The following is a 47,172-nucleotide window of genomic DNA, read 5'->3' as shown; positions in this document are numbered from 1 at the left end:
CACGCGGCGATGGTCCAATGGGCCATGATCATCATCATGACCCGCCGCCTCGCCCGTCACCAACACACCTAAAACCCTTATTTACCAGGGTCTTACGTACTGGTGGATCAGCCGTTCACGGGCCCGCATGCTCACCGTCGAACGGTGCAGGGTCTCGGCCCGTACGGCGTAGATCGCCTCCCGCACCGGTTCGGTGATGCTCGGCCGGTCACCGCCGCGCCGCAGTAACCGTCCGTCGGCGCAGCCGATGACCCCGAAGCGGTGAAAGGCCGCCGCCCACCGTCGCAGCGTGCGCTCACTGACCTGGCGCAACCCCAGCAAAGCCGCCGCATCGTCGCTCCACGCCTGCAGCTCGGCGATTTTCGCTGCGCGACGTTGCGTCAGCGTGGTCACCGCCGGGTCGTACCTGGACCGCGGTTCACCCGGCGCAGGGCGGTGCGGCTCACCACCGCGGAAGCCCGTCTCGACCTCCAGCAGGTGCGCCACCCTGAGCAGCAGCTGCTCACGAGCTTGACTCGTGAGGTCATCGAGCCCGGCCGGCTGACGCTGCGCTCGAGGTCCCGGCGTGACCGCCGGTCGGGCCGCCGCGACCAGCTCACGAACGGAGGCAGGGCGGCGTTCGCCGTGCTCATCGCGCAGCAAGACCCGGCCGTGGTGGACCAGGACCTGCTCGACCGTCCAGGCGACACCGTGCAGGACCAGCCGGCATCCGGCCACCACATCGAGCGGTGCCGCCGGGACGCTCATGGTGCCGCCGGGGCTGCCGGCCAGATCGGGGAGCGGTCGGTCAGCGGAAGAGCTAGATCGACACCCAGCCGTCGATGCCAGAGCAGATGGACCACGAACGCGCGGCCCAGTGCCGGCATCGTGCACCCGGCTACCAGTTGACCGACCGTGGATCCGCGCTGGCCGACGGCCGCGAGCAGCACGGCGATCACGCCGAGCGGGTCATGCAGCTGTCTGCGCTGCGCCGACAGCGCGTCGATCGTGGTCATGACCTGGGCACGCCACCCCGGCACCACCAGGTAGCACCACCCAACAGCCAGCGCCGCTTCAGCTGTCGCCGCGAACGCCTCCCGGTCCTCGCCGGTGATCCGTGCGCCCGGCCGCACGTCGATCAACGTTGTTCCACCATTCGTGACCGTGAGGAAGTCCGGGACGTGACGGCGCCATCCGGCGCGGGTGCCGTAGCGCAGCAACAGCGGCTGCGAATACACGTCAAGCAACCCCGGGACGAAGTCCAGCGCCAGCAGCAACCGCTGCTCAGCCATGCTCTCGAATCCATGATGCCGACCGATACTGACCAGATACTGCAGCCCTGGCCGATGCCGTTGACCGGTGCGCCACGCGAAACGGCGCAACGGCTCGACTCGGCCGGGCGGCACCGAGGCCATGTCGCGCACCGGGCACACGATCTCAGCGCCGTTCACCCGCCAGGTGGCCGTCCAGCGTCGGGCCCAGCCGGGCGTCACCAGCAGGTCATCGCAGTCGCACGATGCGATGCCGTACGGCTCGACCAGGTCCGTCACCGTGCAGCTGTCCGACCGAACCAGCGTCGTGCTCGGTGCGCCATCCGGCGTCATAGCATTCATCGATACCGCATCTGGCGGCAAGCTGGTCTGCGCGACCTATGAATTCACCCGTTAGGGACTGGCCCCTGGCTGGTGATGTGGTGGCGTTGCCAGGCGGTCGTGGCGATCTGTACCGCGTCCGAGGGGCTGCCCAACGGTGGGGTGTAAGACAGGTCCAGGGCGGCGATGTCGGCGACAGCGGCGCCGTAGCCGATGGCGGTGGCGTAGGTGTCGATGCGTTTGGCGATCTCCGCACCGCGCGAGCCGAGCAACTGCGCGCCGAGCAGTCGCCCGGTGGTGCGGTCCCCGGTGACCCGGATACGGATGGGCGTGGCACCGGGATAGTAGGCCTTGTGGTCATCGGCGAATGTGGCGACCGTGAGCGGGTCGTAGCCGGCCTCACGGGCGGAGCCGTCACGAAGTCCGGTGCCGCGCCCGGGCGGTGTGGTGGCATACGCCGGTGACGATCATCCGGTCCATACTGCTGTTCGCTGTCGCCGCGCTGGCCGAGATCGGTGGCGCCCGTCTGATCTGGCAAGGCGTCGGCGAACACAAAGGCGTGCTCTGAATCGGTGCCGGCATCGCCGCGCTCGGCGCCTACGGATTCGTCGCCACCTTCCAGCCGGATGCGAACTTTCGGCCGGATCCTGCCCGCCTACGGCGGGGTGTTCGTCGCCGGGTCGCTGGGCCTGGCTAGGGAAGGTACGAGCGAGCCAGTCACCGTGAGGGGTGGCGACGCGGCAATGCGCCGTCGGTACCGGCCGATGGCCTAGGCGTTCGCGGCCAGGGGTCGCGCGCCGCGAATGCCGGGCGTATGGCTCGCTTGTTTACGGCGTGGTCGCCAAGCTCTGGCCGGATGGCTGGCGATGGTTGGCGAGGTAGTCGTGGGCGCGGTCCGGGTCGAGGGGGCGGGCGAAGTGGTAGCCCTGGCCGAGTTCGCAGCCCAGGCGCCGTAGGGAGTCGAGTTGGTCGGGGGTTTCGATTCCCTCGGCGATGGTTTGCATGTCGAGGGTGTGGGCCAGTTCGATGACGGTGCGGACGATCGCGAAATCTTCCTGCCCGGCGTTGATGCGGTCGATGAAGGATTTGTCGATTTTGAGTTCGTCGACGGGGAATTGGCGCAGGTATGACAGGGATGAGTAGCCGGTTCCGAAGTCGTCGATGGCCAGGCGTACGCCGAGGCCTTTGAGTTCGCGGAGGCGGTGCAGGCTTTTGGCGGGTTCGTCCATGAGGATGCTTTCGGTCAGCTCGAGAGTCAGGGCTGCGGGGGGCAGGCCGGTTTCGGTGAGGATTTCCTCGATGTCGATGGCGAGTTGCCCGTCGAGGAGTTGGCGGGCGGAGACGTTGACGCTCAGGGTCAGCGTCGGGTTGTCTTCCTGTCGCCATTGGGCCGCCTGCCGGCAGCTCTCGCGCAGCACCCAGCGGCCGAGGTCGACGATGGCGCCGGTCTCTTCGGCCATTGGGATGAACAGTGCCGGGCTGATCGTGCCGCGGGCGGGGTGGGTCCACCGGGCGAGCGCCTCGACACCGAGGGCGACACCGGTGTTGAGGTCGAGCAGCGGCTGGTACTGCACCCAGATCTGCTCGGTGCCGATGGCCTGCTGGAGTTCGCCGGGCAGTTCCAGGCGTTCGACGAGTCCGGTGAGCATGTGCTCGGCGAACATCACGGGACGGCGTGAACCTTCCTTCTTCGCGCAGTACATCGCCAGATCGGCGTTGCCGAGCAGTTGACTGGCGTCGCGCGATGACGAGACGTCGGCGACGCCGATGCTGGCGCCGATGAAGATCTCCTTGCCACAGATCAGAATCGGCCGCTTGAGGGCGTCGATGATCCGTTCGCCGACCCGGACCCCGGTGCCCGCGCCGGCGCCGGCCACCAGGACCGCGAACTCGTCCCCGCCGAGCCGCGCGGCCAGGTCCTCGTCGCGCAGGCAGTCACGGATGCGTTCGCCCACCTTCACCAGCAGTTCGTCGCCGGCGTGGTGACCGAGGGTGTCGTTGACCGCCTTGAACCGGGCGAGATCGATGAACAGCACGCTCACTTCGGACTCGCCGCCGGAAGCGGCCAGTTCGTGATCGAGTCGCTGCAGGAACAGGGTGCGGCCCGGCAGCCCGGTCAGCGAGTCGTGGGACGCCTCGTGCACGGCTGCCAGGCTGCTGGTCTCCTTCACCGTGACGCGCCGGGCAACCGCGACGGCGAACATCACGATGAGCAGCACGATCACGCCGAGGATGGCCCAGATGCGGTTCTGTAGCGCGGTAAGCGGTGCGAGGAGTTCGGCGGAGTCCTGCTCGACGACGATCGTCCAGCCCGAGTCGTAGAACGGCATCGAGGCGCCGAGCATCTCGTGGCCGTCCGGTGACGGGTAGAAGCCCATGGCCTCTCGGCAGCCGGTCGCGACGCCCGCGTTCGGGGTGTATTTCCCGGCGTGGCACACCGGGTCATGGGCTCCGTGCTGGGTGCGCGTCCACGGTACGACGCTGCCCGTACGGGTGAGCATCGCGGCGGGATGCACCCGGGACTCGGTGATCATGATGTTGTTGCGGTTGACGAGGTAGTAGTCGAAGGTCTTGCCGACGCCGGCGAGGTAGAACGCGCCGGCTTTGCCCTCCAGGTTGCCGATCTCGCCGTTGACGATGTTGGTGAGCATGAGGGCGTCGGCGTGCACGTAGACCATGCCGTCCCGGGCGGGCGCGCCGAAGGTCAGGTACGGCTCGTTGTCGACCAGGTAGACGTCGGAGTAACCGGTGCTCAGGTCGACCGGGCGATCCCAACGCAGACCCTCGCGTGCCTGATCGGACGACACGACGATGACGCCCCCACGGACGAAGTCGACCGCCTGGTAGGTCTTCAACGTGGGAATGTGGCGGGTTCCGGCCGCGATTTCTTCGGTGAACGGGTGGTCGTCGGCGTGGAACACGTCGGTGGCGACGGTCGAGGTGAACAATGGCCGCACGCTGTCCGGGCCGGTCGCGTTGATCTGAGCGGCGAGTTCCGTGGCGAATTTCTCGTTCTGCCCGAGGAAGCGGATGACGCCTTGCTGCTTGGCGTCGGCGAAGTTCATCAGACCACCGACTGCGGTCTGTACCTGGAGGTCCCGCACGGTTCCCCGGATGTACACCGCCAGACCGGTCAGGGGAATCAGGGACAACGCCAGAAACAGTGCTACCAGCCGCCACTGCGCCGCCGAGCACCCGAGCACCCGGCGACCCACCACCGCCGACACCGGCGGGACCGCCGCGGCGGTTCCCCGCGCCCGACGTGCAGGCCCAGCCCCACGCACCATCTCCATGCCTGGCACTTCGGCCCGGCCCTTCGCGACCTGAGAAACCCGCTCCGTGTGCTTGCGACGTTGGGGCAGGGCGGAACGGTCTCAGCCAGCAGCGGCGCTGACCCTGATGCCGGCCCCACTGATGACGTGCAGCCGCACCAGTTCACGCCCTTCGCGGCGGAGATCTCCAGCTGGTTCAGCAGGGCGGACACACCGATCGACCCCGTCGCGGATCGGCTGCACGCCAGGACAGATGCGTCCGTCCCGGCGGCGTTGGAGTGCCGGCGTGAAGACATCGAACCGGCGACGGGCTTGTGCGGGGCTGAGGGATCAAAGTTCGAGGAAGGAGGCGATGTACCGTTCCGCGTCGAGCGCGGCGGCGCAGCCGGTGCCGGAGGCCGTGATGGCCTGGCGGTAGGTGTGGTCGACGAGGTCGCCGGCGGCGAACACGCCTGGGATGTTGGTGCGGGTGCTGGGGACGTCGACCTTGACGTACCCGTCGTCGTCCATCTCGATCTGACCCTTGAACAGCTCGCTGCGGGGGTCGTGGCCGATGGCGACGAAGACGCCGGTGACATCGAGCACCTTGGTCTGGTCGGTCTGCAGATTACGCAGCCGGGCGCCGACCACCTTGCCGTCGTCACCGAGGATCTCCTCGACGACGCTGTTCCATTCGACCTTGATCTTCGGGTTGCTCTTCGCGCGCAGCGCCATCACCTTGCTGGCCCGGAAGTCGTCGCGGCGGTGCACGATCGTCACGGTCTGCGCGAAGCGGGTGAGGAAGGTCGCCTCCTCCATCGCGGAGTCGCCACCGCCGACCACGATGATGTGCTGGTTGCGGAAGGAGAAGCCGTCACAGGTCGCACACGACGAGACACCGTGGCCGAGCAGTTCCTGCTCGCCGGGGACGCCCAGCGGACGCCACGCGGATCCGATGGACAGGATGACGGCGCGGGCGAAGTATTGCGTTTCGCCGACCCAGACGGTCTTGAGGCCCTCGGTGCCGGCCTCGGTGGGTTTGTCGTCCAGCTCGACGCGGGTGACGTCGTCGGTGATGAACTCGGCGCCGAAGCGCTCGGCCTGCTTGCGCATGTTGTCCATGAGTTCGGGGCCCATGATGCCGTCCGGGTGACCCGGGAAGTTTTCGACCTCGGTGGTGGTCATCAGCGCACCGCCGGATTGCACGCCCTCGATGACGAGGGGCTTGAGGTTCGCCCGGGCCGCATACAAAGCCGCGGTGTAACCGGACGGGCCCGAGCCAATGATGATCAGATTCCGGACCACATCCTGCTCCACGTCAGGCGGCCGGGATCAGGTCGGCCAGCAGCGCCTCGATGCGGGTCTTGATCTCGTCGCGGATCGGCCGCACGGAATCGACGCCCTTGCCGGCCGGGTCCTCGAGCTTCCAGTCCTCGTAGCGTTTGCCGGGGAAGATCGGGCAGGCGTCACCGCAGCCCATCGTGATGATCACGTCGGATGACTCGGCGGTCTCCCATTCGAGTTTCTTGGGGGTCTGGTCGGTGATGTCGATGCCGACCTCGGCCATCGCCTCGACCGCGGCCGGGTTGATCGTCTTGCCGGGTGCGGAGCCGGCCGAGCGGACCTCGACGGCGTCGCCGGCGAGGTGGCGCAGCCAGCCGGCGGCCATCTGGGAACGGCCGGCGTTGTGGACGCAGACGAACAGGACGCTGGGCTTGCTCATCGGGAGTGTCTCCTGGTGGTGTCGATGGGTGTTCAGGTCGAGCATCTGATGATGGCCGGGGTGCGAGCCGGGTTGATCAGCGCGGCGAAGGGTGGACGGCCGGTCATCGACGGCTCGCGCGCCCGGCGGCGTCGGTGCTGTCGTGGGCGACGACGACCTCGTCGGCTGCCTCCCCTGCACCGGGGTAGAGGGCGAGCAGCAGTCCCACGCCGACGGCGAGGCCGATGACCTGGGCGATGACGAAGCCGGGCACGGAGGCGGGGGCGATCCCGGCAAAGGTGTCGGTGAACGCGCGGCCGATCGTCACGGCCGGGTTGGCGAAGCTGGTGCTGCTGGTGAACCAGTACGCCGCGCCGATGTACGCGCCGACCGCCGCCGGGGCCACCGCCGCCCTGCCGGAGCGGGCGAGGGCGAAGATCAGCAGGATCAGCCCGGTCGTGGCGACGACCTCACCGAGCCACAGGTGCCCGGCGGAGCGTTGCTTGCTGGACAGGTCGACGGCGGCGAGGTCGAACATGAGGTTGGCCAGGACCGAGCCGGCGATCGCCCCGAGAGTCTGTGCGGCGGCGTAGCCGCCCAGCTGGGAGGCGGTCAGGCCGGAGCGGGTGCGGCGGCCGAGGAACCAGTCCGCGGCCGAGACGACCGGGTTGAAATGCGCCCCGGACACCGGCCCGAACGTCAGGATCAGCGCGCCCAGCGCGAACGCGGTCGCGACCGAGTTTTCGAGCAGTTGCAGGCCGACGTCGTCCGGCGACAGGGTAGTCGCCATGACGCCGGAGCCGACAACGGCGGTCACCAGCATCGCGGTGCCGACGAACTCGGCGAGCAGGCGCCGCCAGGTCGCAACAGTGTTCATGAGTCGAGGTTCTCCAGGTGAACGGGTCGGGATCGGGTGTCGGTGCGAGGTCAGGCGGGCACGTGCAGCTCGTCCAGGAGCCGGCGCACGCGGCGTTCGAGCTCGTCGCGGATCGGTCGTACGTCGGCGACCTCCAGGCCGGCGGGGTCGTCGAGGTCCCAGTTCTCATACCGGGTGCCAGGGAAGACCGGGCAGGCGTCGCCGCAGCCCATGGTGATCACCACGTCGGCGGCGCGGACGACTTCGTCGGTCCAGGGCTTGGGGTACTCGCCGGAGATGTCGATGCCGCGTTCACGCATGGCGGCGACAGCGGCGGCGTTGATCTGGTTGCCGGGCTCGGAGCCGCCGGACCAGGCGATGGCGTTGTCACCGGCGAGGTGGCTGAAGAAGCCCAGGGCCATCTGGGAGCGGCCGGCGTTGTGGGTGCACAGGAACAACACGACCGGTTTGCCGTCACGGTGGTGACCCTCGACGCGGGCCAGGGCCTGCAGGCGCTGGCGGGCGAAGCGCTCGGCGAGCAGCGGCAGGAAGTTGGGGATGCTTCCGAGGGCGGCGAACTGCTCGTAGCTGGTGTGCAGGAACCGTTCGATGGTCTCGGGGCCGTAGGTGCCGTCGAACTCGGCGGCGAGCCGGGTCGCCGCGGTCTTCAAGGCGAGGGTCTGGTCGATGGACAGGTCCGCACGCCAGTGGGCGGTGGTGTCGGTCATGACGGGTCTCCGGTCAGCGTGGGCGCGAGGCGGTCGATGCGCCCCGCGAGGTCGGTGTAGGCGGCCTCGAACGCCGCGTCGGTGTCGGCGCGTACCGGGTCGGGCACCGACCAGTGCACCCGCGGCCAGACCGTCGCGGTGAGGCCTTCGTGGGCGTTGTCGCAGACCGCGATGACCAAGTCGTCGTCGGTGACCACGTCGCTGATGTGCGCGGTGCCGGCCGGGTTCAGCCGCAGGCCGTGCCGGCGGGCGACCCGCACCGCCCGAGGGTGGACCCGCTGCGCGGGGTGGGTGCCGGCGGATGCGGCGGGTCGGTGGGTGCGATCGGCCCAGAGGGCGGCGGCCAGCTGGGAGCGCGCCGAGTTGTGGGTGCACACGAAGACCACCCGGGCCGCCTCCGGCAGGCGGGGCGGGGTGAGCAGGGTGAGTGTGTCGGGGCGTAGCCGCAGGTAGGTGCGGCGCCGGTCGGCCTCGGAGCGGGTGCGTTCCAGCAGGCCGGCCTCGGCGAGGACTTTGACGTGGTGCGCGACGAGGTTCGTCGCCATGTCGAGGTCGTGGGCGATCTCGCCGGGCGAGGCGTCACCGAGGCTCAGCGCGTCGACGATCGCCAGGCGTGCCGGGTCGCCGAGCGCGGCGTGGATCCGCGCCCGCTCCCTCAACGATGTCCGCTCAGTGTTCATTGACTCAATGGTTGCTGAGGTTGTGGGGTGGTGCAAGGGTATCGGGTGGCTGTTCACCTGATAGTCATCTGCGTCAGCGCTGCGCGGCTTGTCCAGGTTGATGTGAGATGGTCGGCGCGGACAGGCCGAACGCAGGACCACCACGCGGTGCTGCCCCGCGGCTCACCACGTTCGCCTGCCGATACGACACGAGGGAGCACCCGTTCATGAGTAGCGACACCACCGGTACCGACTGCTGCGCACCTACCGCGGACGGTTGTTGCGCCCCGGCGGCGAGCCCGGTGCAGATCATCGCCGCCCCCGTACGGCTGATGCAGCCCCAGCCCGCCGCCATGGCCGGCGGGCAGCCGCAAGACCTGCCGGTCGTGATCATCGGAGCCGGACCGGTCGGATTGGCCGCCGCCGCGCACCTGCACGAGCAGGGCATGGCGTTCCTCGTCCTCGAGGCCGGTACCGAGATCGCTGCGTCGGTGCGGCAGTGGGCCCATGTCGTGTTGTTCAGCCCGTGGCGTTACAACATCGACGCCGCCGCCCGGCGGCTGCTGGATGCCGCCGGCTGGGCCGCCCCTGACGACGAGGCGCTGCCGACCGGCGCGCAGCTGGTCGAGGACTACCTGCAGCCTCTCGCGAAGCTGCCCGTGATCGCCGCGTATCTGCGCTTCGGCGCCCGTGTCGTCGCCATGAGCCGGGTGGCGGTGGATCGGGTCCGGACCGACGGTCGCGTCGACCAGCCGTTCATCGTCCGGCTCGCCGACGGCACTGACGTCACCGCCAGCGCGGTCATCGACGCCTCCGGTACCTGGCGCACTCCCAACCCGCTCGGGCTCAACGGCCTGCCCGCGCACGGTGAGGCCGAGCTCGCCGACCTGATCGACCACGCCCTGCCCGACGTTCTCGGCGCCGACCGTGACGCCCACGCCGGCCGGCACACCGTCGTCGTCGGTGCCGGGCACTCCGCCGCGAACACGCTGCTGGACCTGGCCCGCCTCGCCGACGTCACGCCCGGCACCCGGATCACCTGGGCCGTGCGCGGTGGATCCGTGCAGCGGGCGTTCGGCGGCGAGGACGCCGACGAACTGCCCGCCCGCGGCGCGCTGGGCAGCGGGCTACGTGCCTTGGTCGACACCGGCAAGGTCACCTTGGTCGCAGCCTTCGGCGTGCACACCGTGCGCCGCAACGGCGGCGGCATCGACGTGGTCGCTGCCGACGGGCGCACGATCACCGCCGACCGGGTGGCGTCCGCCACCGGGTTCCGGCCCGACCACGGCATCGCCGCCGAGTTGCGCCTGGACCTGGACCCGATCCTCGGCTGCACCCGCACCCTGGCGGACCTGATCGACCCGAATGAACACTCCTGCGGCACCGTCGAGCCGCACGGCTACCGGGAGTTGTCTCAGCCGGAGCCGAACTACTACGCCGTGGGCATGAAGTCCTACGGCCGGGCTCCGACGTTCCTGATGGCCACCGGCTACGAGCAGGTCCGCTCCATCGCGGCCGCGCTGGCCGGTGACTTCGACGCCGCCGACGACGTCCAGCTCGACTTGCCCGAGACCGGGGTCTGCGGCTCCAACCTCGCCGCCGAAGCCGCATCCCGCGACATCGCCGCCCGCTTCCGCCTCGAGGAGGACGTGCCCGCCAAGCTCGCCGCCGCGACGATGGCTTTGCTGCCCACATCGGCGAGTACCAGCGACGCCGTGCGCGCCGCGACAGCCGAGATCAACCTCGACCCTGAGATCGCTCTGCGGATCGCCACGCTCACCGAACAGCCCGGCGCACTGCCCAGCGTCACCGGGCTGATCAGCCTCGCCCCCGCAGCGGGCGGCGCCTGCTGCTCGTGACGCCCCCGCCGTCGCGCAGCCCCGACCCGGTCAGGGCGTGGCTGCCGACGGTGTGCGGCGTGCCAGGCGCCACGCGACCGGCACCGAGAACCCGTACATCAGCAGGCCGTAGGCCAGCAGGGTCAGCACCACCGTCGCGGAGGCGGTGGAGGCGACGAACAAGGCCAGCGACAGGTTCCGCACGGTGGTCGTCATCGCGACGGCACGACGGACCCCTGCCGGGCCCGGCCACGGCAGGAATACCAGCGCCAGGCACGCCGCCACGAGCACGGCGATGACGGCGACGGTTTCCCAACCCAGCTGCGGTAGCCGGCTGCAGCCGGTCACCACGAAGTACGCCACCAGCACCGCCAGCAGCACGTCCGCAACCCGCCGCGCGGCTCGGTGCACCCGGCGGGCGGACTTGGGTCGGCGCCGCAGCAGCCACATGCCCGTGGCCAACGGCACCAGCTGTCCCACCAGGGCCACGCCGATGAGCCACAGGCCCGCTGTGCCGGTGGGCAGCAGGTCGTGCCCGGCCACCGCCGCCCAGACCGGGACGCTGAGCAGGCCCAGCGGAGCGTGGACGCCCCGCAGCGCCGCGCTGACGGCCAGGTCCCCGCGGGCGTACAGGGTCAGCAGCGCGCCGGTCCCGCCGCCGGGCGCGGCGGCGGCCAGCACGATGCCCAGCGACGCCTGCGGACCGAGATCAACCAGCCTTGTCAGCGCCACGGCCAGTCCCGGCACGACGATCACGTTCAGTCCCACGGCGGCCGCGAACACCGCGGGCCGGCGTCCGAGCGTGCGGGAGTCCTCGACGGTCAGGGCCGTACCGATGGCCAGCATCGACGCGACCAGCCGCGCGGCGACCGCGACCGTGCTCACCGGCGGGCCGTGGCCCGCCCCGCGGGCCGGCGGCGTAGCAGGGCGGTGAGGACGTGGGCCGCGTCGCGGCCGACACCGCGCAAGGTGGCCGAGGCGAAGCTGCGCTGCCGCTCCAGACCCACGAAACCCAGACCCGGTACGGCGGTCGACACGCCACCGGTGTGCATCGGCACACCATAGGCGTCCAGCGCCCCGCCACTGTCCAGGAAGGGCAGATGAGGCCGGTAGCCGGTGGCCAGCAGCACCACGTCGACCCCGCTCGGACGTCCCGTCGGGCCACACCACCCGGTCGCCGTCGAGTCGGGCGAACAGCGGCCGATGGTCGGGTCGCCCGGCGCGGATCGCCGTGCGGTAGCGGCCGTCGTCGATCACCGGCACCGACCCCTTCGCGAGCCGCGGACCCAGCCGGGACGAGTCCAGGCCGGTGCGGGTCAGCCACCAGTGGAAGTCGCGCCCCAGATACCGCTGCGGCTGAAACCGCAACGGGCCGCGGGTCGTCAGGCTGACCTTCGCCACCGTCGCCAGCTCGACGGCGATCTGCACCGCGGAGTTGCCGCCGCCGACCACCAGGACCCGGGAGCCGGCGAACGGTGCGGGATCGCGGTACTGCGCCGCGTGCAGCACCGTCCCGGTGAAGTTGTCCAAGCCCGGCAGCGACGGCCGGTAGGGGGCCCCGAACCCGCCGGTGGCCGCCACGACTGCTGGTGAGCTCACCGTCGTGCCGTCCATAGTGGTGACGCTGAATCCGCCGTCGCCGGGCAGCACCTGCGCGACCGTGTTGGCGAAGCGCACCTCGGCCTGCAGACGGTTGGTGTAGGCGGCCAGGTAGTCGACCACCTCGTCACGAAGCGGGTACCTGTCCGGGTCGCCGGGGAAGCCGAAACCGGGCAGCGACGAGGACCGGGCCGGGGAGAACAACGTCAGGCTGTCGTAGTACGACGGCCACGAACCACCCGGCCCGGGTCCGGCGTCCAGCACCAGGGGACGTAGCCCCAGGCCGAGGGCGGTGTGGGCGGTGGCCAGGCCAGCCTGTCCACCGCCGATGACGACGAGGTCTACAGAACTCATGCCAGCAATGTATCGTCAGATCGGGAAATGACGAAACGTCGGGATGGGGCAGACTGAACGCGATGACCACGCCACCAGCGCTCGACGGGGCCGCCCAGGACTTCCTCAAAGCCCTCGCGAGCGAGACCCGCCAGCAGATCATGACCCTGTTCGCGGGCGGCAAGCAGCTCACCGTCGGCGAGGTCGCCGACTGCTGCGGGCTGGGTCAGTCCACCGCCAGCGAACAACTGGCCATCCTGCGCCGCGGCGGCCTGGTCACCGCGACCCGCGACGGCAAGCTCGTGCGCTACCGCGCCGACCCCACCACGATCGGCGCCCGCCTGAACGACCTGCAGGGCTACCTGGCGTGCTGCTGCCCACCGCCGGAGCAGGCCACCCCGGATCGGCAATAGACGAGCTGCTCGCGGATCGCTGCGAGGTCGCGGCCCGAGGCCGACCACTCCGCGATGGGGGTCGGCGGCCGACCGCGCCTCGATGGCTCGGTGCGGGTCGGCTAAACGCTGACGGACTCGTCAACAGTCAGCAGGGCGGCGAGCTGGCGCATCAGGCCCGGCCGGGCACGGTAATACACCCAGCTGGCCCGGCGCTCAGCGTCGACCAATCCGGCCTCGCGCAGCACCTTGAGGTGATGCGAGACCGTCGGCCCGGAGATCTCGAACGCCGGCGCGAGGTCGCAGACGCAGGCCTCTCCACCCTCGGCCGAGGCGATCATCGACAGCAGCTGCAGCCGGATCGGGTCGCCGAGCGCCTTGAACGCCGGCGCCAGCGTCGCCGCGGTCTGCGCGGGGATGCGGTTCTGCGCGATCGGCGGGCAGCACGGCGCTTCCGCGCCGAGGTCAGCGACGGTGAGCGGCACCACTGATTTCGACATACATCGAGATTGACAGATTTCGAAACCGTGTGCAAGTCTTGGTTTCGACAGACATCAAACTCGACAACTGTCGAAACCGATCGACGTCGATCACCTGGAGGTTCGCCATGTTCCGTCTCCCCCGCCGCACGCCCCGCCTGTCCGGCGTCCAGTTCTGCGACAGCTGCGCCGAGGTCACCACGGCCGCCGACCGCGCCCGGCTGCACCGCGAACGCGTCATCAGCCACGCGCTCACGCTGACCTGGCCACGCTGACCCGTTCCCAGTCCGACCGTCCAGCAGCGCCCTACCCACGAAGGAGAACGACCATGAGCGACACCCAGACCCCCGGCGGCTTCACCGGCAACCCGACCGCAGCCCTCGACGTCGCCGGCACCGGCGGCTGCTGCGGCAACCCGCCACAGGCCACCCTCACCCTCCCGGACACCGCGCCGGCCGACGCCGGGCCGTGTTGCGGCACCGCGACCGACGCGGCAGCGGAGGGCTCCTGCTGCGGCAGCACCGCCAAGGCCGACGCCGTCGCCTCCGGCCAGGGCTGCTGCGGATGACCACCCCGACCGTCCCGGTGGACGGCCTCGACCCGCTGCTGGCTGCGGTGGACGGCGCCAGCATGGCCGCCACCGTCGCCACGCTGGCGGGTGAGCCGTTCGCCGGGCGGCGGGTCGGCACGCCCGGCGGTGGGGCGGCCCGCGCCTGGCTGGGCGGGCAGCTCGCGGACCTGGACGCGGCCGTCAGCCTCGAGGCCTTCCCGGTCACCGCGGTACCCGAGGTGTGCGCCGCGCCCACGGTGTCCTGCCACGACGGCGTCGAGACCCGCCGGCTGGACTTCGGCCGCGACGTGGCCGTACACCTGGCCTCGGCGCAACAGCCGCGTCCGGTCCGCGGGGACCTCGCCGTCGCCGGGCACGGCGAGTCGGCCGGGCGGTGGCTGCTGGTCCCGGCCGGGATGAGCCTGGCCGACGCCGGCGGGCACGCCGACCGGGCGGCGGGACTGCTGATCGGCCGCACCGTGGACGCCGACGGCTGGCAGTACACGATGCTCGCCGGGCCAAATCCGGGACCGCTGCCGGTCCTGAGCCTCGAGCCCGGCCTCCACGCGAGCCTGCTGCGGGCCGCCGACCGGGGCGTCGGCTGGCTGGCGGGCAACACGCCGATCCGGCGCGTGGACGTGTCCGCGGCGAACGTGCACGCCCGGTGGCGGACCGCCGCCGACGGGCAGCCGGACCTGCTGCTGACCGCGCACTACGACGGCGTCGGCGACCACCCCGGCCTGCGGCAGCCCGCGGCGGCCGACAACGCCAGTGGCGTCGCCGTCGTCCTGGAGGCCGCCCGGATCCTCGCCCCGGCCCTGCCGGGCGGTGCCGGACTCGCCGTCGCGCTGCTCGACGCCGAAGAAGCCGGCGCCCTCGGCTCCGCCCACCACGCCGCACAGTTGCGGGACGACGACGTGCAGCCGTGGGTCATCAACGTCGACGGCGCCGGACACCTGCACCAGGCCGCCGCCGTCGAAGCCGGCGGCCCCGCGCACCCACTGCTCGCCGCACTCCACCAGGCGGGACGCCACACCGGCCTGACCCTGGTCGCCGGGCCGGTCGCCTCCGACAACCGCCGCTACGCCGCCGCCGACCTTCCCGTGATCGGGATCGGCGCCGGCATGGCCGGCTACCACAGTCCCGCCGACATCCCGGAACGCGTCGAGACCAGCGCTCTGATCGCCGTCGCGCGCCTGGTGGTGGCGACCGCATGGTTGGTGGCCACGACACCGGCTACACGTTCATCGGCAATCGGCGATTAACGATGGAGTTGGTGAGTGATGGCAGACTTGCTCGACCGGGGCATTGCGCAGGAGTACGCCTCCTGGTTCCGCGCTCTCGCCGACCCCACCCGGGTCCAGATCGTGGAGTACCTGGCCCGGCAGAACCGGCCTATGCCGGTAGCGGAGATCGTCGCCGCGGTCGGCCTGGCCCAGTCCACCGTCTCGCAGCACCTGAAGATCCTCACCGAGGTGCGCTTCGTCCTGGTGGAGCCGGTCGGCACCGCCCGGCACTACCGGATCAACGCCCGCTGCATCGACTGCTTCCCGTCCGCCGCCGACGTCGTGATGGGCCGCCCCGCACCGACGGCGACCGGAGGCTGCGCATGACCGCCGTCGTGATCCGCGCCATGCGCGCCGAGGACGCCAAGCAGGTCCTGGCGATCTACCAGGCCGGCATGGACACCGGCAACGCCGGCTTCGAACACACCGCCCCCGACTGGACGGCGTTCGACGCGAGCAAGCTGCCCGAGCATCGGATCACGGCCATCACCGCGGCGGTGGTGACGACTCCAGCGAGTGCCCACAGGTAGACGTGGCCGGCTCGGGGGTGACGGCCGGGGCGCTTGCGCGTGGCGGCGGCGCGCGCCCCGGCGACGACGGCGGTCAGCCCGGCCGCGAGGTGGCCGGCGAGCGCGGCGGTGAACACCGGCCCGGCGTCCGGGATAGGCAGCCCGAACAGGTCACCGGCGAGCATTGCGGCCCACCGTGGACCGGTCCGGGGTTGCCGTACGGCGCCGCAGGGCCGCGGCACGGCGAATGGTGATCGAGCTGAAGCCGATGCGGATCAGGCTGGCGGCGACGGCGACCAGTCCCAGCGGTGGCGTCGGGGCATCCGACCCGAGGTAGACGGCCAGGATGGTCAGATCGCCGGTGATGGCCAGCCCGGCCACGGCGAGCACAGCCACCACCGCCCGGCCGGCACCGGCCTCGGGCAACCACCGCATCAGCCGGCCGGTGGCGGCGAAGGTGGTCGCGGTGGTGGCGAGGCCGGCCGCGACCAGCGGAATGGCCGGGATGGCGGCAACCAACGCGGTCAAGCCCCAGGGGCGTGGGTGCAGCAGGAGCAGCCACCAGATGCCGACCAGCGGCCCGGTGGCCACGAACCAGCCGAGGGTCTGCCGGGCGTAGCCGATGGTCAGCTCGGCGGCGAAGGCGTCCGCGACGGCCGCCGGGGTGCCGAACCGGGCGATGGCCACGCTCGCCGCGCGCTCGGCCGGTAGTCCGGCCGTGATCTGGTCGGCGACCGCCTGGTCGAGACCGTCGCGCAGTTCGGCGAGGATCCGGGCCCGCCGCCGGCGCGGCCCGTGCAGACCCGCGGCGATCTCAGCCAGGTACGCGTCGATGCGCGCCGGTGGGGTGTTCATGCCGGTGCGGGTCGGGGCCGGGCGGACAACACGGCGGCCACGGCGGCGGAGAACTGATCCCAGAGAGCGCGGTGCTCACCCAGCGCGGCGTGCCCCGCCGGCGTGAGGTGGTAGGCGCGGCGCCGCCTGCCGTCCACGGTCTGCCACTCGCTGGCGATCAGGCCGGCCCGCTCGAGGCGGTGCAGCGCCGGGTAGACGGTGCCGGTCGGCAAATCCAACGTGCCGCCGCTGGCGGACCGCAGTGCCTCGATGACCGCGTACCCGTGCTGCGGACCTGGTTCCAGCACGGCCAGCAGCAGCGCATCGAGATGACCTTTGAGCAGTTCCGGCCGCATCGCCACCACACTCGCCTCTGCTCTCTCGGGTCTTGCCCGGCTCGGTCCGACGTGCTTACTGTAGCGAGACAATACTTTGCGACACTACCTATGGGGTGCGGGGTGGACACGCAGACGGTGATCGTGGACCTGGCCGACGCGGGCACGTGCGGCCGGGCGGTGGTGGGCGGTAAGGCTTCGGTCCTCGGCGACCTGCTCACGGCCGGCTTCGCGATCCCGCCCGGCGTTGTCGTGCCGGCCGGCGCTCGCGGCGATCCCGGCCTGGCCGAGCGGCTGACAGCGGCCGTGGCCCGGCTGGGTGCGGACCAGTACGCGGTCCGGTCGTCCGCGGCGGCCGAGGACCTTCCGGACGCCTCCTACGCCGGGCTGTACGAGACCTACCTCAACGTGCCCGCCGGTGGCCTCGCCGACGCGGTGCGACGGTGTTTCGCCGCGGCCGACGCCGACCGCGTGACCGGCTACCGGCAGTGGCACGGCGGCACCGGCGGGGCGATGGCCGTGCTCGTGCAGGCGATGGTCGATCCGGCCGCGGCCGGGGTGGCGTTCACCGCGCATCCGGTCACCGGTGACCGCGGGCAGACGATCGTCACCGCCGTTCCCGGGCTGGGCGACCCTCTGGTATCCGGCGAGACGACCGGTGAGGAGTGGACCATCGCCGCGGGCCGGGCCACGCTGACCCGGCCCGGTCCGACCCGCAGCCCCGCATTGACCGCGGACGCGGCTGCCGCGGTCGCCGTACTCGCCCGCCGGGTCGCCGACCGATACGACCGGCCGCAGGACGTCGAGTGGGCCATCGACCACGCGGGCCGGCTGTGGCTGCTGCAGGCACGGCCGATGACCGCCCTGCCGGACCCGGTGTCCTGGGCACCGCCCGGCCCGGGGTTGTGGACGCGCAACTTCCGGCTGGGCGAATGGCTGCCCGAGCCGGTGACACCCCTGTTCGCCACCTGGCTGCTGCCCGCCCTGGAGGACGCCTACCTCGACGGCATGCACGGCACTGTCGGGGTGCGGGTGCCGTTCCGCTGGACCCTGGTCAACGGCTGGTACTACAACGCCACACCCATACCGTCGCCCGCACTGCTGGCCCGCGTCCTCGGCCAGGGTCGGCGCCGCGCCGTCAAAGTGCTCTACCACGCGCTCATCCGGGTCGGCCGGGACCCGGCCGACGCCGACCGCGCGGTGCTGTCCGGCCTCGCCCGTCAGTGGCGCGACCACCAGGCACCCCGCTACCGGCACCTGGTCACCGAGGCTGAGGCCGACGCCGGCACCGCCGATCCGCGGCGTCTTGTCGCCCTGGTGGACCAGCTTGGCCGCCAGGCCGGCATCAGCCTGTGGTACCTGGCGATCGTGGGCGGGTCGGCGTGGAAGATGGAAGCCCGCCTGACCCGCTTCGTCCGCGAGCACCTCGCCGCGGTCCTACCGGACGCCGCCGGCGGCACGCAAGTGCTGCTACGCGGCCTGCCCGGCGCCGAACCGGCCACGGCCGGGCACGCGGTGCACAGCGTCGACTGGTACCACCCGACCGCCGGGGAACTCCCGCCACCACCGACCACCGCCGGTGACCGGCACGCCGAACTTGCCGGCCAACGCGCCGCCGCCGAGCAGCACTGCGCGGCGGCGCTCGCCGACCGGCCCGAGTTGCTCGCCTACTACCGGCAGCTGGTGGAGGTCACCCAGCGCTACGCGGTGATCCGGGAACAGCAGGCCCGCGAGCTCACCCTCGCCTGGCCGGTACTGCGTTCCTGCGTACGCCGACTCGGCGCACACCTCACCGCCATCGGCGTTCTCGACGACGCCGACGACGTGTTCTTCTGCACCCGCACCGACCTCGACGCCGCTCTCGCCGGGCACGCCTCACCTTTGACGGCAACAGCGGCCGCGGGGCGCCGCGCTTGGGAGCGGCAACGGCGGTTGCCGGCACCGTTGGCCCTGGGCCGCCCGCCCCGACTCGTCGGTGACGTCATCGACCGCATGGTCCGGCAGGCCCGCGGCCCGGCCGACATCCGCGCCGCGATCGTCGGGCATCCCGCCTCCGCCGGACAAGCCACCGGCTCGGTCCGCATCATCACCGGACCACACGACTTCGCCACCCTCGCCGACGGCGACGTCCTGGTCGCCCCGGCCACCACCCCGGCCTGGACCCCACTGTTCGCTCTCGCCGCCGCGGTCGTCACCGACGGCGGCACCCTCGCCGCCCACGCCTCCCTCGTCGCCCGCGAATACGGCATCCCCGCCGTCGTCGGTACCGGCGACGCCACCCGCCGCCTGCACACCGGCCAACGCGTCACCGTCAACGGCACCACCGGCACCGTCACCGTGCACGACCAGACCTGACCCGAAGGCCGCCCGACCGTCGGATTCGGCAGCACCCCCGTCCGCGCGAAAGGCCTGTTGTGGGAACGCAGTGATCATGGCAGTGGGGCGAGTCCGTGACCTGCGGTTTGCAGGGTCTCCCGAGCGCGGGTCGGGTGTGTTGGTGCAGATTGTTGGCATGGCAAGGCGACTACGGGCTCGGGCGGTGTTGTGCTCCCATGTCCGCCGCGCCAGCCGTAGGCGCCGACGGCAAACGCTGGCCCGGCACGGCTGATGGTTTCACTGACCTCAGCCGCGGCGCCGAATGCAGGTCGGACGTGGCCGGCCCCGGCCCCTGGCTCAGCCGTCGGCGCTCGTGCGGTCGAACTGCATGACCGTCCCGGACTCGCTCGTGGTGACCGCGATCCCATGGTCAGCGAGCCGCTGCTTCATGCCGGCCACACCGCCCGCAACGTTGTCGGGCGCATCGTAGAACTCATCCAGCGCCGCGCGGGCCATGTCGCCGTCGGCGTCGCCGTCGACCAGGCCGATGTCCCACCAAACCTCGCCACCGGTAGCGCTGATCTGGAAATCGTAGAACGGGCAGCACGCCTTCTCCCGGGCGGCCAGGTCACGCACCCACGCCTCGACGCCGTCATCGGCGCGGAACCGCAACCGGACCCGCTGCCCGGTCCGCTCCCGCCCGGCCAGCGACTGCGCGAACAGCCGACCGTACTCGGCCACCCGCTCCTCCGCGGTGTCCCGCGCGTTGGTCAGGTCGCACACGATCGGAATCGGTGCCACGGTCGGATCACTCGACATCTCGTAACTCCCTTGCTCGGTTCGGATTGCGCCAGGTTCGCCCACGACCGTAAACTCTGGACTCGGGTCCAGAGTCAAGAGGTGACCGACGTGAAGATTGGGCAGGTGGCGTCCGAAGCCGAGGTGACCATCGACACCGTCCGGTTCTACGAACGCCGCGGCGTCTTGCCCGAGCCGGCCCGTCGGCCCTCGGGCTTCCGGGAGTACCCGGCCTCGACCGTGGAGCGGATCCGGATGGCCCGCATGCTCCAGAACCTCGGCTTCACCCTCGACGAGATCATCGAAATGCTGCACGCCCACGACGCCGGCACCGCCACCTGCGACAGCGAACAATGGCGACTCGAAGGCGCCCTCGACCGCATCGACCACCAGATCGCCGAACTGCGCCGCACCCGTCGGCTGATCAGCACCACAATGCAGGAGTGCCGCACCGGACAGTGCCGTTTCACCGCTCAGCTCGACGGCAGCCCGCCCGTCAACCGCTCGAGCGGCACCCCCGGCCCGGCCCCGCCGAGACCGCCGACCAGGGCTACGGGCTCCACGAGCTCGTCCTGACCGACCCGGACGGCAACCGGATAACCCCTCGGCAGCCCCACGCCTGGCCGGGCTGACCAGCCGTCGTTGCTGCCAACTCGCCACGCTGCCAGATCCGCTGGTTGCGTTGACGCCGAGTGAGAGATTCGTCGCCAACAGTGAGGATCTGCGGGCTATGTCGTGGTCAGTGCGTATGCCTGGGTGATCCAGTTCGTGAGCTCGTCGTCGATGTCATCCGCGCCGGTGAGCAGCACCTCGTTGTGGTATCGGTTCGCCGAGACCTGCTCGTGTTTGCGGACGCGGGTGGAGTCCAGCGCCGTGGTGGTCACGATCGTCAGCAGCAGTCCGGTGGCACGTGGGTGCACGCCCAGGAACGCCCGCCGATGCGCGATGTGCAGCGAGGTCTTCTTGTTCTGCACCTCGTAGGGGCCGAGCCGGTCCAGTACGTGTACCAGGGCCGTGTATGCCTCCTTGCTCGCCGGCCGGCTGTTGATGGCGTCCAGTGCGGTACCCGCCGTGGCTTCATCTCCTTGCTAGAAGCGGATTTCGTAGGCAAGCTCGACGTTGACCCCCGAGCAGCCTAATGACCAGGATCGGCGCGTACTCCTGGTCAGTAGCGCCGAGCGAATGCTCAGACCGATCCCGAGCAGCGCACTTACGAGCAGCCCATTGTGCTTCAAACCGGCTGCCGCTGGCCCGACGAGTCCGCCGAGGAAGAACCGTGACGCCGCGCGGCGACTCCCGGGTGACCGATGATCGGCTGAGGCATCCTTTGTTTGATCGGCCAATTCAGTAGCTCGAACGGGGGCTGTCTCGCTCCGCGAATTGCGTACCGGATATCGGTCCGTTAGTAGTTATTCGACCCGGGACGCATTCAACCTTCACGCCCGGGCGGACGATTGGATCTCGGTGCGTTGCCCATCGTGTCATCTCGACGTTCGGCGCCGATGGCAGCGCTGTCCGCGTTGCAATATCAACTTGTCCGGGGTGGACTCCGCGACCGATGTCGCGCTGTTCGGTGTGACGCCTGATCCGTCCTCCCCGTTGGCGTTCGATCGGTCGGTCCTCATGACGGTGCTGACCGTGGCAGTCGCTCTGACGGTCGTCCTGCTCATCGGAGTCGGCGCGGTGGAGGCGACCGACTCGCCGGCGTCCCCGTCGGCGATCACCGAGGCTCCACCGGTGTCCGAGCCGACGGAGGGCCGTCCAGACGTCGATCCGATCGTGCCCGCGCCGGCCGTGTCACCCCGTCCCACGCCGTCCCCGTCCGAGGCGGTGGTCCCTGGCGAGGTGAAGGCGTCCCGTTCGAGCAAGACGAGGCAGTCCCCGTCCGAGGCGGTGGTCCCGGGCGAGGTGAAGCCGTCACGTTCGAGCAAGAGGAGGCAGTCCCCGTCCGAGGCGGTGGTCCCGGGCGAGGTGAAGCCGTCACGTTCGAGCAAGAGGAGGCAGTCCACGCCGGAGCTCGAGGACGACCCCTCCGGAGACGATCCGTCCGGGATCTTTTCGGATACCTTCCCGGCGGACGAGCCGAGCATCTCCACCGAGCCAGATCCCTCCGTCGACCCGACGACGGATTCCGTGGTGGTGCCCAACGTTTGGGGTCTGAGCTGCGAAGCGGCCATGCAGGAGGTGATCGATGCGGGGATGCGGCCGCGTCTGATCGGCGGCACCACCGGAGCCGTACAGGGACAATCGCCGGGTTCCGGACTGTTGATGCCGCCGGACACCACGGTGCACCTGCACTGTGCGGACATCGGATGAGTCGTGGGGTGAGCGCGGAACACTCCGGCGCGGTGGCGGGGCCGTTCGGGTTCCGCGTGACGGAGCAGACCGCAGTGCCACTCACGGAGCAGACCCGGCAATTGTGCTGCGCGCCGTACGTCAACGGCGAATTCGCCAACCAGGTCATCGGCGAGGTGATCGAGGACGAGCACCGCGCCGTGGCGCCGTCATTCGGCTTCGACCTCGCCGCGGTGGTGCGCCACTGCTATCAGGCCCGGCGGATCCTCCTGCTGCGTAATGCGCTGCTGACCGGGCTGCTCGGTGCGGGCCTCGGGTACGTGCAGAAGCCGACGATCACTCTGCTGACGGTCGGGGCACTCATGCACACGGTCCGATTCGTCCGCACCCGGCGGCCGTCCCGGCGGCAGCGGGTGTTCCTGCCCGTCATTCTGCATCATCTACTCGGCTGGGCGCCGTTCCTGGTCGCCGCCCTGGTCTATTTCGGACTGCCGCTGGCCGGACAAGCCGGTGCCGCCCTGCGCCCGTTCACCGGGCTGAGCCGCGACGATCTGAGCGGTGACGCGCTGCTCGATCTCGCGTCACGCACCGGCGAGGCGGTATGGCACCTGGCCGCCGGGCCGGTTGCGCTGGCCGTGCTGACCCTCGCCGTTCTCGTCGGGTATCACGTGATCACGTACCGGATCCTCACGTCCAGCTTGGCCCACAGCGAGTATCCGGTGTTACCGCCGCTGCCGAACGCGCGTATCGCCCGGCGCGTCGCCCGGGTCGCCACCGCGCAGTACGGCAACGTGACCGTGCACTCGGCGGACCCCTTTCTCGGTACCGGAGATGTCGTCCGCGCCTGGTCGTTCGCGCTCCGCCTGCGCCGCCACAGCCGGGACGGAGCCCCGGGCGAGCCGGTGATGCTCGACCCGCTGAAGATCAACGACGAGGTTCGGCGTCGGCTCATGGAACTCGGCGACGAGGATCTGTCGCACCAACAGCGGGTGCCCGGCACTTGCCTGGTTCCGCACATCGTCGCGGACGGGCTGCTGGACTTGGACGACGAGCTCGTCTGCGGCCGGGAACGACTGACCTTCCCGGTGGCCGCTCCGGCGACGGTCGACGCGATCATCCGCCATCCGCAGGGTGGCCTCCGCCACTTCCAGCGAGTGGTGGTGGGCAATGTGGTGGCCGGTGAGGCCGACAACGCGGTGCGCACCGACGACGGCCGAGTCGTGGCCCGGCTACGCCACCAGGAAGTCGGCGTCTCGGCCTTCGTCCATCTCGCCGTCGAGGGCGGGCTGTTGTACGTCGAGTTCGTCGCCACCGTCCTGCCACCAGTGCAGCATCGCTATCACTTGCTCGACGCGCTGCACGGCAGCGCGGGGCGGCAGTGGGGACGTGCCATCGGCCAGGCCTGGCGAGGATGGGTCACCGATACCGCAGCCGCACCCTGGCGGCTCGGGCGTGGCGTCTGGCGGGTGTCCACCGGCCGGTCCCGGATGAACCGTGCCGAACGGGCGAGCCGGGAGTTCCGCCGGTACGACTACGGAGCCCGGCTCAGCGTCCGCACCCTGGCCGCCGAACCGGAACCGGTCACCTACCTCCAGAAGCTCGATGCGGAGAAATACGTGAAACTCATCGAGCGGGTGACCGCCGAGTCCGTTCTCGACCACCTCGAGCGGCACCACATCGACACGGCGGAGTTCAGCCGCCGGGTGAGCGTGATCCAGGACAACTCGATCCACATCAGTGGCAGCACCTTCCAGGCCGCGACCGCAATCGGCGTCACCGGCAGCGTCACCCAGCTACAGAACTGAGGAGATATGTCCCCGACCGGCGGCGACGGGTTCACCATCACCGGCAGTACGTTCCACGGCCCCACGGCGATCGGCGTGTCCGGCGGTACGGTCCACCAGACTCAACATGCGCCGCCCGTCATCGCCACCGTCATCGCCGAGCAGTTCGACGAGGTCCGCCGACTCATCGGCGCCGACCGGAGCGCGGTCGACGACCAGGCCGCCGCCGGTAACGATCTGGCGTGCATCGAGCGCGAGCTGGCCGGGCCCACCCCCGACCCGGCCGCTGTCGACACGTTGCTGCGGCGGCTGGCAGGCCGGGTGACGGCCGGCACTACACTGGTCGGGGCCGTGCTGACACTCGCCGAGCTGATCAGTCGGCACCTGGGTTGACACGACATGGCGTGGACTGTCCGACTGGACAACGATCGCGGCATCGTTGTCCCGATGACTCATCGGCAGCGAACCGCCTTTCGCGCAGGAGAGTTTCCACGAACAGTGTCGAGGAGCACGTCTGCGCAGCTCAACGGCGTTGTACAGCGTGAGCGCCTTACTGCGTCTGCTCCCATGACCTCTCCCGTCGTGACCGGAGTGCTCTATCGAGTGTTCAGGTGATGCCAGACCTCTACCTCGGTGGCGGGAGTGGTCAGGCCCCCTCATCGGATCTTCCGCCGAGGAAGCGTCGGTTAGTCGGCGTAACTGCGGTCGGGGGCGTCGAGCGTGCTGCTTGTGACCGGTGCGCGGGCTTTGAGTCGTGACGGCTAAACCGCAGCGTTCACGTGGTCTTGTAGGACCAGGTAGACCGCCCGGTGCATTACGAGTTCCGCGTCGGCGACAGCCAACGCTAGCGATTCGGTCGGCATTCCGGACAGCCGCCGTAGTCGGTTGTAGGGCTGGCCGACACCATGGATCTCGGCGCTGCGTGCCCGGTAGATCTCGGCCATGAAATCGCCGATCTCAGTCGGGCCTACGGCGACCTGCGGGTCGTTGCCGAGCAGCTGGGCGGCCCCGGCTGCGATCTTGTCTCCCTTGGTCGGCCCGGCGAGATTTCCACGCTGGATGAACAGCGCCTCGGCGGCGATCGACAAGTCGATCAGCCGGTCGCTGTCGTCATTCCTCGTGCCCGCGATGACAAGGCGCCGGATCGCCACCTGCAAGGAGCGGTCCTGCTGGACGTCGGGCAGGCGAAGCGCCAGGTAGACAACGCGGACGGCGTCGGCGTCATCCGGCATGAGGCGAGTCGGGCGGGCATTGTCCGCCGCCGCGAACGACGTCAGCACTGCCCGCGCGCCGCGCAGGATGGGGAACTCGTCGTCGTCCTGTGCATACATTGGGCGGGTGGTGATGGCCGAACCGCCGCAGACGATCCGCAATGCTGTGATCAACCACGAGGCGGGCTCCAGCAGGGTCGGAAACGGTTCCGCGTCGGCCGGTATCACATCGACATGGCCGGCCACCACCTCCACCACGCGCGACCGGGTCAGAGCCCACTGATCCAGGCGGGAGATCTGCGCTCCGTTGACACTGCTGGCGGCGACTCTTGGCACGGCGAGTGCGCTGATCGCATGATCCATCTGGCCGTCGCTCATCGGCTGCAGTATTAGTCCGTCGGGCAGTTCCAGCCGAGGCAATGCCGACTCGAAGCCGTTGAGTGGCAGGAACTCCATCATCGTGATCGTGGTAGCGCCGAAGCCGAGCTCGAACTGTCCGTACACTCGCCGGAAGACGTCCGCGCGGCACTCGTAGCTGCCGGTGGACAGCACCATCGGCTCGATGACGTGCTGGATGAACAGCCAGTCGAAGTTACGACCGGTCCGGGACACCATCGTCCCGAGCAGGGCGTCGATTCGGGGACCGCGCACAGGGTCCGCGGCATAGGAGGCCCGAACAGCTTTCATCTCTGGGAAGGTGTCGAGCCAGCCGACGATCGGAACGTACGGCGGCATCAGCCAGGCGCGCGGACGCAGGCCGACGAACGACTCCTGTCCATAGCGCCACCAGTGCTTGTTGTCAGGGAGCCGGTCGATCCGAGGCGACTCCTCATCGCTGGCGAGCCTACCGAGAACCGCTCGCACCAGCGGTTCGACTGCTGCTACCCGCTGATCAAAACCCTGGCTGTCCACGCCGACCCCGCCTCTTGTACGTCCCTCTCGGGACGGCCAGCGCGGTGCCAGCCCTACAGGATCGTGGACGGCTGCCGACCGCGCAAACACTTTCGTCTCGGCCAGGTGCCATTCGGATCATGCTTCAGAACCTGAAACCACCAGTTTGCCTCCGACGTCGACCGGTGCACGAATCGAGATTGAGCGGCGAGCGAAAGAGGTTCCTCCGCTGGGTTGTGTTGCAGCTGTTCGCGGGTGCTGCGTTCGACTTCCCAGCGATGACGAGCCGCATCGGTTCGCCGTAACCGCCGGTGATGGCCTGAGTTTGCAGCCACTCGCCGCACGCCTGGTGCGGTCATCGCGATCGGCCGGGTCAAGGAATATAGTCCGCTTCCTGAGGGCCAACTACGAATGCCACGCTATGCCTGGCTCGAGTCACCGCTACGTAGAGGCGGTCAGGTGCTCGCCGAGCTGAGAGGTCCGCGGTCTTCAGGTACTTGATCATGGGCTGCGTGGGGAAGATCAGCACACGATCGAAGGTGCTGCCCTTGGAAAGTCCGATGTTCATGGCCGGCAGTCCCAGCGTCGAGGCTGTGACGCGGTCCCGGAGAACCTTCGGTGAGTACTTGGCGACGTAGGCGGGCACGTCATCCCTGGAGACCTTGAAGATCCCGTCATGGCCGGTCTCCGTCAGGTTCCGGGAGATGGTGGCGGGCATCGCCGGGTAGAGCTGGTCGGACCAGTCGCAGATCGTCTGGTGGCATCGCCAACTCTCGGCGCGCATCTCAAGGTCGCACGTGCGCTGTCGTTGGTTGATCCAGTCCATGATTCCGGCGCCGCGGTACTTCTTGTTCCGGGGTCCGTTGTTCGTGGCGAAGGTGTGCTGGCGGGGATCCCCGACGACGGTGATCCCCATGGTCGAGGCGAACAGTTTGTCGACGAAGTCGAGGTCGTAGCCGACGAGGTCCTGGAACTCGTCGATGTAGATGTCGTCGTACATCGCCTCCAGACGGCGTATGACGGCACCGGCGGAGGCGTCGTCGGCGCGGCAGGCGAAGTCGGCGACCCCGTCGCGGTACAGGTCGCCGTTGCGGTCGAAGTAGTAGGCGAGGACGTTGTCGCGGCGGGCGAACCGCGACCGGCTGCCCTCGAAGTTCAGCGACCGGACGTGATCGATCCGGCCGGTGACGCTGTTCTGGAACGGGCGCGCCGCCTGGTGGATCAGGAACGGGAACCAGGTCGTGGCGGTGATGTGGCCGGGGATCACTCCGTTGATCTCCATGATCCGGCGGCGGATCTGGGCGAGGTTCTCCTGGGTGTAGGTCGTGATCAGCGCCCGACGTCCGGGGGCGGCCAGCGCGGCGTCGATGATGAGCTGGGTCTTGCGTGATCCGGCGGCGGCGATGACCGCGCGGTTACCCCCGGACGGCATCGCGGATGTACTGCGGCATGGTGATGGCCTGCTCGGACTCGAACACCGCCAGCGCCCAACTGGTCTTGTTCGCCTTCATGTGGTCGAGCATCTCCTGCCCGGTCTCGTACTTCTTGCCGAGGACCTCGTTCATGCGCTCGAGGCCGTTGGCGGCCAGGACCTGCGGTTCTAGGATCTTCTCGTCACCGGCGCCGACGTGGATCGAGATGAAGCTGTGGGAGGTGTACGCGACGTACTTCTGCCTCATTTTCGCGGCGTCGCCGTCGTTGTCGTTGACCACCGCGACGGGCTTGGCGAGCGGCACGGCGAGGTCGAGGAACCGGGCAGCCGACAGGCCGCGGACGTTGATCACGTCCACCCCGTCGGCGATCGGGTCGCGGCCGTGTTCGTCGTGATAGGCGCGGGTGACGATCTTCTCGTTCAAGGCGAGGAGGATCTTGAGGCTGCTCTGCTCACCCTTGCCGACGTAGGGGGAAGGGCAGCTCGTTGAGGTGCGGGACGAGGCTGCGTTCCCAGCCGGCCCGCTGCGAGATGTCGATGGCGAGTGTCAGGTCGCGGTCACTGATCTCACCGCGCTCTCCTGCCAGCTTGTTGTTGATCTCCTTCACCGGCCCCATCTCGCTGAAGGTCTCCCGCAGACTCCGATACGACCGGGACAATTCCACGCGTTCCCGCGGTTCCAGGCTGGCACCGATGATCGACTACAGGTAGGCGTCCGCGCCGTTCTGCAGCCGGATGGCTGTCGCGTCGATCAGCGAGGCGGTCGCCGGAACCCCGCGAGCGGTGACCGCCGATCCGGCGAAGTTGGACCAGTCGACCTGGTAGTACTCGGTGGGCACCCAGGTGATCTGCGCCGGATCCCGGACGTATTCCGCGTATTCGTCGAGGAAGTCGTCGTTGAAGGCGATGCGCACCTTGACACCCGGTGCGGCCTCGCGCAGGGAGTTGTTGGTTCCCTTCAGCGCCGCGAGATCGTCGGTGTCGTCGAAGTAGACCTCGATCAGGATCTCCGGCGGGATCGCCGTGCGACGAGAGCGCATCGCGGCGATGTACTGACGCGTCGCGTCGAGATTGATCAGGAACGGCGACAGTTCGGCTGCGATCTGGTTGCCCCGGAGCCGGCCGGTCAGGGCGAGGTTGATCGCTTCCAGGAGGTTGGACTTGCCGACGTCGTTGTCGCCGACGATCACGTTCATGCCGGGGTTCAACTCCAGCGTGAAGTCGCGGAACACCTTGTAGTTCTTGATGATGATCTTCTTGAGCACGGCGCGGCGACTCCCTGGCGCTCGGCGACGGTGGGATGCAACAGAGCTGGCGACTGACGAGATCACGAGGCCGGCACGCGCCCTGCTCATAGATCTTCATTAGGCCGCCCGGATCTTACCGGTGACCGTCACACGCCGTGTGCGAAAAGGAGGCTGTCCATTGTCGAAATCCCGGTGATGGGTCCTCTGCCTTGGAGCCGGTCGGCTCACCGGCGCCGGGAGCGCATACCCGATCGCGACGGCACGCCACGACGGCCGCCATCAACAGTCGCCGGCCGCCCGTTCCAGGCGCTGATACCGGCTGATCGACCTCGCTGACCTGACCGCCGAACCTGCTCCGCCTCGACGTAGAACGACCGTGCAGGACGTGACCAGGCGGCCAGGCCCGGCGCCAAGCGCCTGAACGGGTGCTGCCGGAAACGGCTGAGCCCGTTAACGTTTGTACATGAGGCCGACCATCGACAGGACGCACGCGTTTGCCACCTACGGTCATCTCTCACCCGTCGTTCATTGCCTGGTCGATCGCGACAGCCCGGCAACGTCCGCCGGTGGGGCACCGGCTCTCGCGGGCAGCTTGAACACCGCTTCTCGCCGACAACGGCAGTTAATCCCACTCGCTCCCGGCACTCCGGCATGACTTGGCGGCCGCCGTTAGGTGAGGCCCGACGGTTGCCTAATCATCATGCACCAACCTCGTGTCGGACGACGCGAAGACCACCACCGGACCGCCACAGAACCAGCGACCGATTTCAAAAACGGTGGGTTTTCAGTGAGCAAGTCTTCGCCTACGAAAAAGGTGACCTGCGTTTCCGCAGGTCACCGCCTACTTTTTGTCGGGCTGACAGGATTTGAACCTGCGACCCCTTGACCCCCAGCATTTAGAGGGCCCAGCGACGTGCTAACAAACGTTTTACCAGGTCACTGAAAAGTATACTCGGCCGAGTAAAGGGGTCCAACAACATCACCCTTCCGGCACCTCCCTCACCGTACCTGACCTGCGCCTTTGTGAACCTGCTTGCGTCAGCGTCATTCTCCCAGCGCTACGGCGGGCCGACGTAACCATGCTGACCGCCGCATTGCTCGTCGTGGCAGTTGTAGGCGCATTCACCTACTGCCAGACGCTACTTCCACGATTCTGACACGACAGAATTACGCCTCGTCATTGCGAAGCGAATAAATCCTCGAGCATCGCCATCGATCTGGCGGGAATCTCTTCATCGGGGAAGAACCTGCGGCAGAGTTGCAGTGCCGCCTCGACGGTCGAGATCCCAATAATCTGGGCAAGTGCACGGAGGTCGTCCTCGTCGCGGCCCCGGGAGGCGAATACCTTCATCGCGAACACATGCTCGGGAGACGCGGCCATCACCCGAATGCCGGGGTGGTCGAATACTTCGCGCTTTCCCGCGTCGTGCTGGTTGGAGACATACGCGCTGGCCTGATCGTTGAGCCACCACGGCGGTAAGCCCATCGCCTCCGCCACGTTGCGCGCTTCCTCCAAGACGATGCCATGCGGCAGGAACGTGGCATCCACGTCTCGTGTCACCCGGTCGGCGTCGTAGGCGAGCGCCATCGCGGCACCGCCGACGATGAACAGGTCGGCTACGACGCCTCGGCGGACCAGCCGGTCGCCGAGCGCTGAGAAGGCCCGCTCGAGTTCGGCTCTGCCGAGCAGGCCGTCATCGCTCACGCCGCATCCAAGTCCCGTACGGAAAGATAGACGCCGTGCTTGCGGAAGGCGGCCGGCGCCCAGACGAGCGCCTCCATGCGCTTGGACGGCAGCGTAGAGGGAAACCACGGGGTAGCGAGGATCCGAGGTCTCGACCAGCCGGGAGGCGCCAGGTCAAGTTTCGCAGCGAGGTGCTCCGCCAAGGCGCCGAGCAAGACGTCCCATCGCGTGTCGCCTGTTGCGGGTGGCTCATCCAGTAGCAGCTCGGCTTGTTTGTCGGCCTGTTCCCAGCGGTACTCCTCGAGGAACTCCCAGACGTGCTTCCACCGGATTTTCTCGTCGGGGTGTCGGGAGAGATGGCCGGCGAGATCCACCATCGTCATCGGTTGGTACGTCATGGTTGCTTGGACCTCTACCTCTCATGCTTCGCTCTGATCGATCTTACGAACCCGAGCCACCCGAATGTGCAGAACGCGGCCCTGAGGAACTCGCCTGAGTACCCACCAACCGGCCACCCGAGGTCCAGCCGACGGTCGGGTCTGCTGCCCAAGCTACAACCCGCTGCCCTTCGCGGACCGCTCGCCGGTTTCGGCGACCCGCGCATCGACATGCGGATGTCGGAGCCTGAGGTTGTTTGAATCCGGCTACACGTCTTCCGGGCCTCACCTGGCATGCATCTCCACGGTCTTGTCAAGCCCCGGGTTTGGTGGAGAGCTGAGCGGGTCGGCCAGGGCCGCGAACGCGGACAGGAAGAACGCGCGTTTCAGCTGCTTGTTGCCGCCTTTGGACGGGTGTTCACCGCGGATGCTGGTGCCCGAGCGGCGGGTGACCGGGGGCCAGGCCGGCGTACGCGGCCAAGTGGCCGGAGATGGGGAACACTGCGATGTCGCCAACTTCGAGCAGGATCCGGGCTGCGGTCCTGACCCCGACGCCGGGCATCGAGATCATTACCGAGGAGAGAGGGTGAGCATCGACCTCGACCTCGACGGCGACGGCGACGGCGACGGCGACGGCGATCTGTTCACGCTGTTTCAGCAGATCACGCGGGCTGTCGGCCAGCTTTGGCAGGATGGTCTCGGCCGCGGCGGTGCCGGGAACGACCACGGTTTGGGCGTCCAAAGCGGTGAAGATCTGCTCGACCAGGCGGTTGCCCATGCGCGGAGCTCACGGGCTTGACGACCTCGGTCAGCTTCGACCGGCCCGCCTTGCGCAGTCCGGCAGGCCCGCCGCACCGCGACAACACTTCCAGGACCGCCGGGTGCTGGACCTTCGGACCCAGAACACGTTCCAAGGGCGGATGGATCTGGGTGAGCAACCCGCGGATGCGATTGGAGACGCGGGTGACCTCATCGGCCAGGTCATCGTCGTAGCCGACCAGCATCTCTCGCTCGGCGAGAGGGTCATCGCCGGCGTCGACGCGGCTCAGCGTATGCGGCAGCGTCCGGGCGGCGTCGGTAATCACATAGGCGTCACGGGCGTCGGTCTTCGCGGTGCCCGGGTGCAGGTCAGCGAGCCGGCGCATCACCAGGCCGGGCAGATGGGCGATCTGCTGCCCGCACCCTCGAGCGACCGCAACGGGCAGCGCCCCGATCGAAGCGGGCTGGTCCACCACCCCCAGGATCCGGCCGTGCCGGCCGAGTTTGTCGAACAGCTTGCGCAACCCAGCCTCGGTGTTCGGCAACGCCGCATCATGCAGCCGCTTGCCCGCCGGGTCCAGCGCGACCGCATGATGGTCGCTCTTGCCGACGTCCAAGCCCAGGAATAAGCCGTACTCGTCGCTCACGTCTGGTCTCCCACCATGTCCATCATGGGCTCGGCCGCTGGTCCGAGCGTCGGACTGCCGGCAGCCACGCTACGGAGAGACCTACCCAGGATCGGGTGGCCGGGGCCCCATCAGCGGTCTCGCCGACGCCACCCGGCCCGGCGACACCCGCCCCGGATCATGCGTACGACAGGGGCACTAACTAAGTCAAACCGACCGAGCGACCGAGCAGCCCCCGGCTGGGGACGATCAAAAGGTAACGGGCGGAGCAGCTAACCGGATTACCGCCACCGGTCGTGGTCGCATATTGTCGGAGCGTGGGCGAGACGGACGAAGAGCTGGATCGTCTCGAAGCCTTCATCTATCTGACCGTGCCGGAGCGAGCCCACTACCTGGCAATCATGCGTCTCTTCACCAGGTCGCTGATGACAGATCTGTCCGCCCAGCAGGTCGCCGAAGAACTCTCCGCCAACGACCTCACTATCACGCTCGACACCGCGGTGAGCCGCCTCAACAAGCTAGTCACCTGGGGAAACCTCCTCCCAAGCTCCCACACAGTCCGGGTCAAGAGCATCGAGGAGTACCAGCGCACCCGGTCGCGCTTTCAACTGACGCCCCTGGGTGAGCGAGTACAGCGCCAAGCCGATGAGGTGCTGTCCAGCGCCGACGCCGCGCGGGAGATCAGCCGGGAGCTGCTGGGTCTGATCAGCCAGGGCCTGACCGACCTGGCTGGTCGTCTTGAACAGCCGGGCGGCATCGACACCGTCACGGCCCGGGAGACGGTCGCCACGGTCTTCGCCCAGTTCTGGACGTTCCGCGACTCGGTCCGCGATTTCTACGCGTTCCTCGGCCAGGTGCTCGCCCGCTACGACCTCGACAGCGCCGAATACTCCGGGTTCAAGGACCTCCTGCTGGATTACATCGAGTCGATCACCGAAGAGATCGTCCTGCTTACGCCCCGCATCGAACGCCAGCTCGACCGGCTGGAGCCGCTCCTGCCCGATCTTGTGACGATGCTGCGCGACGGTGGCCTGGCCGGGGCCGCCACCGGCCTTGGAGTCGCGGTGCAACACAGCCGCGGTCACGACCTGGCCGACTGGGCCGGGTTGCGGGCCTGGTTCAGTGATGTCGACGGACGGCGCAGTGAGGTGTCCCAACTGCGTGACGCGACCATGCGGGCGTTGCAGTCGCTGCTGGCGAACGCCAAGCGGATGATCCGGTCCGTCGGGCAGGGCGCTTCCCGGCGGCGGGAGCTACTGCGGCTCGCGGCCTGGCTGGACGGGGCCACCGAGGACACCGCTGCTGATCTCTTCACTTCGGCGTATGGGCTGTACCCGGCTCGCCACCTCGGTATCGCGTCCGATCCTCAGCTCGTGGTCGCCGCGACCACGAGCTGGTGGCCGACCCCGGCGGTCGAAGTCCCGGTGTCGCTGCGCGATCGAGGCGCCCGGGCCGCCCGAGGCCGAGTGTCCGGGATCGTCGACCGCAGCGCTCAGCGGCAGGCGTTGATCAACCAGGCGGAGGAGGAGCATCGGCAGCGCGCAGAGGCTGCCGCTGAGTTGCTGTCAGCGGCAGCGGTCCTGGGTGCGGTGCGGCTGTCCGAGCCAGCGATCCGCCTGCTGCTGGAGTTGATGGCCCAGGCTCTGGGCGCTGGCGATCCGGGACTCGGGAATGCGATCACCGTCAATCTGGATCTCGCCGTGCGCTGTGAGCTGATCAGCAAGCCACGTCACCAGATCACCCTACGGTCGGCGACCGGCGACCTCATAACGCAGGACATCGACATAGCTATCGCCCGGCTGGAGTCTGCCGTTGACTGACGACCACGACATCGCGCTGGACACCGAGCGTCGCCGGGCGATCCGCGCGCTGTTCGCGGCACCGCTGCTTTTGCCCGACAGCGACGACTTCGCCTTGGTGCGCCGGCACGCCGAGTGGTTGCGGACATGGTTCGGCACGTTCCTCGGCTATCGCCTCGTGGTCGAGGCCGGATTCGCCCGGCTTTTCAAGCCGGGACTGGGCCCGGGCCGGGGTCGGGCGCTGGAGCGTCCGACCGGGCCGTTCACCCCGCGGATGTACGCGTATCTCGCCCTGACGACGGCTGTGCTGCTCACCTGCCCCGAGCAGGTGCTGCTGTCCCAGCTCGTCGCGGACATCCGGGCAGCCGCCGTTGAAGCCGGCATCGACCTCGGCGACGTGCAGCGGCCCGCCGAGCGGCGCGCCCTCGGCGCTGCGCTGCGGCAGATGGTCGCGTGGTCCGCACTTCAGGAGGAGCAGGGCAGCGTGGCCGGATACGCCGACGACGACCAGGTGGAAGCGCTGCTCACGGTCGAGCGAGACATCGTGGCGCACCTGATGGCTACGCCACCCGGACGAGCCGCCACCCCCGAGGAGTTCGTCGGCCATGCTGCCGACCCGGGCCAGGGCGCTTCGCGGCACCGGGTGCGGCGGCGGTTGTGCGAGGAGCCGGTGATCTACGTTGACGACCTGACCGCCACCGATCGAGTCTGGCTGCGCCGGGAGCAACGCCGCGACGAACGTTCGTACCTCGATTATCTGGGCCTGCAAGCTGAATTGCGGGCGGAGGGCGCGGCTCTGCTCGACCCGGACGAAGATCTGTCCGATGTGGCGTTTCCTGGTAACGGCACTGTGGCCCAGGCCGCGCTCCTCGCGGTCGGCACCCTGGCCGAGCGGCTTCGCCCAGATCCCGGCGCTCTCACAGTGGGGGTGCCGGTCGCGGAGGCGCTTCTGGACGGCATTCTGATCGAGCTCACCGCCCGTCATGCCCGCAGATGGGCGGCCCAGTACGTCGCCGATCCGGTCCTGCTGCGCGAGGCGGTCGTCGCGTTACTCATCAGCATGGGCCTGATGGCCCGTTCGGCACCGACTGTGGCGGACACCGAATCGGAGGAGTCGGTGATCGCCGTCGAGCGAGCTGTGGATGCCCGCGGCCTGCGTGGCAGCGCACCTGACGGCACTCTTATCCTGCTGGCCGCAGCAGCCCGGTACGCCCCGACAGAGACGGCCCGCTGATGCACCCGTACCGATTCCGTCTGCACCGGGCCGGCATCGCCAATGTCTGGCAGTACGACGACCAGGTGTTCCACTTCGAGGACGGCCGGCTGCTGCTGCGCGGCAAGAACGGTGCCGGCAAGTCGAAGGCTCTCGAGCTGTTGCTGCCGTTCCTGCTCGACGGCGATACCAAGCGGCTGGATGCCACCGGAGGTGGTCGAACGACGTTCCGCTGGCTGATGAGCGAGGGCGCGACCGGCGTCAACCGGCAGGGCTTCCTCTGGCTCGAGTTGCGGCGCGTCGACGACCAGGGTACGGAGCTGTTCCTGACCCTGGGAGCGGTCGTGCGGTGGTCTTCGTCGACGGCCGAAGCGCGGTTGATGTACTTCATCACCCCGGCTCGGGTGGGCGCCGGCTTGGACCTGGTCGAGAAACATCAGCCGGTGCCGGTCGATCGGCTCCGGGAGATCCTGGGTGAAGGTGCCATGATCACCAGCGCCCGCGACTACCGGGCCCGGGTCGGCCGGGAGGTCTTCGGTATCACCGATCCCGGCCGGTACCGCAATCTTGTCCACCTGCTCTACCGCCTGCGGCGGCCCACCATCGGCGACCGGATCGAAGCGGGCCAGCTCACCACCGAGTTGGGCGAGGCGCTGCCCCCGGTCGACGACGAGGTGCTCGATTCGGTCGCCCACAACCTCGACGATTTGGAGACGGTTCGGGCCGATCTGGGCCGGCTGGAGGCCACTCACGGAGCCTTGTCCGAGCTTATGGGGGCCTACCGCAGCTATCTGCGCGGCGAGTTGCGCCGCCGGGTGCATGCGGTCGACGAGGCCCTGAGCCGGTTGCTGGCACAGCGGCGTCAGGCGGGTCAGGCCGAACGACAGGTCACGCAGGCGCTCGAAGCCGAAGAGCAAGCGCAGGCCGAGGTGCGCCGATGGGATCAGATCCAACGGCAATCCACAGCCGAGTTGCGAGCGCTCCGGGAGAGCGCCGGCTACCGGGCCGTTCAAGAGCTGGGGCAACGCCGTCTGGCGGTGCAGGCGCTTCTGGCGGCGGCCCGGTCAGCCACAGTGGCGGCGTCTGCGGATCGGCAGTCTCTGAACGCTCTGGTGGAACGCCTCCACGCCGAGAGCAGCCGGCTCACGTCCGCCGTCGCCCAGCTCCGCGAGGGCCACCGCCAGCTGCGAGAGCTCGCCATCGGCTCCGGAGTCGACGTCGGCCATGTTGGTGTCCAGCCGGAGCTGCGCTATATGGGCGTCCCCGACCACGCGTCCCTGGAGATCGTGAACCACACCCTGGCCGAGCAGGAGTTCCAGGAGCACCGCGCCCGCATGACCGCTGCGGAGGATGCGGTCCGCAGCCGCCGGTCGGCGGTCACCGATGTCGGCGAGCGGCTCGACGAGGCCAAAGCCGCCGCGGCGACGGCCTCCCGAGCCGAGGACGAGCGCGACCTGCTCGACGGCCAGCAAGCGGATGCTCGGGGCCGGCTAGAACAGGTGTCGGCCGAACTCGTCACCGCCGGCAGTCATTTCGCTGCCGCCGTACATCAATGGCTGACGCGGCCGTCGCTGGCCGACGCCGATCTCGTCGACGTCAGAGCGGCCCTGCTCACCGAGGACCCGATGCCGGCGGAGACGCCGGCATCGGTGCGGCAGGCGGCCGAGGCCGCCGCGGAGCCGCTGCGGGCCACCGCGGAGGCCCGGCGTGACATGGTGCGCGAGGAGCAGATCAAGTTCAAGAAGGACCTTGATTCCGTACGCGATGAGCACCGTCATTGGAGCGCACTGACCGATCCGGAGCCGCCCCGATCGCGGTTCCGCAGTGCCGAAGCCCCCGCCGGAAGCCCGCTGTTCCGGCTGATCGACTTCGCCGACCACCTCGACGATCGAAGCCGAGCCGGGTTGGAGGCGGCGCTCGAGTCCAGCGGCCTGATCGACGGCGTGTTCGCCGCCGACGGCACGGTGGTGGATCCGGCGAGCGGCGAGATCGTGTTGCGCCCGGCGCCACCCGTGTCCGGCGCCTCTCTGCGGGACGCCCTGGTGGTCGTTCCCGGCGCTGAACCAGTCGCCACCCTCCTGGCCGGCATCGGCTGGGGCTCGGAAAGCGCGGCGACGAGCTGGATCGCCGCCGATGGCCGCTGGCGCCTCGGCGTCGCGCACGGTGCGTGGAGCAAGCCGGAGGCCGAGTACGTCGGTGCCGCCAATCGGGAGGCCCTGCGCCGGCGACGGCTCGCCGAGTTGGAAGCCCGCATCGACGATCTGACCGCGCGGCTAACCGGGCTCCACGATCAGCTCGTCGCTGTCGACCAGCAAAGGCGTGAGCTGACTGAGACTCTGCGCGCGTTGCCCGACGGGATGGCGCTGCGGCAGAGCTGGACGCGCCACGACGAGGCAGAGAAGGCGGTGCAACGACTCGTCCGACAGGTCGCCGAGGCTCGGCGCCGGGCCCGTGACCTGCGTGGCCACGCCGACCAGCGATGGGCCACCGCCGAGTCGGCGGCCGCCGCTCATCTGTTGCCGACCGACCGCACCGAGCTCGCCCTCGTTGACCAGCGGCTGCGTCAGCTCGCCGCCGATCTACCCCGCCAAGGTCGCGACATCGGGCAGTTCGTCAAGCAACTCGGCCCGTACCGCGATCTGATCAGCAAGCATGGCATCGCCGTCGCACGGGCAGCAGAGTCCGGCGATCTCGCCGGTGTCGCCGCCGAGGACCATCTCGCCGCCGACCAGGAGCTCGCGGTGCTCGAGCAGTCCCTGGGAGTCGAACCGGCGGAAATTCTGCGGCAGGAGACCGCCGCCAAGACACGCGTACGGGACGCCGATCAGCGACTTCCTGCTGCCCGCCGGAAATACGAGGAGAGCCGGGATCATCGGGTCCGGACCGCGGAGATACGCGACCAGGACCGTCTCCGGCTGACCGAGCACGAGCAGGCTGCTCTGGAGGCGGGCACCGCGCTCCCCCGGGTGCTGGCCCTCCCAGGAGTCCGACCCGCGCTCGACCTGGCCGCCGATCTGCCCGTGGAGGTCGCGACGGGCACACCGCCCGAACGGATCCGGCAGCTCGACGAACTCGCCGGCCGGCTGCGGGACGCGCTCGGCCGGCCGCAGCAGGACCTCGGCGAGAATGGTCTGCACCAGCGATACACCGACGTCCGAGGCCGGCTGCCGGGCGGCTACGACCTGGTCTGGGAGGACCGCGACGGGGTGAAGGTCGTCGAGATCACCGACGACATCGGGCAACATCCCATCGCCGCGGCCACAACCCGGCTCGGTGCGGAACTGACACAAAAGCGCTCCGCCGTGGCCGAGCGGGAACAACACGCCTTCGAACGGTTCCTGCTCGGTGAGCTGGGCGACGCGCTGTCCCGGCAGATCCGCTCGGCCGAACGCCTCGTCGCCACCATGAACGCCACCCTCGCCGAGGTCCGCACCTCCCACGGCCTGGGCGCACGCCTGGTCTGGACGCTACGCGAGGATTCGGACGCCGACACTCGCAGCGCGGTGGCCCTGCTCCGGACCCCGCTGGACCTGCGGACGCGCGACAACAACGACCGCCTGCGGGAGGCCCTGGCCCGCCGGGTCGAAGACGCCCGCCGTTCCGACCCGTCCGCTGGGTACGCCGTCCACCTGCGGGCGGCGCTCGACTACCGCAGCTGGTTCTCGTTCACCGTCAAGGTCACCGACCAGGCCCGGCCGGACCGCGAGCGCACCCTGTCGGCCCGGACAGCGATGTCGCAGGGCGAGCAGCGCGTGGTTTCCTACCTGGTCCTATTCGCGGCCGCAGCCGCCCACTTCACTTCGGTCGGCGAGAGTTACCCGCCAGCGCCCCGCCTGATCCTGCTGGACGACGCCTTTGCCAAGGTCGACGAGCCCACCCACGGCCGGCTGCTCGGCCTCCTGGTCGACCTAGACCTGGACGCGGTGCTGACGAGCGAACGACTGTGGGGTTGCTTCCCGGAAGTGCCGTCGCTCGGCATCTACGAGTGCCTGCGCGACCCCGCCCAGCCAGGGGTAGCGACGCTACATTTCCGCTGGGACGGCCGACGCCGCACGGTGCTCGCCGAATGATTCCCAGCGGCGCCCTCACCTATCTGAAGTCTCCACAGCTACGGCTGCTCTGGGCCTCAGCCCACACCCGGCTGTCAAAGAACGGCCGCGTCGCCCGCGGCCGCCTAACCCTGACCAACCTCGACGACGCGCAGCGTGAAGCCTTCGGCCAACTCCTCGACCGCATCGTGGGCGCAACCCACACTGTGGACCTGTCTCAACTGGACCAGCAGTTGCGGGCCACAGCAGCCGGAACCGGCCTCCTCGGCGTGGTCGAGGCCGTCATCGGCCCGGTCCAAGATCGCCGTACGGACGCCGCGGTAGAGCGGGAACGGCGAGCCTTACTCCACGAGCACGCGAACGCCGCCCTGTTGGCTGCTGGCCTCGATGGATGCCCATGGACATCGGAATGGCTGGACCGGCTGTGGCGTCAGGGCCTGCCCGCACGGCTGCCCTCTGCAGACGTGCGCACCATCATCGGTCAAGCCGCCACAGCCCTCGGGCTGACCGTCGGCGCACACTCCCGCACCTGGTCCCGTGGCGAACTCGCTCAAGTCGTCACCGGAACCGCGCACGGCCTGGACGACGACACGACCTTGAATCGCCTGGTCCTGCGCGGCCTGGCCCTCGCCCTGACCGGCAGCACGGACATCCCTGCTGGTGCCGCCGAACGCCGTGCCCTGTGGGATGCCGCAGGCGTGGCCGGCGACACGATCGCCACCACGGTCCTGACCTACGGCCTTCGTCCAGACAATGTCCCCTGGCTGCACGAACGCGCCGAAGCCCACCTGACGTTACGAGAGGTGCGCCGGATCACCCCGCTCAGGCTCCCGCACCGAACAGTCTTCGTGTGCGAGAACCCCCGCGTCCTCGAAGCCGCCCTGGACAACGGAATCGTGGCCCCGATGGTCTGCACGATGGGCAACCCGACCACTGTGACCCTGGCCCTCCTCGACGCGATAACCACGTCGGGCCAGGTCCAACTGGCCTATCACGGCGATTTCGACTGGCCCGGCCTGGCCATCGCCAACCGCATCATGACGCGCTACCCCACTCGGCCCTGGCAATTCACCGCATCCTATTACCGAGCGGCGGTTGAGCAGGCGGCGGCGCGCAGCATACCCCGCCAACCGCTCACGGGTCGACCGGCTCATTCCCCTTGGGACCTGGACCTGGCCGAGGCCATGTCAGAACTCGGCATCTCGATCCACGAGGAAGCCCTGATCGAGAGTCTCCTGACCGACCTGCAGACGAAGAGCTGATCTCCCACTCCATCAAAGCGGGAACGACCTTGTCGAGCAGGTCGAAGCCGATGGTGTTGTCGGTCGCCGAGGCCGCGGTCACCACGACCGCGATGATCAAACCCAGGGCGTCTGCGGCCAGGCACCGCTTGCGGCCAGGCACCCTCTTGCCGGCGTCTTTCGTCGCCGCGACCCCACCGATCGTCGCCGCCACATCGTCTGTACGGCTACCTCGCCGAAGGGAGGGTAGGGCCATACATTCGAGCGTCGAATCGGTTATGGCGCCGACGGCCTCAGCCGACTCCATCGAGCAGTCAGGTGGTCTCCATCGGCGCCGACGGAACCGCCCTGATCATCAGGCGGGCCTCACGATGAGGTTGCCACCAGCCGGTGGTAGATGGCGCGTACCGGGGACCAGGTCCACTTGCATCGGCGCTTCGAATCATCCCTCTGAGCGATTTGATGCTACCGGAAGGGCTAGGGGGAAGCGCTGAACCAGTTGACCTCTCCCCTATTGGCGTACACGGCGGCGCCGAAGCCGAGTAAGGCTCGATTTATGGCAAGCATAGAGATTCGAGGTAATTCGTTCTGTGTCCGCTGGCAGGCGGGGCGCTCCGGCGCCAGGCAGTGCTGCACGTTCCGCGGACCATCAATGGTGAAGGCGCTCGCCGCTCAGCAGTTCGTCCAGGCGAAGCAGCATCGGGTGACCGGTGTCGAGGTGTACGCGGCGATCGACCCGCGTGCGGTCAAGGCCCATCTTCCGGTGCCGACGCCGCTGCTGGCTGATTGGATCGAGCGGTGGCTGCTCCGGAAGATCGACGTCGCGGCGTCCACGCACGCCGAGTACGCGCGGATGCTGCGCCGGCGGGTGGTGTCTGACCTTGGGCACCTCCAGGTCGGGGAGATCAGCAGGGCTGATCATCTCGACGATTGGAAAGCCGGCCTGGCCCGCACGCTGAGCCCGGCGACGGTACACAAGCATTGGGCGGTGTTCAGCGAGGTGATGCGTGACGCCGTGCCGCGTTACCGGCTGGACAACCCGCTGGCCCGCCCGGCCGGGCAACGCGGCAACGGCCTTCCCCGTCTGCTGCCTCACCAAGCGTGTTTCCTCACCCCAAGTGAGGCCACGATCCTGGTGGACCACTGCCGACCCGAGATCCGGGATCTCGTTAGGGTGGTGCTGGGGACTGGCATGCGGCTCGGTGAACTGCTCGGATTGCGCGCCGGCGCGGTGAAGCTCGGCGGGAAGACACCGTTGGTGCGGGTGGAGCACACCTTGCAGCGCGGAGGGCGTTTCAGCGTGCCGAAGACGGCGGCGGCATGGCGTTCGGTCGGGCTCGCGCCTAGCACCGCCGCGCTGCTGGCACACCTCCGCGTAGGCAAAGGATCCGACGAGCTCATCTTTCCCGCTCCGGAGGGTGGCCCGTGGGATGCCAACAACTTCCGGTACCGGTTCTGGCAGCCATCGGTCGTGGCGGCCGGCCGTTGCGAGCAGCACCCTTCGGCCGGCGGCGCACGCCGATCGGCGGTCTCGACGTGCGGCTGCGAGAGCCGGCTGCACAAGGTCCCGCGGTTTCACGACCTGCGGCACTCGCACGTCGCGTACTTGATCGACGCAGCCTGGGACTTCTACATGATCCAGCTGCGGTTGGGCCACGCTTCGATCAAGACCACGTTCGACATCTACGGCCATCTGCTCCCGCACGGCGAGCACCACCGGCTCGCCGATCTGGACGAGCGGCTGCCTCGTACGGCATGCGTCGCCGTAAGGGCTGTGCGTCGGGTGGGCCTTCGCGCTGGGTCACATGCGACGCCGACCGCCTATCGACGGAAGATAGGCGGCGGCGCCTGGCGCTTCAGTCGAAGTGGCTGGGGTCGACGTAGTTGTCCGTAGCCCGCAGGTAAGGCACCATGCGGGTCCATTCCCTGAGCAGCTTTGCCGCGTGGGGACCGCGGAATGAAACCAGCATTGAGGCAAGACGCAGCTTAGTTTGGCGCCTTCCGTCGGGGCGCAGGCCCAGACCCAGGTGTGGCGACCAACCTCAGCGCATCCGGGTAACGGCAGCTTCCCGCTAATTCCTTCGACCTGAAAGTAGATCGATGGTTGTCGGCGTGGCCGGCTGTGTCGGCCACGCCGGTTCGTCATCATGGTCGATGACAGGAAGTCGTTGTAGCGCAAGGGATTGCGTGATGCTGCGGACTCGGAATGTGCAGCCGTCGTTGTGGGAGTCGGTACTGCCGGAGGTGTGCCTGCGGCTGCCCGTCGAGCTGGAACGCGTCGATGCGTGGCTGGACGAGCGGTTCTTCGCCCCGTTCGTGCCGCACTTCTCGACGCGGATGGGCCGGCCGAGCATCCCGATGGAAACCTACCTGCGGTTGATGTTCCTCAAGCACCGCTACCGGCTCGGTTATGAGTCGCTGTTCGCCGAGGTGACCGATTCGATCTCGTGGCGGCGGTTCTGCCGCATCGACATCGACGGCCGGTTGCCGCACCCGACCACGTTGATGAAGCTGACCACCCGGTGCGGGGACCAGGCGATCACCGCGCTCAACGAACAACTGCTGGCCAAGGCGACCGAGGCCCGGGTGGTGAAGACGGGAAAAGTGCGCGCCGACACCACCGTGGTGTCGGCGAACGTTGACTACCCCACCGACACCGGGCTCCTCGCCAAGGCGGTGACCAGGATGTCGCGGATCGTCAAGCGGATCCAGGCCGCCGGTGCCGCGCCACGCACCGCGTTCCGGGACCGTAGCCGGGCGGCCGGACGGTGGGTCCGCGCGATCGCAGCCCATCTGCGTCTGCGCAACGCTCAGGCCCGCGAGCAGGCGCACGCCACCGTCACCAGGATGACCGGGCATCTGGCCGGGCTGGCTCAGCAGACCTCCACCGAGGCGTAAGCGGTGTTACGCAACGCCCGCCGAGTCCTGACCCGGGTAACCGGGCGGTCACGCGGACAGCTCCGCCGTGCCATCGACGAACTCGCCGTCATGATCCAGCGCACCGGCATCGTCATCGCCCAAGCCCGCCTACGCCTGGCCGGCGGTAAACCCGACGCCGCGACCCGCCTGGTCAGCCTGCATGATCCGGACGCCCGCCCGATCGTCAAGGGACGCCTCGGCCGGCCCATCGAGTTCGGCTACAAAGCGCAGATCATCGACAACATCGACGGCATCGTCCTGGACCACACCGTCGAGCAGGGCAACCCGGCCGACGCACCACAACTGGCACCCGCGATCAAACGGATCACCAAACAGGCCGGCAGGACACCGCAAGCGGTGACCGCAGACCGCGACTACGGCGAAGCCGGCGTCGAGGCCGACCTACTCGACGCCGGCGTGACAACGGTGGCAATCCCACGCAAAGGTCGATCCGCGACCGCCCGGTCAGAGGGGCGAAAAACGCCGGCGTACAGCGTCTATCGCCCCGGCTTGAGGGGGGATCCTCAGAGGGCGAGCGACGCGGTCGGCAGCACGTCGAACGCGAGCCGGCCGTAGTCCTCGGCCAGGATGTACGGCGTGAAGAACGGATGCCGGGTGCCGACGGCGACGTCCCGCCAGAATCGCTGCAGAGGGTTGTCTTCCACGAACCCGCTCGCCCCGTGCAGGTCGAGCAGCAACTCCATCGCCTCGCGGCACTCCCGGGCCGCCGTCGACAGCTCGACACGCAGCTCGACCCGCTCGGTCACCGGCAGTTCGCTGCCCGGCGGCAGCCCGTCGACGACTTCGGCTACTCGGACCGTACGCCGCATCGCGGTATCGGTGCGCTGCCGCGCCTCGGTGAACCAGTACCGCCCGAGCGGAGAGTCCGCCACCCGGGCGTAGGTGGTCATGTACGGCGCCCGGCCGCCGGCGATCGCGTCCGCGACCAGGTCCAGCGCCCCGCGGGTCGCCCCGATCATCGGGGCGAGCGCCGTCAGGCCGCCCGCGAACATCGACTCCGGCGGGATCGGCCGGAAAGCGTCGGGGAAAGTAACGAAACCGTCCGGCACGAAAACTTCCTCGGCCACCAGAGTATGGCTGCTCGTACCGCCGAGACCGGCCGCACGCCAGGTCCGATCCACCGACAGGTCGGAGAGCGGCACCAGAGTCATGGCCGGCACCGGTGTCGCAGCGTCCGGCAGCGGCACCGTGATCATGGCCAGGGACGCCAGCTCCGAACCGGACGCCATCGCCCACCGCCCGGAGACCCGCAGACCGCCGGGCACCCGCACGCCGCTGCTCCCCCGTGACGCCACCTGGGTGGCGCAGAACACCGCGTCCGGGTCGGCCAGGACGGCGTTCTGGGCCGCGTCGGGCAGCATCAGCCGGGCCACGCCCTTGTTCGCGGCGTTCAGGCCGACGACCCACGCGGTGGAGGGGCATCCACGCCCGAGCTCGGCGAGCACCTCCACCTGCGTAACCAGATCAGCCTCCGACCCGCCCGCCGCGCTCGGCACCGTGAGCGCGAACAGTCCGGCGGCCCGCACCGCCGCCACGCTGTCCGGCGCCGGCGTCAGGTCGCGTTCGGTACGCTCCGCGTTCTCCAGCAGTGTCGGCACCGTTTTGCGGGCAGCATCCAGCAACAACTCATTCATAGCGGTAAATTTCGTCCTTTGCGTGAGGAGCAGCGTCAGCCCGGATGGGCACGCTTTGGGCGAGGTGTGGCGTCAGCCCGGATGGGCCCGCCGAGCGCGGGTAGCGGCCAGGCGTACGGCGTCGACCGAGCCGGGCTCCGCCGTGTACACGATCGCACGGAGGTCACCCTCGTGGATCGTCATGATGTCGCAGTCGACCGTGAAGTCCCCTACGACCGGATGGCGCTTGGTGAGCCGATAGCGCCGATCCTGGTGGTCCGCGGGCGACTCCCACATGGCGGCGAACGGTTCACTCGCCGCCATCAGGTCGGCGACCAGGTCCGTCACCCAGTCGTCGTCCGGATACCGCCGGGCGGTGACCCGCAGGTCGGCCACAATCGCCTGCTGAAAACGTGCTTCAGTCGCAGACCCCGCGCGGCTCCATCCCTCCTTGCCGTTGAAGGCGCGCCAGGCCAGGTTGCGATCCCGGCCGTCGACCAGCATCGAGAAATAGCACATCGCCTCACAGGCCGCGTTCCAGGCGAGCAGTGTCCAGGCGGCGTCCAAGACGCAGATGGGCACGTCACCGAGCCGGTCGAGCAGGTGCCGCGCGCCGGAACCCACCTCATGAGGCACACAGCCCGCGCGCGACGGCACGTGCCCGGCGAGCGAGCAGAGATACTCGTACTCCGAGCTGGACAGGCGCAGGGCCCTGGCGAGCGAGTACAGCACCTGGGCGGACGGTCGCCCGTGTCCTTGTTCGAGGCGCTTGACGTACTCGGCGGACACACCGGCCTCGGCGGCCAGCTCGTCTCGGCGCATCCCGGGCGTACGCCGGCGTGCCACCGAACGCAACCCGCTCGGCGGGGTCGCGCGCTCACGCCAGCGCCGGAGCGCGACTCCAAGATCGTTACCTGAGGCCACCCAAGAATGATCTCTCATCTCCAACGTTCCAGCCTGGCCCGAAAACTACCAGCCTGCCTACCGGGCCAGCAGGCCGATACAGGGGCGCGACGAGTCGAGGTCGGTCACGCCGATCGTGATGTCGATGATGGTTTGGCGGTCAGCCCGGGACGGCCGTACTGCCGACATGGTGGACCCCACCGGCGATATGAGGCGTAGTCCGGCCTCCACACTGCCTACGCCAGAACCCAGGTTCGCTGGCACGAGGGACAAGCCTCGATGGCAAAGGACAAAGCCGTCCAGGTGGGGCGGTCTCAAGCCATCAGAATCAGCCCTGCACGGCTCAACGGATCCGTACATCATCATCTGGCACTTCGTGCTCTGGACCGGACTGGCCATCATCACCTGGCGCACAGGCGGGCTCGAGATCGCGGTCAGGCTCCACGCCGTACTCAACACGTTCAGCTTGATCCTGGCCACATCCCTGCGGGTAGATCTCGGTGGTGCACTGCAGGACCGCTCTCAGCCGGCGTTGGCACGCCGTACCAGCTCGTCCCCACCGTCACGGTCATCGTCATCACCGCCATCGTCTGGTGGTGCACCCGAAAGACAGGACCAGCACTCACCGTGGGCCCTGTCCCCGCCACTCCGGTTTGCAGCGCACGCAGGTGCCCGAGCAGCATGACTAGCCCTTGAGCAGGTCCTCGAACGAGGTGGTCGGCAGGAACGGGCCGGCGACGACGGCCGGCTCGCGGCGTTCCAGCTCGGTGGCGAGCTCGCGGGCGGCCCGGTCGATGCGGGAAGGCAGCGAGGTGTCGTTGCCCCAGTCCTCGGTCGCGGCGAACACCGAGGTCGGCGTGGGCGCGGCCCGCAGATGGGCGAACAGCGGCCGGACCGCGTGTTCCAGCGCCAGCGAGTGCCGCGCGGTGCCGCCGGTCGCCGCGAGCAGCACCGGCTTGCCGTCCAGCGTGCCCTTCTCGAGCAGGTCGGCGAACGACTTGAACAGCCCGCTGTACGACGCCTGGAAGATCGGCGTCACCACGATCAGGCCGTCGGCGGCGGCCACCGCGTC

The 47,172-nt window shown here is 69.1% G+C and carries 41 protein-coding genes and 5 pseudogenes; 19 read left to right on the top strand and 27 right to left on the bottom strand.

From position 1 onward, the window contains the following. Nucleotides 1-81: 81 nt before the first annotated feature. From AB0M54_RS44980 to AB0M54_RS44970, 3 genes and pseudogenes are all read right to left on the bottom strand, one after another. Nucleotides 82-747, bottom strand: a complete 666-nt coding sequence (locus tag AB0M54_RS44980; RefSeq protein WP_364478953.1) for a hypothetical protein — start codon at nucleotides 745-747, stop codon at nucleotides 82-84. After that, the gene (locus AB0M54_RS44975; protein WP_364478950.1) at nucleotides 744-1,529 is read right to left on the bottom strand and encodes a TnsA-like heteromeric transposase endonuclease subunit; all 786 of its coding nucleotides are present in this window, start codon (nucleotides 1,527-1,529) and stop codon (nucleotides 744-746) included. The genes AB0M54_RS44980 and AB0M54_RS44975 overlap by 4 nt, the downstream gene beginning before the upstream one ends. A gap of 107 nt (nucleotides 1,530-1,636) precedes the next feature. After that, nucleotides 1,637-1,990, bottom strand: a pseudogene (locus tag AB0M54_RS44970) (CoA-disulfide reductase); the annotation flags it as partial. 41 nt (nucleotides 1,991-2,031) lie between these two features. Between AB0M54_RS44970 and AB0M54_RS44965 the strand changes: the two are divergent. Next, nucleotides 2,032-2,257: pseudogene (locus AB0M54_RS44965) on the top strand (YnfA family protein); the annotation flags it as partial. 141 nt (nucleotides 2,258-2,398) lie between these two features. Here AB0M54_RS44965 and AB0M54_RS44960 read toward each other — a convergent pair. The 6 genes from AB0M54_RS44960 to AB0M54_RS44935 form a co-directional block, all read right to left on the bottom strand. Further along, nucleotides 2,399-4,798 (bottom strand): EAL domain-containing protein, encoded by a 2,400-nt coding sequence (locus tag AB0M54_RS44960; protein ID WP_364478947.1) that lies wholly within the window; start codon nucleotides 4,796-4,798, stop codon nucleotides 2,399-2,401. Between the two features lie 375 nt (nucleotides 4,799-5,173). Further along, on the bottom strand, nucleotides 5,174-6,127 hold the full coding sequence (gene trxB, locus AB0M54_RS44955) for a thioredoxin-disulfide reductase (protein ID WP_364478944.1): 954 nt from the start codon (nucleotides 6,125-6,127) through the stop codon (nucleotides 5,174-5,176). 13 nt (nucleotides 6,128-6,140) lie between these two features. Continuing rightward, nucleotides 6,141-6,545, bottom strand: coding sequence for an arsenate reductase ArsC (locus AB0M54_RS44950; protein ID WP_364478941.1), 405 nt, complete (start codon nucleotides 6,543-6,545; stop codon nucleotides 6,141-6,143). Nucleotides 6,546-6,648: 103 nt separating this feature from the next. Further along, complete coding sequence (locus AB0M54_RS44945) at nucleotides 6,649-7,401, bottom strand: MIP/aquaporin family protein (protein WP_364478938.1); 753 nt, start codon at nucleotides 7,399-7,401, stop codon at nucleotides 6,649-6,651. Between the two features lie 50 nt (nucleotides 7,402-7,451). After that, the gene (locus tag AB0M54_RS44940; protein WP_364478935.1) at nucleotides 7,452-8,108 is read right to left on the bottom strand and encodes an arsenate reductase ArsC; all 657 of its coding nucleotides are present in this window, start codon (nucleotides 8,106-8,108) and stop codon (nucleotides 7,452-7,454) included. Continuing rightward, nucleotides 8,105-8,788 (bottom strand): helix-turn-helix domain-containing protein, encoded by a 684-nt coding sequence (locus tag AB0M54_RS44935; protein WP_364478932.1) that lies wholly within the window; start codon nucleotides 8,786-8,788, stop codon nucleotides 8,105-8,107. Before AB0M54_RS44935 ends, AB0M54_RS44940 begins: the two co-directional genes overlap by 4 nt. Nucleotides 8,789-9,120: 332 nt before the next feature. Between AB0M54_RS44935 and AB0M54_RS44930 the strand changes: the two genes are divergently transcribed. Next, nucleotides 9,121-10,626, top strand: a complete 1,506-nt coding sequence (locus AB0M54_RS44930; protein WP_364478958.1) for an NAD(P)-binding domain-containing protein — start codon at nucleotides 9,121-9,123, stop codon at nucleotides 10,624-10,626. 30 nt (nucleotides 10,627-10,656) lie between these two features. On the opposite strand, the gene AB0M54_RS44925 is transcribed toward AB0M54_RS44930, so the two are convergent. Continuing rightward, nucleotides 10,657-12,558 carry an NAD(P)-binding domain-containing protein gene (locus AB0M54_RS44925; RefSeq protein WP_364478929.1) on the bottom strand — a complete coding sequence of 634 codons (1,902 nt, stop codon included), beginning with the start codon at nucleotides 12,556-12,558 and terminating at the stop codon, nucleotides 10,657-10,659. A 62-nt stretch (nucleotides 12,559-12,620) separates the two neighbouring features. Here AB0M54_RS44925 and AB0M54_RS44920 point away from each other — a divergent pair, with 62 nt between their 5' ends. Next, the gene (locus tag AB0M54_RS44920) at nucleotides 12,621-12,950 is read left to right on the top strand and encodes a metalloregulator ArsR/SmtB family transcription factor (RefSeq protein WP_364478926.1); all 330 of its coding nucleotides are present in this window, start codon (nucleotides 12,621-12,623) and stop codon (nucleotides 12,948-12,950) included. A gap of 101 nt (nucleotides 12,951-13,051) precedes the next feature. Here the strand turns inward: AB0M54_RS44920 and AB0M54_RS44915 are convergent, their stop codons facing one another. Next, on the bottom strand, nucleotides 13,052-13,429 hold the full coding sequence (locus AB0M54_RS44915; protein ID WP_364478923.1) for a metalloregulator ArsR/SmtB family transcription factor: 378 nt from the start codon (nucleotides 13,427-13,429) through the stop codon (nucleotides 13,052-13,054). Between the two features lie 107 nt (nucleotides 13,430-13,536). Between AB0M54_RS44915 and AB0M54_RS44910 the strand changes: the two genes are divergently transcribed. The 5 genes from AB0M54_RS44910 to AB0M54_RS44890 are packed head-to-tail and all read left to right on the top strand — an operon-like array spanning nucleotide 13,537 to nucleotide 15,774. Further along, complete coding sequence (locus AB0M54_RS44910; protein ID WP_364478920.1) at nucleotides 13,537-13,683, top strand: hypothetical protein; 147 nt, start codon at nucleotides 13,537-13,539, stop codon at nucleotides 13,681-13,683. Nucleotides 13,684-13,736: 53 nt separating this feature from the next. Continuing rightward, nucleotides 13,737-13,976 (top strand): hypothetical protein, encoded by a 240-nt coding sequence (locus AB0M54_RS44905; RefSeq protein WP_364478917.1) that lies wholly within the window; start codon nucleotides 13,737-13,739, stop codon nucleotides 13,974-13,976. Next, nucleotides 13,973-15,223: a M28 family peptidase gene (locus AB0M54_RS44900; RefSeq protein WP_364478915.1), complete on the top strand. Its 1,251-nt coding sequence runs from the start codon at nucleotides 13,973-13,975 to the stop codon at nucleotides 15,221-15,223. The genes AB0M54_RS44905 and AB0M54_RS44900 overlap by 4 nt, the downstream gene beginning before the upstream one ends. A gap of 18 nt (nucleotides 15,224-15,241) precedes the next feature. After that, complete coding sequence (locus AB0M54_RS44895) at nucleotides 15,242-15,571, top strand: metalloregulator ArsR/SmtB family transcription factor (RefSeq protein ID WP_364478912.1); 330 nt, start codon at nucleotides 15,242-15,244, stop codon at nucleotides 15,569-15,571. Further along, complete coding sequence (locus tag AB0M54_RS44890) at nucleotides 15,568-15,774, top strand: hypothetical protein (protein WP_364478909.1); 207 nt, start codon at nucleotides 15,568-15,570, stop codon at nucleotides 15,772-15,774. Before AB0M54_RS44895 ends, AB0M54_RS44890 begins: the two co-directional genes overlap by 4 nt. A 150-nt stretch (nucleotides 15,775-15,924) precedes the next feature. Here the strand turns inward: AB0M54_RS44890 and AB0M54_RS44885 are convergent, their stop codons facing one another. Then, on the bottom strand, nucleotides 15,925-16,608 hold the full coding sequence (locus tag AB0M54_RS44885; RefSeq protein WP_364478906.1) for a permease prefix domain 1-containing protein: 684 nt from the start codon (nucleotides 16,606-16,608) through the stop codon (nucleotides 15,925-15,927). Further along, a complete protein-coding gene (locus AB0M54_RS44880) occupies nucleotides 16,605-16,943 on the bottom strand; it encodes a helix-turn-helix transcriptional regulator (RefSeq protein ID WP_364478903.1) in 339 nt (112 codons plus the stop codon). The genes AB0M54_RS44885 and AB0M54_RS44880 overlap by 4 nt, the downstream gene beginning before the upstream one ends. 102 nt (nucleotides 16,944-17,045) lie before the next feature. On the opposite strand from AB0M54_RS44880, the gene AB0M54_RS44875 reads away from it, so the two are divergent. Next, the gene (locus AB0M54_RS44875; RefSeq protein ID WP_364478900.1) at nucleotides 17,046-19,277 is read left to right on the top strand and encodes a PEP/pyruvate-binding domain-containing protein; all 2,232 of its coding nucleotides are present in this window, start codon (nucleotides 17,046-17,048) and stop codon (nucleotides 19,275-19,277) included. 318 nt (nucleotides 19,278-19,595) lie between these two features. Here the strand turns inward: AB0M54_RS44875 and AB0M54_RS44870 are convergent, their stop codons facing one another. Then, nucleotides 19,596-20,057, bottom strand: coding sequence for a hypothetical protein (locus AB0M54_RS44870; RefSeq protein ID WP_364478897.1), 462 nt, complete (start codon nucleotides 20,055-20,057; stop codon nucleotides 19,596-19,598). A gap of 90 nt (nucleotides 20,058-20,147) precedes the next feature. Here AB0M54_RS44870 and AB0M54_RS44865 point away from each other — a divergent pair, with 90 nt between their 5' ends. Then, entirely contained in the window at nucleotides 20,148-20,612 is a 465-nt protein-coding gene (locus tag AB0M54_RS44865) for a MerR family transcriptional regulator (RefSeq protein WP_364478894.1), read from the top strand. 152 nt (nucleotides 20,613-20,764) lie between these two features. Here AB0M54_RS44865 and AB0M54_RS44860 read toward each other — a convergent pair whose 3' ends face one another. Further along, nucleotides 20,765-21,085 (bottom strand): DUF5655 domain-containing protein, encoded by a 321-nt coding sequence (locus AB0M54_RS44860; RefSeq protein WP_364478955.1) that lies wholly within the window; start codon nucleotides 21,083-21,085, stop codon nucleotides 20,765-20,767. A gap of 331 nt (nucleotides 21,086-21,416) precedes the next feature. Here AB0M54_RS44860 and AB0M54_RS44855 point away from each other — a divergent pair, with 331 nt between their 5' ends. From AB0M54_RS44855 to AB0M54_RS44845, 3 genes are read left to right on the top strand one after another with little or no spacing between them, the layout of a single operon-like run. Then, nucleotides 21,417-22,352 (top strand): PASTA domain-containing protein, encoded by a 936-nt coding sequence (locus AB0M54_RS44855; RefSeq protein WP_364478891.1) that lies wholly within the window; start codon nucleotides 21,417-21,419, stop codon nucleotides 22,350-22,352. 8 nt (nucleotides 22,353-22,360) lie between these two features. Next, the gene (locus AB0M54_RS44850) at nucleotides 22,361-24,136 is read left to right on the top strand and encodes a hypothetical protein (RefSeq protein ID WP_364478888.1); all 1,776 of its coding nucleotides are present in this window, start codon (nucleotides 22,361-22,363) and stop codon (nucleotides 24,134-24,136) included. A gap of 6 nt (nucleotides 24,137-24,142) precedes the next feature. After that, a complete protein-coding gene (locus AB0M54_RS44845) occupies nucleotides 24,143-24,508 on the top strand; it encodes a hypothetical protein (RefSeq protein WP_364478885.1) in 366 nt (121 codons plus the stop codon). A 368-nt stretch (nucleotides 24,509-24,876) separates the two neighbouring features. Here the strand turns inward: AB0M54_RS44845 and AB0M54_RS44840 are convergent, their stop codons facing one another. The 8 genes and pseudogenes from AB0M54_RS44840 to AB0M54_RS44805 all read right to left on the bottom strand — a co-directional run. Further along, nucleotides 24,877-26,238 (bottom strand): hypothetical protein, encoded by a 1,362-nt coding sequence (locus AB0M54_RS44840; protein WP_364478882.1) that lies wholly within the window; start codon nucleotides 26,236-26,238, stop codon nucleotides 24,877-24,879. Nucleotides 26,239-26,590: 352 nt separating this feature from the next. Then, a complete protein-coding gene (locus AB0M54_RS44835) occupies nucleotides 26,591-27,649 on the bottom strand; it encodes a UvrD-helicase domain-containing protein (RefSeq protein WP_364478879.1) in 1,059 nt (352 codons plus the stop codon). After that, a complete protein-coding gene (locus AB0M54_RS44830) occupies nucleotides 27,633-28,073 on the bottom strand; it encodes a TOPRIM nucleotidyl transferase/hydrolase domain-containing protein (protein WP_364478877.1) in 441 nt (146 codons plus the stop codon). Before AB0M54_RS44830 ends, AB0M54_RS44835 begins: the two co-directional genes overlap by 17 nt. 28 nt (nucleotides 28,074-28,101) lie before the next feature. Beyond that, complete coding sequence (locus AB0M54_RS44825; RefSeq protein ID WP_364478874.1) at nucleotides 28,102-28,257, bottom strand: hypothetical protein; 156 nt, start codon at nucleotides 28,255-28,257, stop codon at nucleotides 28,102-28,104. 93 nt (nucleotides 28,258-28,350) lie between these two features. Beyond that, nucleotides 28,351-28,914 carry an AAA family ATPase gene (locus AB0M54_RS44820; protein ID WP_364478871.1) on the bottom strand — a complete coding sequence of 188 codons (564 nt, stop codon included), beginning with the start codon at nucleotides 28,912-28,914 and terminating at the stop codon, nucleotides 28,351-28,353. Nucleotides 28,915-30,073: 1,159 nt separating this feature from the next. Beyond that, nucleotides 30,074-30,601 carry a DUF6036 family nucleotidyltransferase gene (locus AB0M54_RS44815; RefSeq protein ID WP_364478868.1) on the bottom strand — a complete coding sequence of 176 codons (528 nt, stop codon included), beginning with the start codon at nucleotides 30,599-30,601 and terminating at the stop codon, nucleotides 30,074-30,076. Beyond that, nucleotides 30,598-30,978 carry a hypothetical protein gene (locus AB0M54_RS44810; protein ID WP_364478865.1) on the bottom strand — a complete coding sequence of 127 codons (381 nt, stop codon included), beginning with the start codon at nucleotides 30,976-30,978 and terminating at the stop codon, nucleotides 30,598-30,600. Before AB0M54_RS44810 ends, AB0M54_RS44815 begins: the two co-directional genes overlap by 4 nt. 315 nt (nucleotides 30,979-31,293) lie before the next feature. Further along, nucleotides 31,294-32,363, bottom strand: a pseudogene (locus AB0M54_RS44805) (IS110 family transposase); the annotation flags it as partial. 296 nt (nucleotides 32,364-32,659) lie between these two features. Here AB0M54_RS44805 and AB0M54_RS44800 point away from each other — a divergent pair. From AB0M54_RS44800 to AB0M54_RS44785, 4 genes are read left to right on the top strand one after another with little or no spacing between them, the layout of a single operon-like run. Then, complete coding sequence (locus AB0M54_RS44800; protein ID WP_364478862.1) at nucleotides 32,660-34,162, top strand: TIGR02677 family protein; 1,503 nt, start codon at nucleotides 32,660-32,662, stop codon at nucleotides 34,160-34,162. Next, nucleotides 34,155-35,375 carry a TIGR02678 family protein gene (locus AB0M54_RS44795; protein ID WP_364478859.1) on the top strand — a complete coding sequence of 407 codons (1,221 nt, stop codon included), beginning with the start codon at nucleotides 34,155-34,157 and terminating at the stop codon, nucleotides 35,373-35,375. Before AB0M54_RS44800 ends, AB0M54_RS44795 begins: the two co-directional genes overlap by 8 nt. Further along, a complete protein-coding gene (locus tag AB0M54_RS44790) occupies nucleotides 35,375-39,424 on the top strand; it encodes a TIGR02680 family protein (protein WP_364478856.1) in 4,050 nt (1,349 codons plus the stop codon). Before AB0M54_RS44795 ends, AB0M54_RS44790 begins: the two co-directional genes overlap by 1 nt. Continuing rightward, nucleotides 39,421-40,665 carry a TIGR02679 family protein gene (locus tag AB0M54_RS44785; protein WP_364478853.1) on the top strand — a complete coding sequence of 415 codons (1,245 nt, stop codon included), beginning with the start codon at nucleotides 39,421-39,423 and terminating at the stop codon, nucleotides 40,663-40,665. Before AB0M54_RS44790 ends, AB0M54_RS44785 begins: the two co-directional genes overlap by 4 nt. A 31-nt stretch (nucleotides 40,666-40,696) precedes the next feature. Here the strand turns inward: AB0M54_RS44785 and AB0M54_RS44780 are convergent. After that, a pseudogene (locus AB0M54_RS44780) lies at nucleotides 40,697-40,822 on the bottom strand (transposase); the annotation flags it as partial. A 474-nt stretch (nucleotides 40,823-41,296) separates the two neighbouring features. Here AB0M54_RS44780 and AB0M54_RS44775 point away from each other — a divergent pair. Together AB0M54_RS44775 and AB0M54_RS44770 are read left to right on the top strand one after the other, a co-directional pair. Further along, nucleotides 41,297-42,538 (top strand): tyrosine-type recombinase/integrase, encoded by a 1,242-nt coding sequence (locus AB0M54_RS44775; protein ID WP_364478850.1) that lies wholly within the window; start codon nucleotides 41,297-41,299, stop codon nucleotides 42,536-42,538. A gap of 296 nt (nucleotides 42,539-42,834) precedes the next feature. Then, nucleotides 42,835-44,139 (top strand): annotated as a pseudogene (locus tag AB0M54_RS44770) (ISNCY family transposase). On the opposite strand, the gene AB0M54_RS44765 reads toward AB0M54_RS44770, so the two are convergent. The 3 genes from AB0M54_RS44765 to AB0M54_RS44755 form a co-directional block, all read right to left on the bottom strand. Then, entirely contained in the window at nucleotides 44,088-45,218 is a 1,131-nt protein-coding gene (locus AB0M54_RS44765; protein WP_364478847.1) for an acyl-CoA dehydrogenase family protein, read from the bottom strand. The pseudogene AB0M54_RS44770 and the gene AB0M54_RS44765 sit on opposite strands and share 52 nt — an antisense overlap. 72 nt (nucleotides 45,219-45,290) lie before the next feature. Next, nucleotides 45,291-46,121 (bottom strand): helix-turn-helix domain-containing protein, encoded by an 831-nt coding sequence (locus AB0M54_RS44760; RefSeq protein WP_364478844.1) that lies wholly within the window; start codon nucleotides 46,119-46,121, stop codon nucleotides 45,291-45,293. A gap of 664 nt (nucleotides 46,122-46,785) precedes the next feature. Next, nucleotides 46,786-47,172, bottom strand: a 387-nt coding sequence (locus AB0M54_RS44755; RefSeq protein ID WP_364478841.1) for a CE1759 family FMN reductase, incomplete at its 5' end; no start/stop codon positions are given.

The organism is Actinoplanes sp. NPDC051470 (assembly GCF_040682035.1).
GTDB lineage: Bacteria > Actinomycetota > Actinomycetes > Mycobacteriales > Micromonosporaceae > Actinoplanes.
This window is presented reverse-complemented; position numbering and strand designations above follow the sequence as displayed.

What these genes read in the sequence shown, in the direction of transcription:
- AB0M54_RS44980 (WP_364478953.1), bottom strand. Translation starts at nt 747, where the DNA reads ATGAGCGTCCCGGCGGCACCGCTCGATGTGGTGGCCGGATGCCGGCTG.
- AB0M54_RS44950 (WP_364478941.1), bottom strand. Translation starts at nt 6,545, where the DNA reads ATGAGCAAGCCCAGCGTCCTGTTCGTCTGCGTCCACAACGCCGGCCGT.
- AB0M54_RS44945 (WP_364478938.1), bottom strand. Translation starts at nt 7,401, where the DNA reads ATGAACACTGTTGCGACCTGGCGGCGCCTGCTCGCCGAGTTCGTCGGC.
- AB0M54_RS44940 (WP_364478935.1), bottom strand. Translation starts at nt 8,108, where the DNA reads ATGACCGACACCACCGCCCACTGGCGTGCGGACCTGTCCATCGACCAG.
- AB0M54_RS44935 (WP_364478932.1), bottom strand. Translation starts at nt 8,788, where the DNA reads ATGAACACTGAGCGGACATCGTTGAGGGAGCGGGCGCGGATCCACGCC.
- AB0M54_RS44930 (WP_364478958.1), top strand. Translation starts at nt 9,121, where the DNA reads ATGGCCGGCGGGCAGCCGCAAGACCTGCCGGTCGTGATCATCGGAGCC.
- AB0M54_RS44925 (WP_364478929.1), bottom strand. Translation starts at nt 12,558, where the DNA reads ATGAGTTCTGTAGACCTCGTCGTCATCGGCGGTGGACAGGCTGGCCTG.
- AB0M54_RS44920 (WP_364478926.1), top strand. Translation starts at nt 12,621, where the DNA reads ATGACCACGCCACCAGCGCTCGACGGGGCCGCCCAGGACTTCCTCAAA.
- AB0M54_RS44915 (WP_364478923.1), bottom strand. Translation starts at nt 13,429, where the DNA reads ATGTCGAAATCAGTGGTGCCGCTCACCGTCGCTGACCTCGGCGCGGAA.
- AB0M54_RS44910 (WP_364478920.1), top strand. Translation starts at nt 13,537, where the DNA reads ATGTTCCGTCTCCCCCGCCGCACGCCCCGCCTGTCCGGCGTCCAGTTC.
- AB0M54_RS44905 (WP_364478917.1), top strand. Translation starts at nt 13,737, where the DNA reads ATGAGCGACACCCAGACCCCCGGCGGCTTCACCGGCAACCCGACCGCA.
- AB0M54_RS44900 (WP_364478915.1), top strand. Translation starts at nt 13,973, where the DNA reads ATGACCACCCCGACCGTCCCGGTGGACGGCCTCGACCCGCTGCTGGCT.
- AB0M54_RS44895 (WP_364478912.1), top strand. Translation starts at nt 15,242, where the DNA reads ATGGCAGACTTGCTCGACCGGGGCATTGCGCAGGAGTACGCCTCCTGG.
- AB0M54_RS44890 (WP_364478909.1), top strand. Translation starts at nt 15,568, where the DNA reads ATGACCGCCGTCGTGATCCGCGCCATGCGCGCCGAGGACGCCAAGCAG.
- AB0M54_RS44885 (WP_364478906.1), bottom strand. Translation starts at nt 16,608, where the DNA reads ATGAACACCCCACCGGCGCGCATCGACGCGTACCTGGCTGAGATCGCC.
- AB0M54_RS44880 (WP_364478903.1), bottom strand. Translation starts at nt 16,943, where the DNA reads ATGCGGCCGGAACTGCTCAAAGGTCATCTCGATGCGCTGCTGCTGGCC.
- AB0M54_RS44870 (WP_364478897.1), bottom strand. Translation starts at nt 20,057, where the DNA reads ATGTCGAGTGATCCGACCGTGGCACCGATTCCGATCGTGTGCGACCTG.
- AB0M54_RS44845 (WP_364478885.1), top strand. Translation starts at nt 24,143, where the DNA reads ATGTCCCCGACCGGCGGCGACGGGTTCACCATCACCGGCAGTACGTTC.
- AB0M54_RS44835 (WP_364478879.1), bottom strand. Translation starts at nt 27,649, where the DNA reads ATGCCGTCCGGGGGTAACCGCGCGGTCATCGCCGCCGCCGGATCACGC.
- AB0M54_RS44810 (WP_364478865.1), bottom strand. Translation starts at nt 30,978, where the DNA reads ATGACGTACCAACCGATGACGATGGTGGATCTCGCCGGCCATCTCTCC.
- AB0M54_RS44790 (WP_364478856.1), top strand. Translation starts at nt 35,375, where the DNA reads ATGCACCCGTACCGATTCCGTCTGCACCGGGCCGGCATCGCCAATGTC.
- AB0M54_RS44785 (WP_364478853.1), top strand. Translation starts at nt 39,421, where the DNA reads ATGATTCCCAGCGGCGCCCTCACCTATCTGAAGTCTCCACAGCTACGG.
- AB0M54_RS44775 (WP_364478850.1), top strand. Translation starts at nt 41,297, where the DNA reads ATGGTGAAGGCGCTCGCCGCTCAGCAGTTCGTCCAGGCGAAGCAGCAT.
- AB0M54_RS44765 (WP_364478847.1), bottom strand. Translation starts at nt 45,218, where the DNA reads ATGAATGAGTTGTTGCTGGATGCTGCCCGCAAAACGGTGCCGACACTG.